The following is a 40976-nucleotide window of genomic DNA, read 5'->3' as shown; positions in this document are numbered from 1 at the left end:
GGGCTGAGAACAGCCCGTCCGGCGTTTGAGGACGAGGCCCGTTCAGGGCCGAAGCGGGGGTCCGGGGGCGCAGCCCCCGGGGACGGGCCGGGAAGGGGCGGCGGGGGCGCAGAAACTCCTGCTTCAACAGCTCTGACCTGCATGTCCGTTCACCCGGCGGGCCGTTGTCAGTGGGCTGCGGTAGCTTCCGAAGTGGTGGGTGCGATGGTGCGCCACGAGAAGCCACATGGGGTGGGTGGACGATGATGAACGGCACCGCGACGACGACCGACCTGGACGCCAGGCTGGAGGCGCACCGGGTCGAACTGACCGGGTACTGCTACCGGATGCTGGGCTCCTCCTTCGAGGCGGAGGACGCGGTGCAGGACACGATGATCCGCGCCTGGCGCAGCTTCGACAAGTTCGAGGGCCGCTCCAGCCTGCGCTCGTGGCTCTACCGCATCGCGACCAACGTCTGCCTGGACATGCTGGCGGCGGGCAACAAGCGGGCCCGGCCGATGGACCTGACGGAGTCCACACCGCTGGCGCAGGCCGCCCTGTCGCCCCGCCCGGACAGCACGTGGCTGGAGCCGATGCCCGACTCCCGGGTGCTGCCCACGCCCGCCGACCCGGCGGAGGCGGCGGTCGCCAAGGAGTCGGTGCGGCTCGCCTTCATGGCCGCGCTGCAGCAGCTGCCGGCCAGGCAGCGGGCGGTGCTCATCCTGCGGGAGGTGCTGGCCTGGAAGGCGAGCGAGGTCGCCGAGCTGCTGGGCACGTCGGTCGCGTCGGTGAACAGCGCGCTCCAGCGGGCCCGGGCGACACTGGCGGAGCGGCAGCAGCCGGGCGCCGACGCGTCGGTGTCCGACCCGCTGGACGAGGAGCAGCAGCAGCTGCTCGAGCGCTATGTGGCGGCGTTCGAGGGGTACGACATGTCGGCGCTGACCGCGCTGCTGCACGAGGACGCCCTCATGACGATGCCGCCGTTCGACCTCTGGCTGACCGGCGTCGACGACATCACGGGCTTCATGACGACGCTGGGCGCCCCGTGTGCGGGTTCGCGGCTGGTGCCGGTGGAGGTCAACGGGCTGCCGGGGTTCGCGCAGTACAAGCCCGACCCGGAGACCGGCGGTTTCACGCCCTGGGCGGTCCAGGTGCTGGAGATGTCAGACGGCCGGATCACCGGGTTCCACTGTTTCCTCGACGCCAAGCGGTGGTTCCCGCTGTTCGGGCTGCCCCTCCATCTCGAAGCGGAGGCCGACCAGGTCGAGCAGAGCGCATAGCGCCGGGGAGGGGTCACGCAGCCGTATCCGGCCGCCGGACCGGCGGGCGGTGAGCTGGAGCCGTGCGAGCAGGTTCACGGCGGTGAGACCGGCCGGCCCCAGCCCGGCGACGTCGCACACGACCACCCTGCCCGGGCCGCCACCGCCGCCCTCCATCAGCGCCCGCAGCGCGTCGCAGGGCCCGCCCACCTCGTCCGGGACGAGGGGGCCGTTGAGCACGAGTACGGGCGGTGTCATGGCGTCCACGATCGGTAGACCGGGCGGCGGCGCGTAACTCATCGCGGGGGTCGGCGCCGTAAGGATCACATTGACCTGGGTACGCCCCTCCCCGAGGGTTGGGTGTATGCGCCATAGATCATCCCCGCCCGCGGTGTCCGGTGCCCTTCGCCTGCGCGAGGAGCTGCCGTGCAGGGGGTGCTGAGCGGATTCCTGGTGATCGCCGTCGTCATCGGCGTCGGCTATGTCATCGGCCGCCGGGGGTATCTCGGCGCACAGGGCCGCGAGGTCCTGACGAAGCTGGCGTTCCATGTGGCGTCGCCCGCGCTGCTGTTCACCACGCTCGCCCGGGCCGACCTGTCGGTGGTCTTCTCCAGCCGGCTGCTGGTCACCGCGCTGAGCACGGCGGCGGTGGCGGGCGTCTTCGTCGCGGTGGGTGTCGTACGCCGCTGGGGCGTCGGCCGCACCACCATCGGCGCCCTGTGCTCCAGTTACGTCAACTCCGGCAACCTGGGCATCCCGATCGCCGTGTACGTGCTGGGCGACGCCTCGCTCGTGGCGCCGGTGCTGCTGTTCCAGCTGGTCGGGGTCACGCCGGTCGCGCTGACGATCCTCGACCTGTCGACGGCGGGCGAGAAGCAGCCGCTGTGGCGGCGGCTCCTGACCCCGTTGCGCAACCCGATCGCGGTGGGGTCGCTGGCGGGGGTGGCTGCGTCGGCGGCCGGGGTCGAGATACCGGGGCCGGTGTGGGACCCGGTGACCCTGATCGGCAACATGGCGGTCCCCGCCGTGCTCCTCGCCTTCGGCATCTCGCTGCGCGGCAGCACGCTGCCCCTGCGGGGCGGTGACCGCGGGGCGGTCCTGCTCGCCGTGGGTCTGAAGGCGGTGGGCCAGCCGCTGGCCGCCTGGGCGCTGGCGGTGGGCGTCTTCGGCCTGCGCGGCGCGCACCTGCTGGACGTGGTGGTGACCTCGGCCCTCCCGGCCGCCCAGAACCTCTTCACCTACGCGAGCAGCTACCGGGTGGGCGAGAAACTGGCCAGGGAGGCGATCCTGGTGTCGACGGTGCTGTCGGTGCCGGTGCTGGTGGTGGTGGCGGCGTTGCTGGGGTGAGTCAGGTCTCGGGGAACTCGCTGGTGTCGATGACGAGGTCGAAGGGGGCGGGGAGCTTGATCGGCTCGCCGAACGGACCCGCGTCGAGGACGCGGTAGACGCCGTTCTCCGGTGCGCCGTGGAGCGTGAAGGCCGGCCCGCCCGGTGCCAGGCCGTCGATCAGCAGGTAGAGCGGGACACCGCCCGTGGCACATCCCTCGGGCTTCACCGTCCGGTCACGGCTCGCGGTGGCCTTCGAGGTGATCTCCACGACGAGTTCGGCTGCCGCCGCAGGGCACAGGCCGCCGTCACCCGTGCCCCGGTGTTCTCCCGCACGACCACGAGGTCGGGCACGTAGAGCCCGAGGCGCTCCGGCACGGCGATGTCCCACCACTGATGAGCGCCCCAGTCCTCCGGGATCGCCTCGTGGAGGCGCCGGTGCACCTGTGCGGCGATGATGTGGTGGCGGACCCTGGCGAGTGGTGTCACGGTGACGAGCCCTTCGACGATCTCCACCCGGCAGCCCTTGGGAGCGTCCGTCCGCTCCCGGAGCCAGCGGAGTTCGTCCCACTCGTTGTCGGCCTTGATGTAGTCGCCGTCGCACACGTCCATGAGGGCATCGAACACGCGGAACGGGACCGGTGGGGGTCCACCGGTCCCGTTCAGTCGAATGAGGAAACTCCAGGTCAGGCGATACGTTCCAGCACGACCGGCGTGGCCTCGAAGTCCGTTCCGGGGGCCGCGATGTCGTAGGAACCCTCGATCGACTGGAGCGCGTAGTCGAAGCGGTCCGGGGTGTCCGTGTGGAGGGTGAGGAGGGGCTGGCCCTCCGTCACCGTGTCGCCGGGCTTGGCGTGCATCTCGACGCCCGCGCCCGCCTGCACCGGGTCCTCCTTGCGGGCGCGGCCCGCGCCGAGGCGCCAGGCGGCGACGCCGATGTCGTAGGCGTCCAGGCGGGTCAGGACACCGGAGGACGGGGCCTTGATCACGTGCTGCTCGCGGGCCACCGGCAGCTCCGCGTCCGGGTCGCCGCCCTGGGCCGCGATCATGCGGCGCCAGACGTCCATCGCGGAGCCGTCGGCCAGCGCCTTCGCCGGGTCGGCGTCGCGCAGGCCCGCGGCGTCCAGCATCTCGCGGGCCAGGGCGAGGGTCAGTTCGACGACGTCCGCGGGGCCGCCGCCCGCCAGGACCTCGACCGACTCGCGGACCTCGAGGGCGTTGCCGGCGGTCAGGCCGAGCGGGGTGGACATGTCGGTGAGGAGGGCGACCGTCTTCACGCCGGAGTCGGTGCCCAGGCCGACCATGGTGCGGGCCAGTTCGCGGGCGTCGTCGATCGTCTTCATGAAGGCGCCGGTGCCGACCTTCACGTCGAGGACCAGGGAGCCGGTGCCCTCCGCGATCTTCTTCGACATGATCGAGGAGGCGATGAGCGGGATCGCCTCGACCGTGCCCGTGACGTCCCGGAGGGCGTACAGCTTCTTGTCCGCCGGGGCCAGTCCGTCGCCCGCCGCGCAGATCACCGCGCCGGTGCCGTCCAGCACCGACAGCATCTCCTCGTTGGAGAGCAGCGCGCGCCAGCCGGGGATCGACTCCAGCTTGTCGAGCGTGCCGCCGGTGTGGCCGAGGCCGCGGCCGGACAGCTGGGGGACGGCCGCGCCGCAGGCGGCGACCAGCGGGGCCAGCGGGAGGGTGATCTTGTCGCCGACGCCGCCGGTGGAGTGCTTGTCGGCGGTGGGGCGGGAGAGCGAGGAGAAGTCCATGCGCTCGCCGGAGGCGATCATCGCGGCCGTCCAGCGGGCGATCTCGCTCCGGTTCATGCCGTTGAGGAGGATCGCCATGGCGAGGGCCGACATCTGCTCGTCGGCCACCTCCCCGCGGGTGTACGCGTCGATCACCCAGTCGATCTGCTCGTCGCTGAGTTCGCCGCGGTCCCGCTTGGTGCGGATGACGGAGATGGCGTCCATGGCCATGGCTGGCGTTCCTTCCGGAGGTGCGAAGGGTGCGGCCCCTCCGGTCGACGGTATCGACGGGTGTCGACAGCCGCTCGGAGGGGCCGCACGGGAGTTACTTGGTGAGGTGCTGCGGGCCGAAGGCCTGGGGCAGCATCTCCGACAGCGGCAGGATGCCCGCCGGGGTCTGAAGGAGCAGACCGGGGCCGCCGAACTCGTACAGCAGCTGGCGGCAGCGGCCGCACGGGACGAGGATCTCGCCGTCGCCGTCCACGCAGGTGAAGTGCGTGAGCCGGCCGCCCCCGGTGCGCTGGAGCTCGGAGACCAGTCCGCACTCGGCGCACAGCCCGAGCCCGTACGAGGCGTTCTCGACGTTGCAGCCGGAGACCGTGCGTCCGTCGTCGACCAGGGCCGCTACGCCGACCGGGTAGCCCGAGTAGGGGGCGTAGGCGTGGGACATGGCGTCCCGCGCCACGGCGCGCAGCGCCTCCCAGTCGACGTCGGCCGTGGTGGCCCCGGTGGCGGTCACTTGCCCTGCCCCTTCCGGTACGGCATGCCGTCCGCCTTCGGCATGCGCAGCCGCTGGGCGGAGAGGGCCAGGACGACGAGGGTGATGACGTACGGCGTGGCGGCGACGACCTGGTTGGGGACCTCGTTGGTGCCGGCGTACCAGGCGAAGACGAGGGCGCCGACGACCAGGGTGATCACCGCGTGGACGTACTTCCTGCGGACGGCCAGCCAGATCGCGCCGATGAGCAGCAGCAGCGCGCCGAGCAGCAGCAGGGCGTGCACGTTGGCGGAGCCGCCGCGCAGGTTGAGGCTGTCGGTGTAGCCGAAGAGGCCGGCGCCGATGGCGAGGCCGCCCGGCATCCAGTTGCCGAAGATCATCGCGGCGAGGCCGATGTAGCCGCGGCCCGAGGTCTGGCCCTCCAGGTAGAAGGGGTTGGCGACGATGGACAGGAAGACGCCGCCGAGGCCGGCCAGGCCGCCGGAGATGATCACGGCGAGGTACTTGTACTTGTAGACGTTGACGCCGAGGGACTCGGCGGCGATCGGGTTCTCGCCGCAGGAGCGCAGGCGGAGGCCGAAGGCCGTGCGCCACAGGATCCACCAGGTGGCGGGGATGAGCGCGACGGCGATCAGGGTCAGCCAGGAGACGTCGGTGACCAGTCCGCCGAGCAGTCCCGCGACGTCGGAGACGAAGAACCAGCCCTTGTCGTTGAGGTCGCTCAGCCCGTCGGACAGTCCCGGCACGGTGAAGTGGCCGAGGGAGTCGACCGCCGGGGACTGCTTGGCGGAGCCGCCCTGGTGGCCCTCGAAGGCGAGCGGGGCGAGGTAGCGGGTGGCGCCGAGGGCGAGGATGTTGAGGGCCACACCGGAGACGATGTGGTTGACGTTGAAGGTGACGGTGACGATCGCGTGCAGCAGGCCGCCGAGGCAGCCGCCGAGGATGCCGACGAGGACACCGGTCCACGGGCCCCACTGGAATCCGGCCCAGGCGCCGAACCAGGTGCCGAGGATCAGCATGCCCTCGAGGCCGATGTTGACCACGCCCGCGCGCTCGGCCCAGAGGCCGCCGAGACCGGCGAGGCCGATCGGGACGGCGAGCTGGAGGGCGGTGGACATCTGGCTGACGTTGGTGATGCCGTCCGCGCCGGTGATGATGCGGACGACCGAGACCAGTGCCAGGGCTCCGGCGATGACCAGGAGCAGGACGGGCCACGACATGCGGCGGCCGGTCGGCGGGGCGTGTTCCAGCGACGGCTGGTTGACGTCGGTCGCTGTGGTCGGAGCGGTCATCGGCCGGCCACCTCCTTCGTGGTGTTGTTGTCGGCGCCCAGGACGTGCCCTGCGGCGAGCTCCGCGCCGACCCGGCGCTGCTGGCGGCGCAGGCCCCACTCGCGGACGGCCTCGTAGGAGACGACGACCGAGAGGACGATCAGGCCCTGCATGATGACCGCGATCTCCTTGTCGTAGCCGTGGAAGTCCAGCTCGGGCGAGGCCTTGTCGAGCCAGGCCCACAGCAGGGCGGCGAAGGCGATGCCGACCGGGCTGTTGCGGCCGAGGAGGGCGATGCCGATGCCGAGGAAGCCGATGCCGGTGGGGAAGTTGAGGCTGTAGGTGTGGGTGTCGCCCATCAGGATGGGCAGGCCCGCGAGTCCGGCGATGGCGCCGGAGAGCAGCATGGCGGTGAGGACCATGCGCTTGGGGCTGACGCCGCTGGCCGCGGCGGCGGACTCGGAGGCGCCGGAGGCGCGCAGGTCGAAGCCGAAGCGGGTGCGGTTGAGCGTGACCCAGTAGCCGATGCCGAGCAGGACGGCGAGGACGACCAGGCCGTAGATCTCGCCGGCCTCGCCCATGTCGATGCCGGGGATCCAGCCGGACTCGTGCATCTCGCCGGTGGTGTTGTTGTTGCCGACCTTGACGCCGAAGACGGTGGGCAGCCACAGGTAGCCGATGACGGAGGTGGCGATCGCGTTGAGCATGATCGTGGCGACCACCTCGCTGACCCCGCGGGTGACCTTGAGGACACCGGCGATGCCGGACCAGAAGGCGCCGGTGAACACGGCGGTCAGGAGCAGCAGCGGGATCTGCAGCGCGGCCGGCAGGTTCATGTGGGCGCCGACGACGGCGGCCATCATGGCGGCGAGCTGGTACTGGCCGTCGACGCCGATGTTGAACAGGTTCATGCGGAAGCCGATGGCGACCGCGAGGGCGGCGATGTAGTACATCGAGGCCTGGTTGACGATCAGGACCTGGATGTCGGAGAAACCGGCCTGCTCGAACATCAGGGCGAACGGTTCGACCGGGTTCTTGCCGGAGGCGATCAGGACGATCGCGCTGAGCACGAAGGCCACGGCGAGCGCGATGACCGGCCCGGCCACCGCGAGGAGCACGCGCTCCTTGTCGAACTTCTTCATCAGCGGGCCTCGTCTTCCGCACCCCGGCCGCCGTCGGCCGGGGTCTCCTCGTGCTCCAGGTGTCCGGAGGCGGCGCCGGTCATGGCGGTGCCGAGTTCCTCCGGGGTGATGGTGGCCGGATCGGCGTCCGCGACCAGCTTGCCGTCGTAGATCACCCGGAGGGTGTCGGACAGGCCGATCAACTCGTCCAGGTCGGCGGAGATCAGCAGCACGGCCAGGCCCTCGCGGCGGGCCTCGCGGATGTGGTCCCAGATGGCGGCCTGCGCGCCGACGTCCACACCGCGGGTGGGGTGGGCGGCGATCAGGAAGCGCGGCTTGTGGCTCATCTCACGGCCGACGATCAGCTTCTGCTGGTTGCCGCCGGACAGGGAGGCCGCGGTGACGTCGATGCCGGGGGTGCGGACGTCGTACTCCGTCACGATCCGGCGGGTGTCCTCCTGCGCGGCCTTCGGGTCCAGCCAGACGCCCTTGGCGTTGGGCTTCTCGGTGACGTGGCCGAGGATGCGGTTCTCCCAGAGGGGGGACTCCAGGAGCAGGCCGTGGCGGTGGCGGTCCTCGGGGATGTAGCCGATGCCCTGCTCGCGGCGCTTGCGGGTGGCCCAGGAGGTGATCTCCTCGTCGGCCAGCCGGATGACGCCGGAGTCGGCGTGCTTCAGGCCGATGAGCGCGTCGACCAGCTCGGTCTGGCCGTTGCCCTCGACGCCGGCGATGCCCAGGACCTCGCCCGCGTGGATGGTGAAGCTGATGTCGTCGAGCAGGGCCTTGCCGCCGGGGGCCACCAGGCGCAGCTTGTCGACGGTGAGGACGGGGCGGTCGGTCACGGTGGACTCGGCCGTCTCGGGGGTGGGCAGCTCGCTGCCGACCATCAGCTCGGCGAGCTGGCGCGGGGTCGTCTCGGCGGGGACGGCCGTGCCGACCGTGGTGCCGCGGCGGATGACGGTGATGTCGTCGGCGACGGAGAGGACCTCGCCCAGCTTGTGGGAGATGAAGATGACCGACAGGCCCTCGGCCTTCAGCTCGCGCAGGTTGTCGAAGAGGGCGTCGACCTCCTGCGGCACGAGGACGGCGGTGGGCTCGTCGAGGATCAGGGTGGTGGCGCCGCGGTAGAGGACCTTGAGGATCTCCACGCGCTGGCGGGCGGCGACGCCGAGCTCCTCGACCAGGACGTCGGGGCGCACGCCGAGGCCGTAGCGGTCGGAGAGCTCCTTGATCCTGCGGCGGGCCTTGGCGCCGATGCCGTGGAGCTTCTCGCTGCCGAGGACGACGTTCTCGAGGACGGTGAGGTTGTCGGCGAGCATGAAGTGCTGGTGCACCATGCCGATGCCGCGGACGATGGCGTCGGCGGGCGAGGAGAAGCTCACCTGTTCGCCGTGGATCGCGATGGTGCCCTCGTCCGGCTTCTGCATGCCGTAGAGGATCTTCATCAGGGTCGACTTGCCGGCGCCGTTCTCACCGACGAGGGCGTGGACGGTGCCCTTGCGGACGGTGAGGTGGATGTCGTGGTTGGCCACGACACCCGGGAAGCGCTTGGTGATCCCGGCGAGTTCGACGGCGGTCACCGAATCGTTGACCGCCGCTCCGGCCGGAGGGCTGCTGGACGCGTTGATGGCGCACTCTCCTGGGGACGGGGGCCGTCTACGCGCGTAGCGCCCCTACGGCATGCAAAGGGGTGGCGCACTCGACCGACGGGGTACGAGGAGCCGTGCTCCTCGTACCCCGTCGAGCGGACGCGACCCCGGGGTCGTTCAGGGGGTGTCTCAGCTCGACTTGACCTTGATCTCGCCGCTGATGATCTTCTCCTTGGCCGTCTCGATGGCTTTCTGGAGCTCGGCGTCGTCCGCGAACTTCGGGTTGGAGTTCGACAGGCTCACCTCACCCGTCTTCAGATCGCCCTTGACGATACCGGTCGTGGGCTTGCCGTCCTCGACCGACTTCGCCAGGTTGTACACCGCCTTGGCGACGTCCTTCATCGCCGAGGTGAGGATCGAGTCCTTGTACTTGGCGAGGGCTTCCTGCAGGTACTGGTCGGAGTCGACGCCGATCGCCCACACCTTGTTGGCGGCGGCGGCCTCGATGACGCCCTGGCCGGACAGGCCGGCGGCCGCGTAGACGACGTCGGCCTTCTTCTCGATCTGGCCCTCGGCGGCGCTCTTGCCCTTGTCGGGGCTGGAGAAGCCGCCCTCCTCCGCGGTCTGCGTCAGGAACTGCGAGATGACCTTGACCTTGGGGTCGGTGTCCTTGACGCCCTGCTCGAAGCCCGCGCGGAACTTGTGGATCAGCGGGATGTCCACGCCGCCCACGAAGCCGACCGTGTTCGTCTCAGTGCTCTTGGCCGCGGCGACACCGGCCAGGTAGGAGGCCTCCTCCTCGGAGAAGACCAGGTCGGCGACGTTCTTCGCCTCGACCGTGGCGTCGTCGACGATGCCGAAGGTGGTGTCCGGGTACTTCTCCGCGGCGCCCTTGACGGCGGCGGCGTACGCGTAGCCGACACCGACGACCGGGTTGTAGCCCTGCTTCGCCAGCGAGACCAGGCGCTGCTCCTTGTCGGCGTCCGTCTCGCCGTCGGTGGGCTCGACGTCGGCCGTCTCGTAGCCGAACTCCTTCTTCGCCTGCTCCAGGCCCGCGTACGCGGCGTCGTTGAAGGACTGGTCGCCCTTGCCGCCGACGTCGTAGGCGATGGCGAGGCCCTTGTCGCCCTTCGACTCCGAGGAGTTCGAGGAGGTGGAGGTGCCGCCGCAGGCGGAGAGGGCGAGGGCCAGGGAGGCGGTCGCTGCGCCTGCGACCGTGATCCGGGAAATCCGGCGCATGTGTGGTGCTCCTAGTCGTACAAGCGCCGGGACGTGTTCAGCTGCGGCGCTGGCTTTGCCGCAGATTAACGCGCGTAGACCTGCCTGAAAACCCCTTCTGTCCACCTTGTTATGCGGCCGTGGCCTACGCAACGCCGAGCGGTGGCCAGGGCGTCGCCGGGCGCGAACGCGGGGTGGCTGTGGGTGAGCGAGGCGGGGGTGAAGGAGGGACGGGGGTGAAGGAAGGCGGGGGTGAGCGGGGGCGGGAACGGCGGAGCGGGCGGGCACCCTGGGTGCCCGCCCGCTCCGTACGGGGTCGCCGTCGTTCCTACTGCTCGGTCTCCACCTTGATGGAGCCGTCGATGATGCCTTCCTTGGCCTTGGCCACGGCGTCCGTCAGGCCGGGGACCTCGGCCATCTTCGGGTTGCTCTCGGAGAGGCCGACGCCGTTCACCTCGAGGTCGAAGACCTGGGTGCCGGTCAGCGGCTTGTCGTCCTCGACCGACTTGGCCAGGGTGTACACCGCGCCGCCGACGTCCTTCAGGGCGGAGGTGAGGATGTAGTCCTTGTACGCCGCGAGGGCTTCCTGCCGGTACTGGTCGGAGTCGACGCCGATCGCCCAGACCTTCGCCTTGGCGGCGGCCTCGATGACGCCCTGGCCGGAGAGACCGGCCGCCTGGTAGACGACGTCGGCGTTCTTCTCGATCTGGCCCTCGGCGGCGGCCTTGCCCTTGTCGGGGCTGGAGAAGCCGCCCTCCTCCGCGGTCTGCGTCAGGTACTGCGGGATCACCTTGACCTTGGGGTCGGTGTCCTTGACGCCCTGCTCGTAGCCGGCCTGGAACTTGTGGATCAGCGGGATGTCCACACCGCCCACGAAGCCGACCGTCTTCGTCTTGGTGGCCTTGGCGGCTGCGACGCCGGCGAGGTAGGAGGCCTGCTCCTCGGCGAAGACGAGGGAGGCGACGTTGTCGCCCTCGACGACGGAGTCGACGATGCCGAAGGTGGTCTTCGGGTACTTCGCGGCGACGGCCTTCATCGCGGTGCCGTAGGCGTAGCCGACGCCGATGATCGGGTTGTAGCCCTGGCGGGCCAGCGAGGCCAGACGCTGCTCCTTGTCCGCGTCGGTCTCGCCCTCGGTGGGCTCGACGTCGGCGGTCTTGTAACCGAACTCGTCCTTGGCCTTGGTGAGACCGGCGAAGGCGGCGTCGTTGAAGGACTGGTCGCCCTTGCCCCCGATGTCGTAGGCGATGGCGAGACCGAGGTCTTCCTTGGAGCCGCCGCTGTCGCCGTTCTCACTGCTGGTGCCGCCGCAGGCGGTGGCGGCGAGTGCGAGCGAGGCGACCCCCACCGCGACGCGGGTCAGTTTGGATATCCGACGCATCTGAAGTCCCCATTCTCCAAAGCCCCGCAGCGGGTGCTCGGTTCGGCGCACATTAACGCGCGTAGACACTCCTGGGAACGGGATCGAGCGGGGCCGTTATCCATTCGTGCCGGTGGCCGGTTACGTCCCTGTGAACCAGGGGGTCGTACGGGGCCGAACCGGGCGGTCGGTGCGGGGCGCGCGGGTGCACGCGCCCCACGCTGCCTCTGGTGCGCGGGGCGCGCAAGCGGGGTGGGCGGGAGAGGTGACGGTGGGGAGTGGTGGGGTGGACGGGGCGGGTGGGGTGGGGGTCGGCCGGGGGTTTTCGCCCCCGCCGCCCCTTCCCGTCCCCGGGGGCGCTGCCCCCGGACTCCCGCTCCTCAAGCGCCGGAAGGGCTGGATGTCAGCGCAGGGCGTCCAGGAGGGCGGCGCCGGTGAAGAGTTCCACGCCGACGGTGATGGCGTGCTCGTCGACGTCGAAGTCGCCCTGGTGCAGGTCGCGCACGGTGCGCTCGCCCGGGGGGCGGACGCCGAGGCGGGCCATGGCACCGGGGACGCGCTCCAGGTACCAGGAGAAGTCCTCGCCGCCGAGGCTCTGCTCGGTGCCCTCGACGGACTCCGCCCCGCGTCGCGCGATCATGGCGTCGCGCAGCAGCTCGGTGGCGCCGGCCTCGTTGACGACCGGCGGGACGCCGCGCACGTAGGTGATCTCCGACTTGGCGCGGTGCAGGTTGGCCACCTCGTCGATGGCGGCGACCACGATGTCGGGGGCCTGCCGCCAGGTCTCCAGGTCCAGGCAGCGCACGGTGCCGGACAGCTCGGCGTGCTGCGGGATGACGTTGGGCGCGTGGCCCGACTCGACCCGGCCCCAGGTCAGGGCGAGTCCGCTGCGGCTGTCGACGCGCCGGCCGACCAGGGCGGGCACGTCGGTGACGACCCGCGCGGCGGCGGTGACCAGGTCGGTGGTCAGATGCGGGCGGGCGGTGTGGCCGCCGGGGCCGTCGAGGGCGATCTCCAGCCGGTCGCAGGCGGAGGTGATGGGCCCCTCGCGCAGGCCGATCTTCCCGGCGTCGACGCGGGGGTCGCAGTGCACGGCGAGGATCCGGCCGATGCCGTCGAGGCCGCCGTCCTCGATGACCTCGGCCGCTCCGCCGGGCAGCACCTCCTCGGCGGGCTGGAAGATCAGCCGCACGGGGCGCGGCAGCAGGCCCTGGCGGTGCAGTTCGGCGAGGACCAGGCCGGTGCCGAGCACGACGGTGGTGTGCACGTCGTGGCCGCAGGCGTGGGCCCGGTCGGGCACGGTGGAGCGGTAGGGGCAGGAGGCCTTCATGTCGGGGATGGGCAGGCCGTCGATGTCGGCGCGCAGGGCGAGCATCGCCGAGTCCGTGCCGGCCTCGCCGTCGGTTCCGATGTCACAGATCAGGCCGGTGCCGCCGGAGAGGACGCGCGGCTGCAAACCGGCCTGCTCGAGGCGCTCCTTGATCGCCGCGGTGGTGCGGAACTCCTGGTGACCGAGCTCCGGATGCATGTGCAGGTCGCGCCGGAAGGCCACGAGTTCGGCGCGCAGGGCCTCGGGCAGCGCGCCGGGGAGCACCGCTCCCCCGGGGAGATCGATCTCGGACTCCAGTGACATCAGTGGTTTCACCCTTTGAAGAGTAGGGTGCCGGAGCCGTCCACTGACCCCCGATCAAGAAAAATCAATCTGTTGGGGGGAGAAAATCCGGCTGCCCTACGCATAGTTGTGTATTGAGGTGGGTACACTCACCGCCTTTTTGCGAGGGTATAGGCCGTTGGCCTGCCGGTCCATGAGGCCGATCACAGTCCCGGCCACGGTTCCGGCACCCGTCCACTCCTCACGGTTACCACGCTCGGCCCAAGGCACGCGGGTCGGTTCATTCGGCGGATGCCGGAGCGCGGTTCGGCGGCGGCCGGTGGATCCGCGGGGCCCACCGCCGTCAGGGCAGCAGTGTGAAGGCCGGGATATGCGTGGGGCGCACCACGCCGAAGTGCCTGCGGTCGAGCGTCGCGACGCGCTCCACACCGAAGCGTTCGGCAACGGCGATCACCGAGGCGTCGACGCCTCCGAGGGGGAAATCCGCGTACCGCAGAACGAGCTCGCTCATCCGTTCCAGGTCCGTGGGAGTCAGATGGACCAGTTCGAAGGTCCCCTTGGCGACCTCGGAGAGGAACGCGGCCTCCACTTTGGGCCAGCGTTCCAGCAGCCAGCACACTTCGGTCAGGACCGGACTGGGCAGCAGGCGGCGTCCGGTGATCGAGACCAGCAGGGAGGCACATTCCGAGTGGCGACGGTCGCCGGCGTTGAGGGCTGCGGCGAGCGGGCCCGTGTCGAGAACAGTGGCGTTCACATCTGGTCGCCGAACCGCTCGCGCATGCGTTCCCGGATGTGGTCGTCATGCCGTTCGGCCAGGTCCTTCGGCCCGCTGACCGCGCCGATCAAGGCCAGCAGCCCGTCCGGCACCGGCTGTTCCTCGTCGGGACGCGGCGGGAGCGCCTCGGCGGCCTGTGACAGTTCCTCGTCCTGGGTGACGAGCAGACGTAGACGCCGCACCTGGGACGGCGTGAGCCGGTCCACCAGGTGGTGCATGTCCTCGTAGTCGAACGCTGCGGTCACGCCGCCAGTCTAGGGCAGCGCCCACCTCCCACGCCCTGAGTTCCGGCAGCCGGGACTCACACCGCCGGCGCCGTCCGCAGGTGGTGGGCTGACCTGGCCGTGTCCGTGACGTTGGCCAGGAAGCCCTGGGCGCGGGGGGAGGCGTTCTTGGTCAGCCAGGCGGGGTCTATGTCGCACACCGCGACGCGGACGCCGGTGCCGGCGAGGGCGAGGGGCAGGGTGTGGACGACCGTGGAGGGGAAGCTGACGATCGTACGGCCGATGGGGCCGCGGCGGGCGACGAGCTCCAGCGGCAGCTCCGGGCGGACGATCTCCAGTCCGGTCCCGACGGCGAGCCGGTGGAGTTTCTCCGTGCTCTCGCGGCGGTGGGCGAAGTAGCGCTTGGCGCCGTGCGTGGCGACCAGGGCGCTCACGGCCTCCAGGTAGGCGTCGGCGTCCACCACGCCGGTCTCCACCAGGGAGGTGCCGACCAGGTCGGCGCCCCGGGTGACGGTGGGCGGGCCGAAGCGGTCCCGGGTCCAGGCGAAGGTGTGGGGGCTGACGGTGACCCCGGGCGGGACGTCCTCCATGGGCATGGAGGTGAAGACCTCCACCGTGCGCTTCCCCCCGGGGGTGAGCCGGCGCCGGGCGGCGGCGGACACGGGGGCGAGGACGAGTTCGCGGGGGCCCGGGCGGCCGCCCTTGCGGTGCCAGCGCACCAGGCGTTCGCCCCGGGCCAGCTGGCCGACGAACTCCATGGTCGCGGTGCCGTCGTCGACGACGACGACCTCGCGGGCGCGGGTGATCGTCAGCAGCAGCTGGACGTAGCGGGAGAAGGGGTCGCCCAGGACGACGCGGGTGGCCCGGCGGAGCGGGGCGGTCAGACCGCCGACCGTCTGGAACGGTGCGCCGGCTCCTCCCCGCGCCTCCTCCCAGCGGACCTCGTGGCCCTCCTCGCGGGCCAGCTCCGCCATGCGGCGCAGCTGGCCCCGGGTCATCGGGTCGACCGGGGACAGCACCACGAGGGTGAGCCCCACGCCGGGCGCACGCGTGTGCGCCCACTCCAGCACGTTGAGCAGCTGTACCGGGCTCTCGACGAAGGCGAGAGTGTGGGGGCCGGGCCGGCCGGCGCGGGGGCTCATCGACGTACGACCATTCCCGTCGTCGTAGGGGTGGGGGTGCGGTCCGCTCAGACCGACAGCGGTTCGCCCGCCGCCGCCGCGATCTCCGCCTCGGCGACCACGCCGCTGACGCGGCGCAGCTTCTTCATCGGGCCGAGCTCGGAGTCGTAGACCTTCTTGACGCCGTCGCCGAGGGAGGCCTCGATGGTGCGGATGTCGCGGACCAGGCGCTGCAGGCCCTGCGGCTCGACGGAGGCGGCCTGGTCGGAGCCCCACATGGCGCGGTCGAGGGTGATGTGGCGCTCGACGAAGACGGCGCCGAGGGCGACGGCGGCGAGGGTGGTCTGCAGGCCGGTCTCGTGGCCGGAGTAGCCGATCGGGACGTTCGGGTACTCCTGCTGGAGGGTGTTGATGACCCGCAGGTTCAGCTCCTCGGCCTTCGCCGGGTAGGTGGAGGTGGCGTGGCAGAGCAGGATGTTGTCGCTGCCCAGGACCTCGACCGCGTGGCGGATCTGCTTCGGGGTGGACATGCCGGTGGAGAGGATGATCGTGCGGCCGGTGGCGCGCAGGGCGCGCAGCAGCTCGTCGTCGGTGAGGGAGGCGGAGGCCACCTTGTGGGCGGGGACGTCGAACTTCTCCAGGAAGGCGACGGCCTCGGTGTCCCACGGGGAGGCGAACCAGTCGATCCCCTTCTCCTTGCAGTACTCGTCGATCCGGCGGTACTCGTCCTCGCCGAACTCCACGCGGTGGCGGTAGTCGATGTACGTCATCCGGCCCCAGGGGGTGTCGCGCTCGATGTCCCACTGGTCGCGCGGGGTGCAGATCTCGGGGGTGCGCTTCTGGAACTTGACCGCGTCGCAGCCGGCCTCGGCGGCGGCGTCGATCAGCTTGAAGGCGTTCTCGAGGTCACCGTTGTGGTTGATGCCGATCTCACCGGTGACGTACACGGGGCGGCCGGGGCCGGCCTCGCGGGAACCGAGGGTGCGGATGCGGGAGTTGGTGCTCATGTCCGGGGTTTCCTTACTTGGGGAGGGAATCGAGAGAGGGACCGAGGATCCAGCCGGCGATCTCTCGGATCGCGCCGTCGCCGCCGGGGAGGGTGGTGACCGCGCGTGCGGCGCCGCGTACGACGTCGTGGGCGCTCGCGACCGCCACGGGCCAGCCGACGAGGGCGAAGCACGGGAGGTCATTGACGTCGTTGCCGACGTAGAGCACGCGCTCGGGCGCGATGCCCTGTTCCTCGCACCACTGCTTGAGCGCGAGGTCCTTGCGGTCGATGCCGTGCAGCACGGGGAGCTTGAGCTTGCGTGCGCGGGCGGCGACGACCGGGTTCTGTTCCGTGGACAGGATCAGCAGCTTCAGGCCGCTGCGGCGCAGGGCCGCGATGCCGAGTCCGTCCCCGCGGTGCACGGAGACGAACTCCCGTCCGTCGGAGTCGATCAGCACCCTGTCGTCGGTCTGGGTGCCGTCGAAGTCGAGGACGACCGCGTCGATGTCGTCGGCGGTCGGGAGGGCGCCGGGCCGGTCCCCGTCGAAGAGCGGGGCGAGGGCGCGGGCCCGGGCGAGGTCGTGCGGGTCGTCGATCTCCAGGACGCGGGCCGGGTCGGTGCGCACGAGTTCGGTGCGGCCGAAGAACCGGTGCTTGTGCTCGCGGAAGCCGGCCGCGTCCATGGCGTAGGCGGCGCCGGTCTCCAGGAGGTCCTGGGGGCGGTCCTGGCGGCGGGGGCGGAAGGACTTGTCGTGGTTGACGCCGTGGCCTCCGGCGGCGGCCGGGGCGCCGGGGGTCCCGTCCGCCGCGTCCCGCCAGATGAAGCCGTGGAAGGGGGCGACGGTCACCGCGGTGTCGGCGCCCTGGTCGACGACCGCGCCGGCCACCCCGTCGACGTCCTCGCGGAGCAGGAAGGGGCTGGTGCACTGCACGAGCAGGACGACGTCCACGGGGGCGCCGTGGAGGGCCTCGTGGGTGTCCATCGCGTGCAGGACGGCGGCCTCGGAGGTGGCGGTGTCGCCGGCGATGGCGGCGGGCCGCAGCACGACCTCGGCGCCGGCCTGCCGGGCGGCGGCCGCTATGGCCTGGTCGTCGGTGGAGACGACGACGTCCGTGACGTACCGCGCGGCCCGGCACTCGCGCACGGCGCGCGCCACCAGCGGGATCCCGCCGACGGGGGCGAGGTTCTTCGCGGGGACGCCCTTGGAGCCGCCGCGCGCGGGGATCACGGCGAGCACACGGCGCACCGTCGGCGGGTGGGACATGGGATCAGCTCCTTGAGCAGGGGTCGGGCCGGTCACAGCTCCCCCATCCGGCGGATCACCGGGGCCACGCGCTGCACGCCGTGCCGGTAGGCGCCGCGCGCCGCGCGGCGCACGATCTGCCGGACCGGTCCGGGCTCCTTGTCGGCGGCGGGGGCGCCGGGCAACGGGGCGCCGTCCGGGCCGAGGTGGTGGCGGGCGAGGATGCCGGGCAGGTAGCCGGGCGCGGTGACGGGCGTGTAGTACGGGGTGAGGGGCGGCAGTCCGCCGGGGCGGTCGAGCAGCTTGGCGATGCGCGCGCGGGCCGCGTCGAAGGCCGTCCCGTACGAGCCGTCCGACGCGACCCCCTGCCGGGCGACCCACTCCGCGTCGGGCACCGGGCGGTGTCCGTCGTCGAGCTGGTCCCAGGAGGCGAGGCAGCCGGAGCCGAGGAAGTGGTGGTTGCCGAGGGACTCCCGGATGCCGAGGTCGGTGAGGACCACGGTCGGGATGCGGCGGTGCAGCGACTCCAGGGCGGCCGTGGAGCTGACGGTGACGAGCAGGTCGGTCCGGTCGAGGACCTCGCCCATGTGCCCGTAGACCAGGCGGAAGTTGGCGGGGAGGTCCAGCCGCTGGGCGAGCTTCTGGTAGGGCAGTTCCTCGATGTGCGTGGTGTGTTCGCCGGGCTTGGAGCGCAGCTTCAGCAGCACCTCGCGCCCGGGGTGCCGGCGGGCGTGCTCCACCAGCCGGTTCAGCAGGTACGTACGGTCCTTGCGGCTCTCCGGGACGGAGGGCTGGGCGGCGAAGACGACCGTGTAGGGATCGTGTTCGCCCTCGTAGGCGGCCCCGCCGAGGAACGGCAGCGCGACCTCCGTCACCGAGGAGGCGTCGGCGCCCACTCCCTCGTACACGGCGCGGAAACGGTCCGCGTCCTGGCGGGAGTTGGCGAGCACCAGGTCGGCGCCGTGGCGCAGCAGGAGGCCGTCGGCGAGCTTCTCGTAGACGACGCCGACGTATCCGGTGACGACGACGGGCCGCCGCGGCCGGTCCTCCCAGACCCGCTTGAGTCCGTGCAGCATGGCCTGCACGCCGCCGCCGACCAGGGCGAGCACGAGGATGTCGTACGGCTCCTCGCGCATCGCGCGCAGGAACTCGACGGCGGTGACCTCGCGGAGCGAGTCCGCGCGGACGCCGACCTCGCCGAGCTGGCGGGCGGTGGGGGTGGCGCGGCCCCGCAGGAGGTATCCGTCCAGGCGGATGTCCTGACCGGCCGCGGCTCCCGGGTCTCCGGGCTCCGACGGCGCGACGCGGTTCGCGGTGAGCGCGCCCCATTTCCACCGGGTGTCGGAATCCGCGAGGACCGCGACCCTGAGGGGCTTCGTTGCACTTGCTGGCACGCCGAAGACGCTAGGAAGCGAAATCTAGGTATGCCCCAACCGTGAATCAACGAGAAGTTAACAACACCCCACCGAGAGCCGAACCAGCTCGTGGGAGCGCGGTACGTAGGCGCGATGCACCGTACGGACACATGGAGTTCACCCCCTGGACGGCTACCGGAAAGTCGTCCGGCCGGGCGGGCCTCCTAGTGTTCCGCGGGTGCCAAAGCTTTCCGTGATCGTCCCGTTCTGCAACGTGCGGCAATACGCCCCCGACACCGTGCGGAGTCTTCGTGCGAACGCCCGGCCGGATTTCGAGTTCGTTCTGGTCGACGACCATTCCGAGGACGAGACCCCGGCGATCCTCGAGCGTGCGGCCGAGGACCTCTCCAAGGTCGCCCAGGTGCGCTACATCCGCCATGACAAGAATGCCGGGATCGCCACCGCGCGCAACACCGGGCTGGACGCGGCGCGGGGCGAGTACCTGGCCTTCCTGGACGGCGACGACTGGTTCGCTCCGGGGTACCTGCCCGAGCTGGTGGCGGCCGTCGAGGGGCTGGGCTGCGACTTCGTCCGCACCGACCACGTGCGGGTGACCGGCCGGGCCCGGTCGGTGCAGCGGGTCCCGGTCGGCCTGCGCGACGAGGTGCTGAACCCGCGGGACGCGATCCTGCCCGCGGGCCGGACGACCGCGGTGGACTACGTGTCCGTCTGGGCCGGCGCCTACCACCGGCGGCTGCTGGAGCGGGGGCTGCTGCACTTCACCGAGGGGCTGCACACGGCCGAGGACCGGCCGTGGACCTGGAAGCTGCACCGGGAGGCGGAGTCGTTCGCCGTGGTCGGCCTGCTGGGTGTGTTCTACCGGCGCGGGGTCGCCTCCTCCCTCACCCGGATCGGCGACGTCCGCCAGCTCGACTTCATCCGCGCCTTCGACCAGATCGTCGAGGAGACGGCGGCGGACCGGGACGCCGACCGGCTGCTGCCCAAGGCGGTGCGGCAGTACTGCGCGATCATGGCCCATCATCTGGCCGAGGAGGACAAGTTCGAACCGGCCGTGGCCAGGCGGCTGCGGGCGATGAGCGCGGCGGCGCTCGACCGGCTGCCGCAGGACCTGCTCGGAGAGGTGCTGGGGGCCATGGACATGGATCGTTCCGCCCGGCTGCGGCGGCTGCGGCGCCGGACCGGCGCGGGGAAGGGGGCCGCGTGATGTCCCGTACCACCCAGATCTTCTGCGCCTCGTCGCTGTACGGCCTGGCCACGCTGGCGGCCGCGATCGAGTCCGGCTGCTTCGCGGACGCGGAGCGGCGGGTGCTGCTGGTGTGCGGCAACGCCGCGGTCCCGGAGGGCGCGCCGGCCCTGGACGAGATGCCGGGCTTCGCGCCGCTGCGCGACCACTTCGACGACGTGCTCTCCTGGAACGAGGCCATCGCTCCCTTCCACCCCGGGGCCTGGACGCCGCGCCCCGCCGACGTCCCGCTCCTGGAGCGGCATCTGCGGCGGCTGTGGGGGCTCGGCGACGACCGTGTGGAACTGGTCCTGGAGTCCGTCGCGGTTCCCCCCGCCCTCGCGGTGGCCCAGCTGTTCACCGGGGCCCCGGTCCACGTCTACGCCGACGGGCTGATGAGCTACGGTCCCACCCGCGCCAAGCTCGACCCGCTCGTGGGCACGCGGGTGCGGCAGGTGCTCCACCTGGACCTGGTGCCGGGCCTCACGCCGATGCTGCTCACCGAGTTCGACGTGCCGGCGCGGATGGTGCCGGCGGACGCCTTCCGGCGGGCGGTCGGTGAACTGTCCGGGGCGGCCGGCGTGCTGCCCGAACTGCCGGACGACGCGGCGCTGCTGGTCGGCCAGTACCTGTCCGGGCTCGGCGTCCTCTCCCCCGGGGAGGAGGACGACCTGCACGTGCGGATGATGCGGGGGGCGGTCGAACGCGGCCACCGCGCCGTCGTGTTCAAGCCGCACCCCCTCGCGCCGGTCCACCACGGCCGCGCGCTGGCCGCCGAGGCGGAGCGGCTCGGGGTGGACCTCACCGTCGTCGACACCCCCGTACCCGCCGAGGTGCTGTTCGAGAGGTCCCGGCCCGCGCTGGTCGTCGGCTGCTTCTCGACCGCGCTGTTCACGGCGTCCGCGCTCTACGGCCTGCCGGTGGCCCGCACCGGTACCGAGCGGGCCCTGGAGCGGCTGACGCCCTACCAGAACGGGAACCGCGTCCCGGCGGTCCTGGCCGACGCGCTGCTGCCGGCCCTGGAGCCCGGCGGCGGGAGCGCCCTGCCCGCCGACGAGCTGGACGACCTGGTCACCGCGCTCGGCTTCACCATGCAGCCGCAGATCCACCCGTCCCTGCGTCCGGTCGCCGAGCGTTATCTCGCACGGCACTTCGGCCCGCGCACCCGGCACTGGTTCAAGCGCAAGCGGCTCACCTCGCTGGGGCTTCCCGGCGGCATTCCGAAACGGCTGGCGTTCCTGCCCCGCAGCACCACCGCGCGCCGGGTGGTGCGGCGGGCGCGGACGCTGAAGAAGGCCGTGCGGCGTTGAGGGGCCCCCGACGCCGGGCCGACTGTTCGAGGGGGACTGTTCACCCCGTGTCCACCCGGAAGCCACCGCCGACCCTCCGTACTGGGGCACATTCGGCCTCCGATCGGAGGACGGTGGAGGCATGACGAACCCCCTGGCGGGATTGTTCACGGCACGGCAGAAGGAGGCCGCCAGGCGGGATCAGTACGCCCGGAGCCTGCGCCTGTGCGGTGAGTACCTCGCGTCGCGGGACGGCCGCCCCACCGCCCGGGACACCCGCCTCATCCAGGCGATCGGCGTCCTCACCCGCTCGCTCGACACCCCGTCGGCCGATCCCTTCGACGCCCTGCTCAAGGTCGGCGAGCGCGCGCTGGAGACCGGTGGGGACGACGGACTCGCCCTGGCCCTGGACATCGCCGAGGCGTCGACCGGGATCCGGCAGCGGTCCCGGGGCGCGTGGCGGCTGCGCGGCCGGGCGCTGGACGGGCTCGGCCGCGGCGACGAGGCGCTGGAGTGCTACGAACGCCACCTCGCGCTGCTGGACGGCGAGGCGGCCGAGGAGGTCTCCCGCAGGATCGACACGCTGCGGCGCCGGAAGGAGTGCCTGGAGGAGGCCGCCGCGCTGTTCCCCGGCTCCGGCGCCGTGCTGCGCGACCTGTCCGGGAAGCCCACCGCGGTCGCGGCACCGGAGTTCGACGCCCACGTGCGGGCGCGGGTGGCCGAGCACGGCACGGGCGACCCGGCCGTACGGCGTCTGCTCGCGCTGTACGGCACCCACCGGCGGCTCGTCGAGCGGTCCGGGCTGTCCGACCCGCTGCTCGGCGGGAGCACACCGGTCGGGGTCGGCGGGCTGCGCGGCCTGATCGCGGGGCGGACGGTGTGCCTGGTGTCGAACGCCGCCGAGGTCGCCGGGAGCACGCTGGGCGCCGAGATCGACCGCTACGACCTGGTGGTGCGCTGCGACTCCTTCCGTCTCCACGCGGAGGGCACCGGCGCGCGCACCGGCCTGCACGCCGTCTCGCTGCGGGGCGACGCCCCGTGGGACGGGCCCGCCTGGACGCGGCCGGCCGGCATCCGGCTGGTGTTCGGCGACCCTGCCGCCGCGTGGCGGCGCGCCACGCGGCAGCGGCTCGTGGCCGGGGCGCAGGAGCACATCGGTGACGCCTCCCTGCGCCGGCCGCTGAGCGACCCGGCGCTGCTGGGTGAGGACAGCTGGGGCCCGGGGGCCACCACCGCCTTCACCGTCCTGCGGTTGCTGGACTTCCTGGACGTCAGCCCTCGCCTGGACCTCATCGGCTTCGACAAGCCCGGCCGGCTGCGGCCGGACGAGGCCGAGTGGGTCATGGACCGCGCGACGCACGTCGACGACAGCAAGATGAGGATCGCCCTGCGATGACCCACGCCTCCGCCTCCTCCGCGGACGACCGGAGCACCGTCACCGGCAGACGCCGGATCGCCTTCGCCGTCCACACCGGCACCGACGGCCTGTCCGCCCTGCCCACGCTGCTGCGCAGCCTGGCGCTCACCAATCCGGGCGTGTGCGAGGACTTCGTGGTGCTGCACCCCGGGCTGCCGGACTCCTCCTTCGACGTGCTGCGCCGGCTGCACCCGCGCGTGGTGACGCGCCGGGCGGACGGCCGTGGTGACGTCTTCCGGCTGGAGGGCTACGACACCGTGGTCGCGTTCGCCCCGGCCATGGTCGTGCTGGGCGACATCGGCGAACTGCTGCGGATGCGGCACGGGGTCGGCGCCGTACCGCAGCTGCTCTGCGACGGGGAGGGCCGGGAGCGGCGTGCGGTCCTGCCGGACGGGCTGCTGGTCGTGCAGCGCGCCGACGTGGACGGCGCGGCGGCGGCCGGCCCGGATCCGGTGCCCGAGGGGATCCTGGCTCCGCTCGACGCGCGGTACGACTTCCTCACCCGCCGGCTGTACGACGACGCCCTGGTGCCCCCGCAGGTCGCCGTCCTGCACTTCACCGGCCCGTTCGACGAGCCCGGGTACGGTCCGGCCACCGAGGCCCGGCGCCGCTTCGAGATGGACGACGAGGAGTTCCGGGCCGCCTACTGCGCCCTGCCCGGCGAGAAGCACCCCGACCTCCTGGCGCACCTCGCGCCGCCCCTGCTCCGGGCCCGCCCCTCGCTCGGCCTCGCCCGTACGGTCGCCGACGTGTACCGCAGGCAGGGCCGCTACGACGAGGCCGTCGACGTCCTCGCCCCGGTCGTCGGCGACCGGCTGGACGCGCCGCGCTGCCAGGAGACGCTCGGCGTCTGCCTGATGGCGCTGTCCCGCTACGACGAGGCCGAGGCGCACCTGCTCCTGGCGGCGGCCTCGCCCGACGTCGCTCCGCGCGCCTTCGCCCAGCTCGCCCGGCTGGCGTGGCTGTGCGGTCGGGAGGCGGACGCGCACGCCTACGCCCGCGACGGGCTGGAGGCCGACCCCACCGACGCCGGGTGCCACGCCTGGTACGTCCGCACCCGCGCGAAGGCCCCGGAGGCGGAGCCGCTGCCCGCGGCGGAGCAGCTGGCGCACGTGGCGCTGTTCGCCGAGGGCCAGGAGAACGCGGGCGACAAGGTCCTGCCCGAGGCCGTGCGCCTGTGCTTCGGCACCGACACCGGCCCGCGCCGCTGGTACCAGCAGCCGGTGCACCGGCTGGTCGACGAGGCGTCGCTGGAGGAGCTGAACGCGCGGCGCGGGGTGGTCGTGGGCGGCGGCGGGCTCTTCCTGCCGGACACCTCCCCCAACGGCAACAGCCACTGGCAGTGGAACGTCCCGGACGGCGTGCTGGCCCGGCTGACCGCGCCGCTGGCGGTGTTCGCGGTCGGTTACAACGTGTTCGACGGGCAGCTCTACCGCCGCGGCCGGTTCGCCGAGAGCCTGCGGGTCCTCGTCGAGCGGTCGGCGTTCTTCGGGCTGCGCAACCACGGCTCGATCGACCGGGTCCGCGAGCTGCTGCCCGAGGAGCTGCGCGACCGGGTGCGCTACCAGCCCTGCCCGACCACGGTGGCCCGGTACCTCGTCCCCGGCTGGCTCGACCCGGTGGAGCGGGACGACACCGTCCTGGTCAACTGCGCGTACGACCGCGCGGGGCTGCGCTTCGGGCACGACTACGGCCACTTCCTCGCCCAACTGGCCCGCGCGCTGAAGACCCTGCGGGACAGGGCCGACGTACGGTACGCGGCCCACATGCCCGCCGACGAGAAGTTCGTGCACGACCTGCGCCGGGAGCACGGCGTCGCGCTGCCCGTGGAGCAGCTGTACGACATGACGAACGACGGGATCCGCGAGCTGTACCGCCGGTCGCGGCTGGTGATCGGGATGCGCGGGCACGCGGGAATGATCCCGTTCGGCTGCGGCACCCCGATCCTCAGCCTCGTCTCCCACCCGAAGCTCGCCTACTTCCTGTCCGACATCGGGCGCGGGGAGTGGGGGCTGTCCGTGCACGACCGGGAGCTCGGCTCCCGGCTCGTGGAACGGGCGGCGGCGCTCCTCGACGACCACGCCGCCGCGGTGGCGGACGTGCACGGCGCGCAGAAGCTCCTGTGGGAGACCACCCGGTCGAACCTCGACGGGCTCCGGGAGACCTTCGGCCCGGCATGAGCCCTCGCACCACCGCCGCTTCGAGCCTCCGAAAGAGAGAACCACGTGCCGAAACTGTCCGTCGTCGTCCCGATGCACAACGTGGAGGCCTTCGCCGAGAGCACCCTGCGCAGCCTCGCCGCCAACGCGCACCCGGACTTCGAGTTCCTGCTCGTCGACGACTGCTCCACGGACGCCACGCCCTGGGTGATCGACCGGTGGGCGGAGAAGCTCCCGGGCGCCCGGGTGATCCGGCACGAGACGAACAGGGGCATCGCGCAGGCGCGCAACAGCGGCATCGACGCGGCCGAGGGCGAGTTCGTCACGTTCCTCGACGGCGACGACTGGTACGGGCCGCGCCATCTCGCCGGAATGGTGCGGGCCATGGAGGAGCTGGGCTGCGACTTCGCCCGTACCGACCACGTCCAGGCCACCGGCACCGAGCGGGTGATCCGGCGGCCCCCGGCGCAGGTCCGCAACGCGGTGATGGACCCGCGCGACGGGATCGCGCCGGCCGACATGGAGACGATGGTCGACTATCCCTTCGTCTGGGCGGGGATCTACCGCCGGCACCTCTTCGCCGACGGCGGCATGCGCTTCGCGACCGAACTGCGCACGGCCGAAGACCGGTTGTGGATCTGGCGGCTGCACCTGAAGGCCCGTACGTACGCGTCCCTGGGGCTGCACGGGGTGTTCTACCGGCGGGGCGTGGCGACCTCGCTCACCCAGATCAAGGACGACCGCCAGCTGGACTTCATCCCCGCGTACGACGCGCTGCTGCGGGACGTGCAACAGGACCGGGAGGCCGACCGGTTCCTCCTCAAGGCCGTGCGCACCTACTGCGCCATGATCGCCTTCCACATCGGCAAGGCGAACGAGTACGAGCCCGCGGCGGCGCAGCGGCTGCGGCGCGAGACGCGGGCCGCGCTCCAGCGGATGCCCGAGCAGGCGCTGGAGGAGACACTCAAGACCATCGACAGCACACGGAGCAGGTTGCTCAGCCGCCTGCGCGACGGGCGGAAGGCTGCCTGATCCATGCCCCACACGACCCAGATCTTCCAGGTCTCGACCCTCTACGGAGCGGCCACCCTCGCCGCGGCGCTGGACGCGGGCCGCTACGGACCGCGCGGCGGAGCCCGGCGCATCCTGCTGGTCTCCAACAACGCCGCCCTGCCGGAGACGGCGCTGCGCCTGGACGAGATGCACGGATACGGGCCGATAGCCGGCCGGTTCGACTCGGTCATCAGCTGGAACGAGGCGATCAGCCCGTACCACCCGAGCACCTGGGGTCCGCGCGGCAACGACACGGTGCTGTGGCAGCGGGCGTTCCGTCTGCAGTGGGACATCGACGAGCGGGACACGATCGAGCTCGCCGTCGAGTCGATCCAGGTCAACCCGGCCCGCGCGCTGGCGGCGATCTTCTCCGAGGCCGCCGTCGACGTGTACGCCGACGGGCTGATGAGCTACGGCCCGACCCGGGAGAAGCTGCCGCTGACGATCGCGCGCCGCATCCGGCGGCTGCTGCACCTCGACCTGATCCCCGGTCTGCGGCCGCTGCTGCTGTCCGAGTACGGCGTCAAGCCCGAGATCGTCCCGGACGAGGCGTTCCGGGGCGTGCTCGACGAGATCTCCCTGGAGGCGGCGGACGACCCGAGGCTGGCGCCCGTCCTCGACGAGGCGCCGACGGCCGTCCTGCTCGGCCAGTACCTGGCGGCGATCAACATCCTGAGCGCGCAGGAGGAGGAGGACCTGCACGTCCGCATGCTCACCGGGGCCGTGCGGGCCGGGCACCGGTCCATCGTCTTCAAGCCGCATCCGACGGCTCCCGCCGGCTACTCGGCGGCGCTGAGCAAGGCGGCGGCGGACGCGGGGGTGCGGCTCACCGTGCTGGACGCCCCGCTGCTGGCCGAGACGCTGTACGACCGCTGCCGGCCCGAGCTCGTCGTCGGCTGCTTCTCGACGGCGATGGTGACCGCCTCCGCCTACTACGACGTGCCCGTCGCCCGGGTCGGGACCGCGCTGGTGATGCAGCGTCTGAAGCCCTACCCGAACAGCAACCGCGTCCCGCTGGCCGTGGTCGACCACCTGGTGCCCGACCTGGAGCGCGAGGAGACCCCGACGGTCGTCGGCGCCGCTCCGGAGACGTTGTCGCCGCTGGTCCGGGCGATCGGTTTCTGCATGCAGCCCAAGACGTACCCGGCCCTGCGCGACGCGACCGCGGACTGGCTGCGCACCCACCTGGCGGGCACGCCCGCCTACTACTTCCCCGCACCGCGCCTGGCCGAACTGCGCCTCCCCGGCAGCAGTCCCCGCGCCCGGGCGAGGGTCCAGGCGGGCCGCGCGAAGCGCGTGGTGGGCCGAGCGGTGCGCCGGGGCACGCGCAGGAAGTGACGCATCACCCCCGCACGTGACCGCGGGCGGTCGTGCCTCCCCGGTGCCCCGAGGGCCCGGGAGGCACTCCGCGGGCGCCGGGCCACGACCGCCCCGGAAAACGCTCCGCGAACGCCGGGCCGCGACCGCCCCGGAAAACGCTCCGCGAACGCCGGGCCGCAACCGCCCCGGGAGGCCAACCGAGACGCACCGGACACGACACTGCCACCCGCCCTTCAACTCCCGTACACCACATCGTCCGACAGTTGCGCGGTGCCGAACGACATCGCCGTACGCCTGCCGCAGCAACAGGGCGGCCCCGCTCAGGAACAGACCGCCGCCCCCGCGCGCGAACACCGCTTCGACATCGATCTGATGCGGCTCGTCTGCTCCGCCACCATCATGCTGGGCCACGTGGGCGCCCAGTTCATCCTCGCCACCGGCAACGACCCGGACAACGGCGCGGGTTCGTACTGGGCGGGCCACATCGCCGAGGCGATCAACCCCTTCGCCGTCCCCCTGTACTTCGCCATAGCCGGCTGGGCCGTACTGGTCGGCGCGCCCCCGCGCGACAGCGCCCGCATGTGGCAGCGCATCGTCCGCAATGTCGTCCCGCTCTTCGCCTGGACGGCGGTCTACCTGGTCTGGGCGTGGCTGCGGAACCGCAACGACCGTCCCATGGCCGAGCTGGCGGAGCACTCCCTCTTCGGCTCCGTGCAGCCCGCGTACCACCTGTGGTTCATGTACACCTACATCCCGATCATCATGCTGCTCGCCTTCGCGATGCTGATCAAGGCGGGGAAGCGGCCCTACGGGCTGGGAGCGGCGCTGCTCGGCATGGCGGTCCTGCCCAGCGCGCTGACCACGATCACCGAGCTGACGGATCGCGAGATGGCGCCGGTGGCCTGGGGTTTCGGCACCTATTCGCTGGTGTACGCGGTCGGCGGCGCGCTGCTGTTCGCCCTCCCCGCCGGGGTCGTGCGCAAGCGGTGGCCGCTGTACGCGGTGCTGCCGCTCACCATGGCGGGCGCCCTCTGGTACAACACCCAGGTTCACTACGTGATGCCCAACGCGCACCTGTTCGTCGCCGCCATGAGCGTCTGCGTCCTGCTTCTGATCAGCAGGGTCCGGGTGCCCGAGAAGTGGCAGCCGCTGCTGAAGAGGCTGGCCGACGCCGCACTCGGCGCGTACATGGTGCACGTGCTGTTCGTCGAGGAGCTCGTCCGCCCGCTGGTGTCGCCGGATCTGAGCGGGCCGGTGGCGGGGCTGCTGCTGGTCGGTCTGGTCGCCACGGTCATGGCGCTGTCGTTCGCCACCAGCCTGCTGTGGGGGAAGCTGAACCTGCGGCGGCTGTTCGGCTGACCCGGCCGGCGCGCGCACCTCTGGGCTCCATGCGGAGTTCACCACTTGTTTGCGCGCCGCTCGACTCCGTACCCCCTGCCCACAGCGGCCCCGTGCCTAGCCTGTTCCCCACCGCGAACCGCACCACTCTCACCCTGCTCCCGACGGATTGAGGTCTCCGGTTCATGAACAGCCGTGCTCTGCTGACCAGTTCCGCTTCCCGGCGTCTGCTGCGCCCGGTCGCCGAGCTCATCGACCAGCGCATCGATCGGCGCCTGCGCGCGGCGGCCGCCGCCGACGCGGCGGACAAGGGGGAACTCCGGGACACGGTCGAGGCGGTGAAGCGCCAGCAGCTCACCCTCGACCTGCTGCTCGGCTCGTCCGGCCGCGGGCTGTCCCGGATCGTGAGCCCCGGCCCGCTGAACCGGCTGCACTCCGAGGTGGCGGAGCTGGCCGGGGACCGGGACGCCGCCGTCCGCAACGTCGCCACCGCGTACCGGCTGCTAATCGCGCTGGAGTCCCTGGGGGCCGGCCGGATCGCGGGCGGCACCATGAACATCTGCGGCAAGCTCGGCACCATCCCGCTGCTCGACCCGCCGAACGACGAGATCCTGGAGATCGGCACCCTCTACGGCATGTTCTCCACCGGGCTGATCCGGATGATGGAGCGTGACGGCCGCAGCCCGAGCGTGACGATCGTCGACCCGTTCGCCGGTGTGCAGCTCCAGCCCGGCACCCCGCGGCGCTCCGACCCCTCCGGCACCCCGGTCGACGAGCACGCCGTGCGCACCAACCTCGCGCTGGCCGGTCCGGCGGGCGTGGCCGCCCGGATCCGGAAGGGCTTCTCCGAGGACCCCGAGACCCGTGCGGCCGTCTCGGACCGGTCCTACGGCGTGATCGTCGTCGACGGCGACCACTCGGCCGAGGGCGTCGCGAAGGACCTCGAATGGGCGGAGGAGATCGCCGCCCCGGGCGCGATCGTCGTCCTGGACGACTTCGGCGACCCCAAGTGGCCCGGCATCAAGGAGGCGCTGGACAAGCACCTCACGGGCACCACTCGCTTCACCTACCTCGGCAAGGCGGCACTCTCGGCGTTCCTGCGCGCCTCCTGACCTCAGCGCGCCGCACGGAGGGCCTCGATCCCGGCGATCACCAGGGCGAGGCCCTCCTCGAAGTGCTGGTCGTAGTTCTCGAAGATCTCCCTGCCCGCCTGGGCCGCCAGGGGGTAGGCGGCCATCACGCGGGCGCGTTCCGCCGCGTCGAAGCCCTCCCGGCGTTCGCCGGGCAGCGGCTGGACGCCCTGTTCCTCGGTGACGAACCCGAGGGTGTAGAGCTGCGTCGTCGTGAGCGCGCGGGTCGCCTCCGCGAGGGTGAATCCGGCGGCCGTGAGCAGGCGCAGGACGTCCTCCATCTGCTCGGCGTGCTCGATCCCCGTGAAGCGTGAGCCGCTGAACACCTTCGCGCCGTCGCGGTAGGCGAGCAGCATCGTGCGCAGCCCCCGGTTGGCCTTGAGCAGCCGCTCCTGCCAGGTGTCGTCCGGGGCGAACGAGCCCCGGGCGACCATCCGGCGGTACATCTCCGTCGCCATCTCGTCGAGCAGCGCCTGCTTGTCCTTGAAGTGCCAGTAGAGGGCGGGCGCCTTGACGTCCAGTTCCCTGGCGATCGCGCGCAGCGTCAGGCCGTCCAGGCCGACCTCGTTCAGCAGTTCCAGCGCCGTGTCGGCGACCCGTCGGCGGTCCAGGGGGGTGCGTCGTTCCGAACTCACGCTTGACAATTTAACACCGTTAGGGACACGCTCTGGAGACACGGAACTTAACAACGTTAAGGAGAGTGGTCATGAGCGACATCGACGTGCTGGTCGTGGGCGCCGGACCGACCGGCCTCGCCCTCGGCATCGACCTGGCCCGGCGCGGGGTCCCCGCGCTGGTGGTGGAGCGGGCGGACGAGTTGTTCCCGGGGTCGCGCGGCAAGGGGCTCCAGCCGCGCACCATGGAGGTCTTCGACGACCTGGGCGTGCTGGACGCGATCCACGCGGCGGGTGGCGGCTACCCGGTCGGGATGATCTGGCGCGGCGGCGAGCGGATCGGCGAGCACCACATGGCCGACCCGGCCGAGGCGAGCGACGACTCGCCGTACAACGAGCCCTGGATGGTTCCGCAGTGGCGCACCCAGCGGATCCTGCTGGAGCGTCTCGAGGAGCTCGGCGGCAAGGTCGTCTTCGGCCGCGAGGTCACCGGCGTGACCCAGGACGAGGACGGGGTGACCGCGCGCTTCGCCTCCGGTGAGCCGGTGCGCGCCCGGTACCTCGTCGCGGCGGACGGCGGCCGTTCCGTGGTGCGTCGGGCGGTCGGCGTCGGCATGACCGGGGAGGTGGTGGACCCGCTCCCCACGCTGGTGGCGGACGTGCGGATCACCGGCCTGGACCGGGACAACTGGCACTTCTTCCCGCAGGGCGAGGGGGCCGAGGACCTGCTGGCGATCTGCCCGCTGGCGGGGACGGAGGACTTCCAGCTGATGGCCCGGTTCGCGGAGGGCACGGAGGTGGACCTCTCCCCGGAGGGCGTGCGGCGGGTCGTCGCCGCCCGCTCGCACCTCGCCGCCGAGGACGTCACGGAGGTCCGCTGGGTCTCGGACTTCCGTCCGCGGGCCGCGCTCGCCGACCGGTTCCGGGTGGGCCGGGTCTTCCTCGCGGGCGACGCGGCGCACGTGCACTCCCCGGCCGGCGGCCAGGGCCTCAACACCAGCGTCCAGGACGCCTACAACCTGGGCTGGAAGCTGGGCGCGGTGCTGGGCGACGGGGCTCGGGCATCGCTGCTGGACACGTACGAGGAGGAGCGGCGGCCGATCGCCGAGCGGATGCTGGGCCTGTCCACCAGCATCCACCGGGGTGAGACGCGGCGGGGCGGGGCCACCCGGCAACTGGACCTCGGCTACCCCGGGTCGACGCTCACCGCGGAGACGCGGACGGCGCCCGGCCCGGTGCGCGCGGGCGACCGGGCCCCGGACGCCACGGTGGACGGCGTACGGCTCTTCGACGCGTTCCGGGGGCCGCACTGGACGCTGCTGGCACTGGGCACGTCCGCCCCCGCGCCGTCCGCCGACGTACGACTGGTGCACGGCCCGGCGCACAGGACCTACGGGACGGGACTGTTCCTCGTCCGGCCGGACGGCTATGTGGGCTGGGCCGGGGACACGCCGGCCGGGCTCCCGGAGTACCTGGCCCGGTTCGGCGGGCGCTGACCGCTACGCGCTCGCCAGGGACAGCTTCGCCGCGAAGCCCAGGAACAGGGCGCCGGCCGCCGAGGTGGCGCCGGCCGCCAGGCGCCGCCTGCGGCGGAACGCGTCGGCCAGGCGGGTGCCGCCGAAGATCAGCAGCGACAGGTACAGGAAGCTGGCCGTCTGGAGCAGGGCGCCGAGGACGACGAAGGAGAGCGCGGGGTAGGCGTAGCCGGGGTCGACGAACTGCACGAAGAAGGAGATCAGGAAGAGGATCGCCTTCGGGTTGAGCAGCGACACCACCAGGGCGCGGCGGTAGGGGCGCTCCTCGGCGGATGGTGTGGCATCGGCCGCCTCGGCCGGCGCCGACTCGTCCCGCGTCCTCCACATGCTCCACGCCGAGCGCAGCATGCCGTACGCCATCCACGCCAGGTAGCCGGCACCGGCGTACTTCACCACCAGGAACAGCAACGGCGTCGTGGTGAGCACCGAGGCCGCGCCGAGCGCCGCCAGCGTCATCAGGACGGCGTCCCCGGTGAAGACACCGGCCGCCGCCGCGTAGCCGGTGCGGACGCCCTTGCGGGCGGCGACGGAGAGGACGTACAGGGAGTTGGGGCCGGGCAGCAGGACGATGAGGACCAGGCCTGCCAGGTAGGTGGGGAGGTCGATGACGCCGAACATGGAGGGAGTGTCGCACGGGGGTACGGCACTCCCTCCACGGGGTTTCGGTCAGTCGTCGCCGTCGAGGAGGGTGTCGACGGAGAGGTCGAGGGTCAGGCCGACGGACTCGGGGACGGGGACGGACTGGCCCCGCTTGAAGCGCTGAGGGTCGGGGTATTTGCCGTCGACCGGGTCGATGTAGAGGAGGACCTCGTCGTGTTTGCGGTCGACGATGAGGTACGCAGGAATACTCGCCCGGGCGTAACACTCAACCTTCGCGTTCAGGTCATCAGACCAGTTGGAGGACGACGTAATTTCCACGACCAGGCGGAAGACGTTGGGGGCGTAGCAATTCTTCCGCACGAGGGCGTCGCGGAAGTCCTCGTCCACGACTGAGAAGTCCGGGACAGCGAAGTCATCCGGCAAGTCGGGGAGCCAAAGGCCGATGCCTTGGACGTATCTGAGCCCGACTTTCCTGGCTCCCGCCCCTGCGAAAGCCTCAATCAGCCAGGTCAACGACAATGCGTGCGAACCGTCCGGCGGTGGTGTCACGACGAGCCTCCCCAGGAGAATCTCCACGCGACGGCCAGGCAGTGCATGGGCGAGCCAATCGGCAGCTTCGCCCAGAGTCAGCTCCTGCTGCAGTTCGTTCTGCAGTACGGCCATGGCGTCCTCCTTAGGGGCCCACTCTGCAATGAGCGTAACCGGCGACGAACGCATTCCACGCATGATCACTCATACGGGCCAATGCCCCAGGTCAGAAGGCATCGCTCGGCACATATGTTCCCCAAACCTCCCGCAGCGCGTTGCACACCTCGCCCACCGTCGCCCGTGCCTTCAGCGCCTCCTTCATCGGGTAGAGGACGTTGTCCTCGCCCTCCGCCGCCTTCTTCAGGGCCGCCAGCGCCGAGTCGACCGCCTGCTGGTCGCGCTCCGCGCGGAGTTTCGCCAGGCGTTCGGCCTGCTGGGCCTCGATGGCCGGGTCGACGCGGAGCGGCTCGTAGGGCTCCTCGGCGTCGAGCTGGAAGCGGTTGACGCCGACCACGACGCGCTCGCCGGAGTCGGTCTCCTGGGCGATGCGGTAGGCGGAGCGCTCGATCTCGTTCTTCTGGAAGCCGTGCTCGATGGCGTTGACCGCGCCGCCCAGGTCCTCGACCTTGGCCATCAGCTCCAGCGCCGCCGCCTCGACGTCGTCGGTCATCCTCTCGACGACGTAGGAGCCCGCGAACGGGTCGACCGTCGCGGTCACGTCCGTCTCGTGGGCGAGGACCTGCTGGGTGCGCAGGGCCAGCCGCGCGGACTTGTCGGTCGGCAGCGCGATCGCCTCGTCGAAGGAGTTGGTGTGCAGCGACTGGGTGCCGCCGAGGACCGCCGCCAGGCCCTGCACGGCCACGCGTACCAGGTTCACCTCGGGCTGCTGGGCCGTCAGCTGCACCCCGGCCGTCTGCGTGTGGAAACGCAGCATCAAGGACTTGGGATTCCTCGCGCCGAACTCCTCGCGCATCACCCGCGCCCAGACCCGGCGCGCCGCCCGGAACTTGGCGACCTCCTCCAGGATCGTCGTACGGGCCACGAAGAAGAACGACAGCCGCGGCGCGAAGTCGTCCACGTCCATCCCGGCCGCGACCGCGGTGCGCACGTACTCGATGCCGTCGGCGAGGGTGAAGGCGATCTCCTGCGCGGGCGAGGCACCCGCCTCGGCCATGTGGTAGCCGGAGATCGAGATCGTGTTCCACTTCGGGATCTCGGCCCGGCAGTACTTGAAGATGTCCGCGATCAGCCGCAGCGAGGGCTTGGGCGGGAAGATGTACGTGCCCCGCGCGATGTACTCCTTCAGCACGTCGTTCTGGATCGTGCCGGTCAGCCGGTCGGCGCTCACGCCCTGCTCCTCGGCCACCAGTTGGTACAGCAGCAGGAGCAGGGCGGCGGGGGCGTTGATCGTCATCGACGTGGAGACCTTGTCCAGCGGGATGCCGCCGAACAGCACCCGCATGTCGTCCACCGAGTCGATCGCCACGCCCACCTTGCCGACCTCGCCGTGCGCGATCGGCGCGTCGGAGTCGTGCCCCATCTGGGTGGGCAGGTCGAAGGCGACCGACAACCCCATCGTCCCGTTGGCGATCAGCTGTTTGTACCGGGCGTTGGACTCCGTCGCCGTACCGAAACCGGCGTACTGACGCATCGTCCAGGGCCGGCCCGTGTACATCGACGGGTACACGCCCCGGGTGAAGGGGTACGCCCCCGGCTCGCCCAGCTTCTCGGCCGGGTCCCAGCCCTCGAGGGCCTCCGGCCCGTAGACCGGTTCGATGGGCAGTCCACTCTCGGTGGATCGGGCGCTGCCCGACTCGCGCGCCATGGTGTGATGCCTCCCGCTGAGCGGCGTTGCTCGACTCGGTCGCCCGGTACCCGTCGGTTACTCGTCAGTACAGGCCGACCCCTCGACGGACTGTAGCGGTGCGCGTGCGGTCCGGTGGAGGGGCGCACGCTGGGACCTTCCTCACAGCCTCGGCGGGACCCCGCTCACAGCACCGCCTCGGCGGTCGTCTTCCGGTCACTCACCACCATGCCCCCTTGTTCGCCGGTGGTCACATCCGGGGAACATCTCAGGTGACGGCCGGGCGCTGCCGGTGGGGCGACGGGGAGCCGGTGTGCGGAGGAGGGGCATGGGGAGGAAAGGGATCGCGGGTCTCGCGGCGCTGGCCGCCCTCGCGGGAGGTGCGACCGGCTGTACGGTGCAGCCGGCCGGGGCGGACGGGAAGCCCGGGTCGCCGGTGCGCATCGAGGTGCCGAGCCGGACGCCCTCCGCGCCGGCGCCGGAGTCACCGGCCCCGAGGTCACGGGTTCCGGACGACGGCGGGAAGCCCTCCCGTCCCGTCGCCCCGGCACCGCGCGTGCTGTGGTCCCCCGGCGACTCCGGGCGCGACATACGCGAACTCCAGGCCCGGCTGCGGCAGGTCGCCTGGATCTTCCACGGGCCGACGGGGACGTACGACGACCTGACGGCGGAGGCGGTCCGGGGCTTCCAGGGCAAGCGCGGACTGCCGAGGACCGGGGTGACCGACTCCGTCACCTGGCAGCGGCTGCTCGGCATGACGCGTGAACCGGGCAGGTGGGAGCTGTACCTGATGGGCGGCCAGCCGGCCGACGCGCCCGACCCGCGCTGCCGGACCGGCCGCGTGCTGTGCATCAGCAAGTCGAGCCGCACCCTGCGCTGGATGATCGACGGGCGGACGGTGTCGACGATGCCGGTGCGCTTCGGTTCCGAGTACACACCGACCCGTGAGGGTGTCTTCCACATCTACTGGAAGTCCCGGCACCACGTGTCCACGCTCTACGACTCGCCCATGCCGTACGCCCTGTTCTTCAGCGGCGGCCAGGCCGTGCACTTCTCGGCCGACTTCGCCGCGCGGGGGTACGCCGGTGCCTCGCACGGCTGCGTCAACGTACGGGACGAGGAGGCCATCGCCCGGCTGTACGGGCAGGTGCGGAACGGCGACAAGGTCGTCGTGCACTGGTGAGACGGGGCGCGGGCGGGACCGGGGGAACGTGTCCCGCCCGCGCCGAATGCACGAGCCGTGGGTACGGGGGGAACCCCGGCTCCGTGCGACAGCCGATGACCAGTCGGCTCACTCATTACTGCGCCACGAGGGCCGAAAGTGTCACACCTGTCGGGGAAAAAATTTAGCGGTCAACGAAAAGGCAGGTCAGGGGCGGTTTCACGGGTTCCTCTCGCCGGGCGTGCCGTTGTTGCCACCCTTGCCGCCCTCGCCGCTCTCACCGCCCTTGCCGCTCTCACCGCTGTCGCCCTGCTCGGCGCTGTTGCCGCCGTTGCCCTGGCCTTGGCTCTGTTCCTGGCCTTGACCCTGATCCCGGCCTTGACCCTGATCCCGGCCTTGCTCCTGACCCCGGCCCTGTTCCTGGCCCTCCCCCTGACCCTGGCCCCTGCTCTCGCCGCCGGTCCCCCCGTCGCCGTCGCCCTGGTGAGCTCCCTCGTCGGTGCCGGACGCACCGGACGACGCACCGGACGTGTCCGACGGGGACAGCACGTCCTCGCAGTACGGGCCGACCCGGGAGGAGCCGCCCGCCGCGTCCTCGAGGAGGTGCTCGCGCTCGCCGTTCAGTGCCTTGCCGTCGCGCCACGCGCGGCAGGCCGCGGCGATCTGCTTCCCGCCGCGGCCGGAACGGGCCGCGCCGTCACCCGTGTCCGCACCGGGCTCCTCCGGTGTGCGGAACCCGTCGGCGTCCCCGGCAGCACTCTCGGAGCGCCGGCTCCCGGGCGTGGCTCCGCCCGGTGCGCCGTCCTCCGGCGGAGGGGACACCAACGGGTGTTCGGGGTGCGTGACGGAGGCCGCCGGGTCGGACCGGGAGCCGTCGGGCGGGGACAGGACTCCGGTTCCGGTCAGGACCGCGGCGCCCCCGGCCATGCCGGCGACCAGCGCGGCGGCCAGCCCGAGGTACAGGGGACGCTCCCGCCGGGGTCCGTTCGCGGTTCCGGAACGATCACCGTGCGGGGCGCCGATACGGATCGGCCCGATGTCGGAGGGCCGCGTTCCGGCCGACTGGCCCGCTCCGTGGGCCGCCTCCGCCCGCCCCTCCCGGTCCTCGCGCGACGTGCGGAAGGCAGCCAGGGCGGCCGCCTCCCCGGGGAGTTCCACACCGTCCTCAGGGGGCGGCGCGGAGAGCGCGCGCAGTGTTCCGGCGAGCCGTCGGGCCTGGTCACGGGCGACGGGATCGGCAGTTTCCGGAGGCTCTCCGCTCAGTAAACGCTCCGCGTTCCCGCGGTCCAGCCACCTGTGCTGCTCGTCGGCCATCACATGTCCTTCTGCGTCCGCGTTCGCGTCTGCGCGACACTCGCGGACGTCACCGTACGACGGCGTGGTTCTCTCTGGGGAGGGAGGGCGTCGAGCACCCCGGTGGATTCCGGTCCGGCTTCCGGATCGCCACCGATCAGCTCGGCCAGGCGCTTCAGACCCCGGTGCGCGGCCGTCCGTACGGCACCCGGCCGTTTGCCCAGGGTCTCGGCGGCGGACTTGGCGTCGAGGCCCACGACCACGCGCAGGACGACGGCCTCGGCCTGGTCCTGCGGCAGCCGGGATATGAGGGAGAACGCGCCGTCGGTGGCCAGCGCCTCGATGGCCTCGCCGGCGGTGTCGGACTCGGCGGCCCGCCCGGTCAGTTCGGTCTCGTCGCCGCCGATCGCGGGGCGGCGTCCGCGCATGCGTATGTGGTCCAGCGCGCGGTTGCGGGCGATACGGGCGGCCCAGCCGCGGAACCGGTCCGCGTCGCCGGTGAACCGCTCCAGGTCACGGGCTATCTGCAGCCACGCCTCGGACGTCACGTCCTCGGCGTCGGGCTCACCGACCAGCGTCCGTACGTATCCCAGCAGCCGCGGGTGCACGGCGCGGTACACAGTCCGGAACGCGGTCTCGTCCCCGTCCTGTGCCGCGCGCACCGCGGCGGTCAGCTCCGCGTCGTCCCCCAGCACGCGCGCGCCCTTCTGCGCCTCAACCGGCACCGCTCTCGCGGACCGGGTTCTCGCCGTCGTGGTTGTTCGATCAGTGGTTGCGGCCTCGAGGCCGCGGGCGGTTCGTGGTCATGTGTCCGTCGTGGCCTGGCGCGAAAGGCACGTTACGGCCTGAATCCTCTCCCCGTCCACATCCGTCCAAGATGCAACTAACCCGTGACACAGGAGGGTGTGACAGAAAACGCACTCGTGGCGCTGTAGGAAGTACGGGCCGCCGCGCGGCCCGTGCCGCGCGACGGCCGGGGCCTCTCCTGTGGGGGGTGGCGGCCCCGGCCGTTGCCTTGGCCTCTCTTCCCTCCGCCGAGAGGACGGGCCCGGCCGGGACGCCGCTTCGTCAACTCCGCTGGAAGAACTCCACCTCCGCCAGGGCCAGGTGACGTCCCGAGGTCAGGTCGACGGGTGAACGCAGTACCAGACGTATCGTCTTCACGTCGCTGATGCCGGTGGGGATCGTCTGCGGGCCCGGCTTGTCGCTGAGGGTGATCTCCTTGTCGTGCTTCGTGCCGTCCTCCGCCGTCACCTCCAGGTCCACCTGGAGCGCGCGTGCCTGGCGGGCGTACTCCTCGGGAGACGCGGACGCCCCGTTGGTGATGATCAGGTCGACCAGCCGGAACGGCTTGCGGAAGGTGTAGGTCACCGAGGCGCCCGGTCCGGGCGCGCCCCAGTAGTGGTTGTTCAGGCCGTCCGTGGTGTCCGTGGCCGGATGTCCGGGCACCGCGCCGCTCGCCTCGATGTCCGCCGGGGTCACGGGCGTGGCCTTGCCCAGTTTGTCCCGGGTGTCCTCGATCAGGGCCCGTCCGGCGGGCAGCAGCAGGAAACCGGCCGCGCACAGCGCCAGCACCACGGCCAGGATCACGAAGAACCGGAACGCCGAGCCCGAGCCGGCCCGCGTACGGCGCCGGAACGGCCACACCGTCCGCCACCACGGCAGCGGGGCGGGCTTCTCGGCGGGCCTCAACTCGGCCGCGCAGCGCCGGCAGAACCGGCGCTCGGGCGGGTTGGGCGTACCGCAGGCGGGACACGGCCGGCCCGCCACGTCGTCCTCCACCGCCGCCGCGGGACGGACGACGGGACGGGGGGCCACCGGCTTCGCCGGGAGGACGGGGCGTACGGGGTCGGGATCGGGATCGGAGTCGGCGGGTGACGCGGCCGGGGTGGTCGGGGGGCGGGGGGCGGTCGGGGAGGGCGGGGCGGCGGGGGGCCGGGGAGCGGTCGGGGAAACGGTGGGAGCGGCTGCCACGGGGGGTGACGAGGAGGCCGCGGGCGCCTCCGGCGAGGGGGTCGCGGCCTCCTCGCCGGGAACGGGAGCCGGGGAGCCGGTGCGGGAAGCGCCGGGCGCGGAGGGGGTCGGAGGGCTTGTGGTCACCGGGTGGGCGGGGGCGGTGCCGCGGCCCTCGGCGGTGCCGGGCCCCTGATCGGTACCGGGCCTGCCGTCGACGCCGGGCCTGCCGTCGACGCCGGACCTGCCGTCGACGCCGGACCTGTCGTCGGCGTCGGGCCTGTCGTCGGCGTCGGTGCGGGAGGCCGCGGTATCCGTGGCCGGGGTTTCCGGGACGGTCGCGGCCAAGAGGTCCGCAGGCGCGGCCGGGATGTCCGGGACGCTCGCCCCGTCGAGCACACCGCCCGTGAGCCGGGAACGCAGCGACGCTCCGAAGGCACGCGCGGCCGACAGGGGCCCGCCCTCCGAGAGGGCCGCCGCGGACGCCTCCGGCGAGGTGACGTCCGGGAGGGCCGGGGGCGCCGGGACGGCCGGAGGGTCCGTGGACGCGGGGAGCGCGGGAAGCGCCGGGACGGCCGCCGAGAGGTCGGTGGGGGCCGGGTCCGCCTCGGGCTCCGCGGCAGTCGGACGGGCGGCCGGACGGCCCGGACCCCCCGGGGCAGCCGGACGGCCCGGACCCGCCGGGGCGGCCGGCCGCCCCGGGACGGCCGAGGAGTCCGGGCCCGCCGGAGGCACCGAGCCGGCCGGGGGCTCCGCGGGCACCGAGCCGGCCGGGGGCTCCGCGGGCGCCGGGCCCGCCGGAGGGTCCGCGGGCTCCGTGGCCGCCGGAGGGTCCGACGCCGGTGCCGCCGGCACCGTCGGTGTCGTGGCGCGGCTCGTCGCGGGCGGTGTGTCCGACCAGCCCAAGTACGTGCCGCAGTTGCCGCAGAAGTCGTCCGCGGGGCCGTTGGACGCCCCGCACGCGGGACATGCGCGCATGCGTCAGTTCCCTTCCTCGGCGGGCGGGCCGGACAGGACCTCCACCCGGAACGCCGTGTGCACCGGGCACATGGCCCGGACGATCTCGTGGACCCTGTCCACGTCCACCGGTGTGCCGTCGGCCGGCCAGACCCGGACCAGCGCCTCGGCGGCCGGCTCCGGCGGCAGTCCGGAGCCGGCGGTGCGCGACCACACCGCACCGCCGTCGCCGCTCACGTCGGCGTGCACGCCGAGCGCGAGCCGCAGGGCCTCGACAAGGCCGCGCCGGGTGCCGCGCCACCGGTGCAGCTCCACCGCGCGGACGACGGCCTCGCGGCGCCGTTCCACCGGCCACTGCGGGTCGTCCCCGGCACCCACCCAGGACGCCAGCCAGACCAGGAAGTCGACCGGCGTCACCCGGGGGTCGAGGTAGGCGGGCAGGTTGTCGAGGGTCGAGAACACCGGGGCGAGGACGGTGTCGAGCCCGGCGGTGAACCGCTGCGCGAAGTCGTCGTCGGCGTACAGCGCGGGCAGTTGCCCGCCGATCGGGTACCTGCTCGGCAGACCGGGTATCGCGGCCCGGCTCATCCCCGCCCCTCCGCCCCGACCGCCGTCACGACCACCTGGTGCTGGTACGAGAAGACCAGCGCGCCCGCGGACAGGTCGATACGGTCCGTGGGGG

General features: G+C 72.3%; 38 protein-coding genes (1 of these 38 cut by a window edge). 12 read left to right on the top strand and 26 right to left on the bottom strand.

The genetic code is table 11. The annotated features are described in order from the left end of the window. Positions 1-242 precede the first annotated feature (242 nt). Complete coding sequence (locus AB0A94_RS02385; RefSeq protein ID WP_361737501.1) at positions 243-1259, top strand: sigma-70 family RNA polymerase sigma factor; 1017 nt, start codon at positions 243-245, stop codon at positions 1257-1259. Here the strand turns inward: AB0A94_RS02385 and AB0A94_RS02380 are convergent. Next, entirely contained in the window at positions 1143-1538 is a 396-nt protein-coding gene (locus AB0A94_RS02380) for an STAS domain-containing protein (protein WP_361737570.1), read from the bottom strand. The genes AB0A94_RS02385 and AB0A94_RS02380 overlap by 117 nt on opposite strands. A 126-nt stretch (positions 1539-1664) precedes the next feature. Between AB0A94_RS02380 and AB0A94_RS02375 the strand changes: the two genes are divergently transcribed. Continuing rightward, positions 1665-2585: an AEC family transporter gene (locus AB0A94_RS02375; protein ID WP_361737498.1), complete on the top strand. Its 921-nt coding sequence runs from the start codon at positions 1665-1667 to the stop codon at positions 2583-2585. Between the two features lies 1 nt (position 2586). Here AB0A94_RS02375 and AB0A94_RS02370 read toward each other — a convergent pair whose 3' ends face one another. From AB0A94_RS02370 to AB0A94_RS02295, 16 genes are all read right to left on the bottom strand, one after another. After that, positions 2587-2793 carry a hypothetical protein gene (locus AB0A94_RS02370; protein WP_361737496.1) on the bottom strand — a complete coding sequence of 69 codons (207 nt, stop codon included), beginning with the start codon at positions 2791-2793 and terminating at the stop codon, positions 2587-2589. Beyond that, complete coding sequence (locus AB0A94_RS02365; RefSeq protein WP_361737493.1) at positions 2790-3176, bottom strand: hypothetical protein; 387 nt, start codon at positions 3174-3176, stop codon at positions 2790-2792. Before AB0A94_RS02365 ends, AB0A94_RS02370 begins: the two co-directional genes overlap by 4 nt. A gap of 74 nt (positions 3177-3250) precedes the next feature. Next, positions 3251-4528, bottom strand: a complete 1278-nt coding sequence (locus AB0A94_RS02360) for a thymidine phosphorylase (RefSeq protein WP_361737567.1) — start codon at positions 4526-4528, stop codon at positions 3251-3253. Positions 4529-4628: 100 nt separating this feature from the next. Continuing rightward, positions 4629-5042: a cytidine deaminase gene (locus AB0A94_RS02355; protein ID WP_361737490.1), complete on the bottom strand. Its 414-nt coding sequence runs from the start codon at positions 5040-5042 to the stop codon at positions 4629-4631. Beyond that, on the bottom strand, positions 5039-6313 hold the full coding sequence (locus AB0A94_RS02350) for an ABC transporter permease (protein ID WP_361737487.1): 1275 nt from the start codon (positions 6311-6313) through the stop codon (positions 5039-5041). The genes AB0A94_RS02355 and AB0A94_RS02350 overlap by 4 nt, the downstream gene beginning before the upstream one ends. Beyond that, complete coding sequence (locus AB0A94_RS02345) at positions 6310-7434, bottom strand: ABC transporter permease (RefSeq protein WP_361737484.1); 1125 nt, start codon at positions 7432-7434, stop codon at positions 6310-6312. Before AB0A94_RS02345 ends, AB0A94_RS02350 begins: the two co-directional genes overlap by 4 nt. After that, positions 7434-8993 (bottom strand): ABC transporter ATP-binding protein, encoded by a 1560-nt coding sequence (locus tag AB0A94_RS02340; RefSeq protein WP_361737481.1) that lies wholly within the window; start codon positions 8991-8993, stop codon positions 7434-7436. Before AB0A94_RS02340 ends, AB0A94_RS02345 begins: the two co-directional genes overlap by 1 nt. A gap of 198 nt (positions 8994-9191) precedes the next feature. Next, a complete protein-coding gene (locus tag AB0A94_RS02335; RefSeq protein ID WP_361737478.1) occupies positions 9192-10241 on the bottom strand; it encodes a BMP family ABC transporter substrate-binding protein in 1050 nt (349 codons plus the stop codon). Positions 10242-10548: 307 nt separating this feature from the next. Next, positions 10549-11601 (bottom strand): BMP family ABC transporter substrate-binding protein, encoded by a 1053-nt coding sequence (locus tag AB0A94_RS02330; protein WP_361737475.1) that lies wholly within the window; start codon positions 11599-11601, stop codon positions 10549-10551. A gap of 382 nt (positions 11602-11983) precedes the next feature. Further along, on the bottom strand, positions 11984-13213 hold the full coding sequence (locus AB0A94_RS02325; RefSeq protein WP_361737472.1) for a M20 family metallopeptidase: 1230 nt from the start codon (positions 13211-13213) through the stop codon (positions 11984-11986). A 322-nt stretch (positions 13214-13535) separates the two neighbouring features. After that, the gene (locus AB0A94_RS02320) at positions 13536-13946 is read right to left on the bottom strand and encodes a PIN domain-containing protein (RefSeq protein WP_361737469.1); all 411 of its coding nucleotides are present in this window, start codon (positions 13944-13946) and stop codon (positions 13536-13538) included. Beyond that, positions 13943-14212: a hypothetical protein gene (locus tag AB0A94_RS02315; RefSeq protein ID WP_361737466.1), complete on the bottom strand. Its 270-nt coding sequence runs from the start codon at positions 14210-14212 to the stop codon at positions 13943-13945. The genes AB0A94_RS02320 and AB0A94_RS02315 overlap by 4 nt, the downstream gene beginning before the upstream one ends. 56 nt (positions 14213-14268) lie before the next feature. Next, a complete protein-coding gene (locus AB0A94_RS02310) occupies positions 14269-15333 on the bottom strand; it encodes a hypothetical protein (RefSeq protein WP_361737463.1) in 1065 nt (354 codons plus the stop codon). Positions 15334-15380: 47 nt separating this feature from the next. Further along, entirely contained in the window at positions 15381-16319 is a 939-nt protein-coding gene (locus tag AB0A94_RS02305) for an N-acetylneuraminate synthase family protein (RefSeq protein ID WP_361737460.1), read from the bottom strand. Between the two features lie 13 nt (positions 16320-16332). Further along, positions 16333-17565 (bottom strand): N-acylneuraminate cytidylyltransferase, encoded by a 1233-nt coding sequence (locus tag AB0A94_RS02300; protein WP_361737457.1) that lies wholly within the window; start codon positions 17563-17565, stop codon positions 16333-16335. 32 nt (positions 17566-17597) lie between these two features. Further along, complete coding sequence (locus AB0A94_RS02295; protein ID WP_361737454.1) at positions 17598-18938, bottom strand: DUF6716 putative glycosyltransferase; 1341 nt, start codon at positions 18936-18938, stop codon at positions 17598-17600. Between the two features lie 199 nt (positions 18939-19137). Between AB0A94_RS02295 and AB0A94_RS02290 the strand changes: the two genes are divergently transcribed. The 8 genes from AB0A94_RS02290 to AB0A94_RS02255 all read left to right on the top strand — a co-directional run bounded on the left by AB0A94_RS02290 (position 19138) and on the right by AB0A94_RS02255 (position 29830). Then, positions 19138-20124 carry a glycosyltransferase family 2 protein gene (locus AB0A94_RS02290; RefSeq protein WP_361737451.1) on the top strand — a complete coding sequence of 329 codons (987 nt, stop codon included), beginning with the start codon at positions 19138-19140 and terminating at the stop codon, positions 20122-20124. Continuing rightward, positions 20124-21452, top strand: coding sequence for a polysialyltransferase family glycosyltransferase (locus AB0A94_RS02285; RefSeq protein ID WP_361737448.1), 1329 nt, complete (start codon positions 20124-20126; stop codon positions 21450-21452). Before AB0A94_RS02290 ends, AB0A94_RS02285 begins: the two co-directional genes overlap by 1 nt. 121 nt (positions 21453-21573) lie before the next feature. Further along, positions 21574-22827, top strand: coding sequence for a tetratricopeptide repeat protein (locus tag AB0A94_RS02280; RefSeq protein ID WP_361737445.1), 1254 nt, complete (start codon positions 21574-21576; stop codon positions 22825-22827). After that, positions 22824-25028, top strand: a complete 2205-nt coding sequence (locus AB0A94_RS02275) for a polysaccharide pyruvyl transferase family protein (RefSeq protein ID WP_361737442.1) — start codon at positions 22824-22826, stop codon at positions 25026-25028. The genes AB0A94_RS02280 and AB0A94_RS02275 overlap by 4 nt, the downstream gene beginning before the upstream one ends. 45 nt (positions 25029-25073) lie before the next feature. Then, the gene (locus tag AB0A94_RS02270; protein ID WP_361737439.1) at positions 25074-26039 is read left to right on the top strand and encodes a glycosyltransferase family 2 protein; all 966 of its coding nucleotides are present in this window, start codon (positions 25074-25076) and stop codon (positions 26037-26039) included. A gap of 3 nt (positions 26040-26042) precedes the next feature. Then, on the top strand, positions 26043-27398 hold the full coding sequence (locus AB0A94_RS02265; RefSeq protein ID WP_361737436.1) for a polysialyltransferase family glycosyltransferase: 1356 nt from the start codon (positions 26043-26045) through the stop codon (positions 27396-27398). A gap of 252 nt (positions 27399-27650) precedes the next feature. Beyond that, positions 27651-28739, top strand: coding sequence for an acyltransferase (locus tag AB0A94_RS02260; RefSeq protein WP_361737433.1), 1089 nt, complete (start codon positions 27651-27653; stop codon positions 28737-28739). A 164-nt stretch (positions 28740-28903) separates the two neighbouring features. Next, a complete protein-coding gene (locus AB0A94_RS02255; RefSeq protein WP_361737431.1) occupies positions 28904-29830 on the top strand; it encodes a class I SAM-dependent methyltransferase in 927 nt (308 codons plus the stop codon). Positions 29831-29832: 2 nt separating this feature from the next. Here the strand turns inward: AB0A94_RS02255 and AB0A94_RS02250 are convergent, their stop codons facing one another. After that, positions 29833-30483, bottom strand: a complete 651-nt coding sequence (locus tag AB0A94_RS02250; RefSeq protein WP_361737428.1) for a TetR/AcrR family transcriptional regulator C-terminal domain-containing protein — start codon at positions 30481-30483, stop codon at positions 29833-29835. 71 nt (positions 30484-30554) lie between these two features. Between AB0A94_RS02250 and AB0A94_RS02245 the strand changes: the two genes are divergently transcribed. Beyond that, positions 30555-31958, top strand: coding sequence for an FAD-dependent oxidoreductase (locus AB0A94_RS02245; RefSeq protein ID WP_361737425.1), 1404 nt, complete (start codon positions 30555-30557; stop codon positions 31956-31958). Between the two features lie 3 nt (positions 31959-31961). Here AB0A94_RS02245 and leuE read toward each other — a convergent pair whose 3' ends face one another. The 3 genes from leuE to AB0A94_RS02230 form a co-directional block, all read right to left on the bottom strand. Continuing rightward, positions 31962-32615, bottom strand: a complete 654-nt coding sequence (gene leuE / locus AB0A94_RS02240) for a leucine efflux protein LeuE (protein WP_361737422.1) — start codon at positions 32613-32615, stop codon at positions 31962-31964. Between the two features lie 48 nt (positions 32616-32663). After that, complete coding sequence (locus tag AB0A94_RS02235; protein ID WP_217131752.1) at positions 32664-33260, bottom strand: Uma2 family endonuclease; 597 nt, start codon at positions 33258-33260, stop codon at positions 32664-32666. A gap of 91 nt (positions 33261-33351) precedes the next feature. After that, a complete protein-coding gene (locus AB0A94_RS02230; protein WP_361737418.1) occupies positions 33352-34950 on the bottom strand; it encodes a methylmalonyl-CoA mutase family protein in 1599 nt (532 codons plus the stop codon). 307 nt (positions 34951-35257) lie between these two features. Between AB0A94_RS02230 and AB0A94_RS02225 the strand changes: the two genes are divergently transcribed. Beyond that, positions 35258-36112, top strand: a complete 855-nt coding sequence (locus AB0A94_RS02225; protein ID WP_361737415.1) for a L,D-transpeptidase family protein — start codon at positions 35258-35260, stop codon at positions 36110-36112. Between the two features lie 198 nt (positions 36113-36310). Here AB0A94_RS02225 and AB0A94_RS02220 read toward each other — a convergent pair whose 3' ends face one another. The 5 genes from AB0A94_RS02220 to AB0A94_RS02200 form a co-directional block, all read right to left on the bottom strand. Next, on the bottom strand, positions 36311-37405 hold the full coding sequence (locus AB0A94_RS02220; RefSeq protein WP_361737412.1) for a hypothetical protein: 1095 nt from the start codon (positions 37403-37405) through the stop codon (positions 36311-36313). Then, on the bottom strand, positions 37405-38079 hold the full coding sequence (locus AB0A94_RS02215) for an RNA polymerase sigma factor (RefSeq protein ID WP_361737409.1): 675 nt from the start codon (positions 38077-38079) through the stop codon (positions 37405-37407). Before AB0A94_RS02215 ends, AB0A94_RS02220 begins: the two co-directional genes overlap by 1 nt. Before the next feature lie 373 nt (positions 38080-38452). After that, positions 38453-40315, bottom strand: coding sequence for a hypothetical protein (locus AB0A94_RS02210; protein ID WP_361737405.1), 1863 nt, complete (start codon positions 40313-40315; stop codon positions 38453-38455). Between the two features lie 3 nt (positions 40316-40318). Continuing rightward, positions 40319-40882 carry a phage tail protein gene (locus tag AB0A94_RS02205; RefSeq protein ID WP_361737402.1) on the bottom strand — a complete coding sequence of 188 codons (564 nt, stop codon included), beginning with the start codon at positions 40880-40882 and terminating at the stop codon, positions 40319-40321. Beyond that, positions 40879-40976 carry the 3' portion of a putative baseplate assembly protein gene (locus AB0A94_RS02200; protein WP_361737399.1) on the bottom strand. Its footprint extends 1864 nt past the window's final position, so the window shows 98 of its 1962 coding nt (coding positions 1865-1962); its start codon lies off the right edge, out of view — the gene reads right to left on this strand; it ends in the stop codon at positions 40879-40881. Before AB0A94_RS02200 ends, AB0A94_RS02205 begins: the two co-directional genes overlap by 4 nt.

This window comes from Streptomyces sp. NPDC044984 (genome assembly GCF_040646935.1).
Taxonomy (GTDB): Bacteria; Actinomycetota; Actinomycetes; order Streptomycetales; family Streptomycetaceae; genus Streptomyces.
This window is presented reverse-complemented; position numbering and strand designations above follow the sequence as displayed.

What these genes read in the sequence shown, in the direction of transcription:
- AB0A94_RS02385 (WP_361737501.1), top strand. Translation starts at nt 243, where the DNA reads ATGATGAACGGCACCGCGACGACGACCGACCTGGACGCCAGGCTGGAG.
- AB0A94_RS02380 (WP_361737570.1), bottom strand. Translation starts at nt 1,538, where the DNA reads ATGAGTTACGCGCCGCCGCCCGGTCTACCGATCGTGGACGCCATGACA.
- AB0A94_RS02365 (WP_361737493.1), bottom strand. Translation starts at nt 3,176, where the DNA reads ATGGACGTGTGCGACGGCGACTACATCAAGGCCGACAACGAGTGGGAC.
- AB0A94_RS02360 (WP_361737567.1), bottom strand. Translation starts at nt 4,528, where the DNA reads ATGGACGCCATCTCCGTCATCCGCACCAAGCGGGACCGCGGCGAACTC.
- AB0A94_RS02350 (WP_361737487.1), bottom strand. Translation starts at nt 6,313, where the DNA reads ATGACCGCTCCGACCACAGCGACCGACGTCAACCAGCCGTCGCTGGAA.
- AB0A94_RS02345 (WP_361737484.1), bottom strand. Translation starts at nt 7,434, where the DNA reads ATGAAGAAGTTCGACAAGGAGCGCGTGCTCCTCGCGGTGGCCGGGCCG.
- AB0A94_RS02335 (WP_361737478.1), bottom strand. Translation starts at nt 10,241, where the DNA reads ATGCGCCGGATTTCCCGGATCACGGTCGCAGGCGCAGCGACCGCCTCC.
- AB0A94_RS02330 (WP_361737475.1), bottom strand. Translation starts at nt 11,601, where the DNA reads ATGCGTCGGATATCCAAACTGACCCGCGTCGCGGTGGGGGTCGCCTCG.
- AB0A94_RS02325 (WP_361737472.1), bottom strand. Translation starts at nt 13,213, where the DNA reads ATGTCACTGGAGTCCGAGATCGATCTCCCCGGGGGAGCGGTGCTCCCC.
- AB0A94_RS02310 (WP_361737463.1), bottom strand. Translation starts at nt 15,333, where the DNA reads ATGAGCCCCCGCGCCGGCCGGCCCGGCCCCCACACTCTCGCCTTCGTC.
- AB0A94_RS02305 (WP_361737460.1), bottom strand. Translation starts at nt 16,319, where the DNA reads ATGAGCACCAACTCCCGCATCCGCACCCTCGGTTCCCGCGAGGCCGGC.
- AB0A94_RS02300 (WP_361737457.1), bottom strand. Translation starts at nt 17,565, where the DNA reads ATGTCCCACCCGCCGACGGTGCGCCGTGTGCTCGCCGTGATCCCCGCG.
- AB0A94_RS02285 (WP_361737448.1), top strand. Translation starts at nt 20,124, where the DNA reads ATGTCCCGTACCACCCAGATCTTCTGCGCCTCGTCGCTGTACGGCCTG.
- AB0A94_RS02280 (WP_361737445.1), top strand. Translation starts at nt 21,574, where the DNA reads ATGACGAACCCCCTGGCGGGATTGTTCACGGCACGGCAGAAGGAGGCC.
- AB0A94_RS02275 (WP_361737442.1), top strand. Translation starts at nt 22,824, where the DNA reads ATGACCCACGCCTCCGCCTCCTCCGCGGACGACCGGAGCACCGTCACC.
- AB0A94_RS02265 (WP_361737436.1), top strand. Translation starts at nt 26,043, where the DNA reads ATGCCCCACACGACCCAGATCTTCCAGGTCTCGACCCTCTACGGAGCG.
- AB0A94_RS02255 (WP_361737431.1), top strand. Translation starts at nt 28,904, where the DNA reads ATGAACAGCCGTGCTCTGCTGACCAGTTCCGCTTCCCGGCGTCTGCTG.
- AB0A94_RS02245 (WP_361737425.1), top strand. Translation starts at nt 30,555, where the DNA reads ATGAGCGACATCGACGTGCTGGTCGTGGGCGCCGGACCGACCGGCCTC.
- leuE (WP_361737422.1), bottom strand. Translation starts at nt 32,615, where the DNA reads ATGTTCGGCGTCATCGACCTCCCCACCTACCTGGCAGGCCTGGTCCTC.
- AB0A94_RS02235 (WP_217131752.1), bottom strand. Translation starts at nt 33,260, where the DNA reads ATGGCCGTACTGCAGAACGAACTGCAGCAGGAGCTGACTCTGGGCGAA.
- AB0A94_RS02230 (WP_361737418.1), bottom strand. Translation starts at nt 34,950, where the DNA reads ATGGCGCGCGAGTCGGGCAGCGCCCGATCCACCGAGAGTGGACTGCCC.
- AB0A94_RS02225 (WP_361737415.1), top strand. Translation starts at nt 35,258, where the DNA reads ATGGGGAGGAAAGGGATCGCGGGTCTCGCGGCGCTGGCCGCCCTCGCG.
- AB0A94_RS02220 (WP_361737412.1), bottom strand. Translation starts at nt 37,405, where the DNA reads ATGGCCGACGAGCAGCACAGGTGGCTGGACCGCGGGAACGCGGAGCGT.
- AB0A94_RS02210 (WP_361737405.1), bottom strand. Translation starts at nt 40,315, where the DNA reads ATGCGCGCATGTCCCGCGTGCGGGGCGTCCAACGGCCCCGCGGACGAC.
- AB0A94_RS02205 (WP_361737402.1), bottom strand. Translation starts at nt 40,882, where the DNA reads ATGAGCCGGGCCGCGATACCCGGTCTGCCGAGCAGGTACCCGATCGGC.